Source organism: Sphingomonas sp., from assembly GCF_035714405.1.
In the GTDB taxonomy this organism is placed as follows: Bacteria; Pseudomonadota; Alphaproteobacteria; order Sphingomonadales; family Sphingomonadaceae; genus Sphingomonas.
On record NZ_DASTMA010000014.1, the window covers coordinates 1 to 54,982 of the forward strand.

At 68.8% G+C, this 54,982-nt stretch carries 58 protein-coding genes and 1 riboswitch (1 of these 59 cut by a window edge); of the genes, 36 read left to right on the top strand and 22 right to left on the bottom strand.

Annotated elements, in window-relative coordinates:
- Positions 1-1,141, bottom strand: a 1,141-nt coding sequence (locus tag VFQ64_RS04915) for a helicase HerA domain-containing protein (RefSeq protein WP_325102182.1), incomplete at its 3' end; no start/stop codon positions are given.
- Positions 1,142-1,262: 121 nt separating this feature from the next.
- Between VFQ64_RS04915 and VFQ64_RS04920 the strand changes: the two genes are divergently transcribed.
- The 14 genes from VFQ64_RS04920 to VFQ64_RS04985 all read left to right on the top strand — a co-directional run bounded on the left by VFQ64_RS04920 (position 1,263) and on the right by VFQ64_RS04985 (position 13,751).
- Positions 1,263-2,006 (top strand): YebC/PmpR family DNA-binding transcriptional regulator, encoded by a 744-nt coding sequence (locus VFQ64_RS04920; RefSeq protein ID WP_325102183.1) that lies wholly within the window; start codon positions 1,263-1,265, stop codon positions 2,004-2,006.
- A 7-nt stretch (positions 2,007-2,013) separates the two neighbouring features.
- Positions 2,014-2,520, top strand: a complete 507-nt coding sequence (ruvC, locus tag VFQ64_RS04925) for a crossover junction endodeoxyribonuclease RuvC (protein ID WP_325102184.1) — start codon at positions 2,014-2,016, stop codon at positions 2,518-2,520.
- An 89-nt stretch (positions 2,521-2,609) separates the two neighbouring features.
- The gene (locus VFQ64_RS04930; RefSeq protein WP_325102185.1) at positions 2,610-3,431 is read left to right on the top strand and encodes a 2OG-Fe(II) oxygenase; all 822 of its coding nucleotides are present in this window, start codon (positions 2,610-2,612) and stop codon (positions 3,429-3,431) included.
- Positions 3,432-3,483: 52 nt separating this feature from the next.
- Positions 3,484-4,080: a Holliday junction branch migration protein RuvA gene (ruvA, locus tag VFQ64_RS04935; protein ID WP_325102186.1), complete on the top strand. Its 597-nt coding sequence runs from the start codon at positions 3,484-3,486 to the stop codon at positions 4,078-4,080.
- Between the two features lie 27 nt (positions 4,081-4,107).
- Positions 4,108-4,296 carry a DUF5397 family protein gene (locus VFQ64_RS04940; protein ID WP_325102304.1) on the top strand — a complete coding sequence of 63 codons (189 nt, stop codon included), beginning with the start codon at positions 4,108-4,110 and terminating at the stop codon, positions 4,294-4,296.
- Positions 4,296-4,574: a virulence factor gene (locus VFQ64_RS04945; RefSeq protein ID WP_325102187.1), complete on the top strand. Its 279-nt coding sequence runs from the start codon at positions 4,296-4,298 to the stop codon at positions 4,572-4,574. The genes VFQ64_RS04940 and VFQ64_RS04945 overlap by 1 nt, the downstream gene beginning before the upstream one ends.
- On the top strand, positions 4,571-5,596 hold the full coding sequence (gene ruvB / locus VFQ64_RS04950) for a Holliday junction branch migration DNA helicase RuvB (protein WP_325102188.1): 1,026 nt from the start codon (positions 4,571-4,573) through the stop codon (positions 5,594-5,596). Before VFQ64_RS04945 ends, ruvB begins: the two co-directional genes overlap by 4 nt.
- An 11-nt stretch (positions 5,597-5,607) precedes the next feature.
- Positions 5,608-5,997, top strand: a complete 390-nt coding sequence (locus tag VFQ64_RS04955; protein ID WP_325102189.1) for a GFA family protein — start codon at positions 5,608-5,610, stop codon at positions 5,995-5,997.
- Between the two features lie 48 nt (positions 5,998-6,045).
- On the top strand, positions 6,046-8,316 hold the full coding sequence (gene ptsP / locus VFQ64_RS04960; protein WP_325102190.1) for a phosphoenolpyruvate--protein phosphotransferase: 2,271 nt from the start codon (positions 6,046-6,048) through the stop codon (positions 8,314-8,316).
- 88 nt (positions 8,317-8,404) lie between these two features.
- Positions 8,405-9,310 carry a helix-turn-helix domain-containing protein gene (locus tag VFQ64_RS04965; protein ID WP_325102191.1) on the top strand — a complete coding sequence of 302 codons (906 nt, stop codon included), beginning with the start codon at positions 8,405-8,407 and terminating at the stop codon, positions 9,308-9,310.
- A gap of 42 nt (positions 9,311-9,352) precedes the next feature.
- Positions 9,353-10,288, top strand: coding sequence for a hypothetical protein (locus tag VFQ64_RS04970; RefSeq protein ID WP_325102192.1), 936 nt, complete (start codon positions 9,353-9,355; stop codon positions 10,286-10,288).
- Positions 10,251-11,264: a tRNA lysidine(34) synthetase TilS gene (gene tilS / locus VFQ64_RS04975; RefSeq protein WP_325102193.1), complete on the top strand. Its 1,014-nt coding sequence runs from the start codon at positions 10,251-10,253 to the stop codon at positions 11,262-11,264. Before VFQ64_RS04970 ends, tilS begins: the two co-directional genes overlap by 38 nt.
- A gap of 87 nt (positions 11,265-11,351) precedes the next feature.
- On the top strand, positions 11,352-13,319 hold the full coding sequence (gene ftsH / locus VFQ64_RS04980) for an ATP-dependent zinc metalloprotease FtsH (RefSeq protein ID WP_325102194.1): 1,968 nt from the start codon (positions 11,352-11,354) through the stop codon (positions 13,317-13,319).
- Between the two features lie 63 nt (positions 13,320-13,382).
- Positions 13,383-13,751 carry a hypothetical protein gene (locus VFQ64_RS04985; protein ID WP_325102195.1) on the top strand — a complete coding sequence of 123 codons (369 nt, stop codon included), beginning with the start codon at positions 13,383-13,385 and terminating at the stop codon, positions 13,749-13,751.
- Here the strand turns inward: VFQ64_RS04985 and VFQ64_RS04990 are convergent.
- Positions 13,748-14,851, bottom strand: coding sequence for a DUF3667 domain-containing protein (locus tag VFQ64_RS04990; protein WP_325102196.1), 1,104 nt, complete (start codon positions 14,849-14,851; stop codon positions 13,748-13,750). The two genes, VFQ64_RS04985 and VFQ64_RS04990, sit on opposite strands and share 4 nt — an antisense overlap.
- 175 nt (positions 14,852-15,026) lie before the next feature.
- Between VFQ64_RS04990 and VFQ64_RS04995 the strand changes: the two genes are divergently transcribed.
- The 13 genes from VFQ64_RS04995 to VFQ64_RS05055 all read left to right on the top strand — a co-directional run bounded on the left by VFQ64_RS04995 (position 15,027) and on the right by VFQ64_RS05055 (position 24,556).
- Positions 15,027-16,265 (top strand): glutamate-5-semialdehyde dehydrogenase, encoded by a 1,239-nt coding sequence (locus tag VFQ64_RS04995; RefSeq protein WP_414712867.1) that lies wholly within the window; start codon positions 15,027-15,029, stop codon positions 16,263-16,265.
- Between the two features lie 31 nt (positions 16,266-16,296).
- Positions 16,297-16,563 (top strand): CopG family transcriptional regulator, encoded by a 267-nt coding sequence (locus VFQ64_RS05000; protein WP_325102199.1) that lies wholly within the window; start codon positions 16,297-16,299, stop codon positions 16,561-16,563.
- On the top strand, positions 16,545-16,838 hold the full coding sequence (locus tag VFQ64_RS05005; RefSeq protein WP_325102200.1) for a type II toxin-antitoxin system RelE/ParE family toxin: 294 nt from the start codon (positions 16,545-16,547) through the stop codon (positions 16,836-16,838). Before VFQ64_RS05000 ends, VFQ64_RS05005 begins: the two co-directional genes overlap by 19 nt.
- Positions 16,835-17,446, top strand: coding sequence for a nicotinate-nucleotide adenylyltransferase (locus tag VFQ64_RS05010; RefSeq protein ID WP_325102201.1), 612 nt, complete (start codon positions 16,835-16,837; stop codon positions 17,444-17,446). The genes VFQ64_RS05005 and VFQ64_RS05010 overlap by 4 nt, the downstream gene beginning before the upstream one ends.
- A 3-nt stretch (positions 17,447-17,449) precedes the next feature.
- On the top strand, positions 17,450-17,851 hold the full coding sequence (rsfS, locus tag VFQ64_RS05015) for a ribosome silencing factor (protein ID WP_325102202.1): 402 nt from the start codon (positions 17,450-17,452) through the stop codon (positions 17,849-17,851).
- Complete coding sequence (locus tag VFQ64_RS05020; protein ID WP_325102305.1) at positions 17,851-18,273, top strand: 23S rRNA (pseudouridine(1915)-N(3))-methyltransferase RlmH; 423 nt, start codon at positions 17,851-17,853, stop codon at positions 18,271-18,273. The genes rsfS and VFQ64_RS05020 overlap by 1 nt, the downstream gene beginning before the upstream one ends.
- Positions 18,273-19,415, top strand: a complete 1,143-nt coding sequence (locus VFQ64_RS05025; RefSeq protein WP_325102203.1) for a murein hydrolase activator EnvC family protein — start codon at positions 18,273-18,275, stop codon at positions 19,413-19,415. Before VFQ64_RS05020 ends, VFQ64_RS05025 begins: the two co-directional genes overlap by 1 nt.
- Before the next feature lie 90 nt (positions 19,416-19,505).
- A complete protein-coding gene (locus tag VFQ64_RS05030) occupies positions 19,506-20,843 on the top strand; it encodes a S41 family peptidase (RefSeq protein ID WP_325102204.1) in 1,338 nt (445 codons plus the stop codon).
- Entirely contained in the window at positions 20,840-21,316 is a 477-nt protein-coding gene (locus tag VFQ64_RS05035; protein ID WP_325102205.1) for a disulfide bond formation protein B, read from the top strand. The genes VFQ64_RS05030 and VFQ64_RS05035 overlap by 4 nt, the downstream gene beginning before the upstream one ends.
- The gene (locus VFQ64_RS05040) at positions 21,313-21,846 is read left to right on the top strand and encodes a demethoxyubiquinone hydroxylase family protein (protein WP_325102206.1); all 534 of its coding nucleotides are present in this window, start codon (positions 21,313-21,315) and stop codon (positions 21,844-21,846) included. The genes VFQ64_RS05035 and VFQ64_RS05040 overlap by 4 nt, the downstream gene beginning before the upstream one ends.
- Before the next feature lie 7 nt (positions 21,847-21,853).
- A complete protein-coding gene (locus VFQ64_RS05045) occupies positions 21,854-22,306 on the top strand; it encodes a hypothetical protein (protein WP_325102207.1) in 453 nt (150 codons plus the stop codon).
- 75 nt (positions 22,307-22,381) lie between these two features.
- Positions 22,382-23,776, top strand: a complete 1,395-nt coding sequence (locus VFQ64_RS05050; RefSeq protein WP_325102208.1) for a hypothetical protein — start codon at positions 22,382-22,384, stop codon at positions 23,774-23,776.
- Positions 23,771-23,861: riboswitch (ZMP/ZTP riboswitch) on the top strand. It overlaps the preceding gene by 6 nt.
- Positions 23,862-23,878: 17 nt before the next feature.
- Positions 23,879-24,556, top strand: a complete 678-nt coding sequence (locus tag VFQ64_RS05055; RefSeq protein ID WP_325102209.1) for a DJ-1/PfpI family protein — start codon at positions 23,879-23,881, stop codon at positions 24,554-24,556.
- Here the strand turns inward: VFQ64_RS05055 and VFQ64_RS05060 are convergent.
- Positions 24,553-25,227, bottom strand: a complete 675-nt coding sequence (locus tag VFQ64_RS05060) for a DedA family protein (RefSeq protein ID WP_325102210.1) — start codon at positions 25,225-25,227, stop codon at positions 24,553-24,555. The genes VFQ64_RS05055 and VFQ64_RS05060 overlap by 4 nt on opposite strands.
- 99 nt (positions 25,228-25,326) lie before the next feature.
- Here VFQ64_RS05060 and VFQ64_RS05065 point away from each other — a divergent pair, with 99 nt between their 5' ends.
- Positions 25,327-25,956, top strand: a complete 630-nt coding sequence (locus VFQ64_RS05065) for a hypothetical protein (protein WP_325102211.1) — start codon at positions 25,327-25,329, stop codon at positions 25,954-25,956.
- A 331-nt stretch (positions 25,957-26,287) separates the two neighbouring features.
- Here the strand turns inward: VFQ64_RS05065 and VFQ64_RS05070 are convergent, their stop codons facing one another.
- The 6 genes from VFQ64_RS05070 to VFQ64_RS05095 form a co-directional block, all read right to left on the bottom strand.
- Complete coding sequence (locus VFQ64_RS05070) at positions 26,288-26,731, bottom strand: DUF6973 domain-containing protein (RefSeq protein ID WP_325102212.1); 444 nt, start codon at positions 26,729-26,731, stop codon at positions 26,288-26,290.
- Positions 26,732-26,742: 11 nt separating this feature from the next.
- Positions 26,743-27,033 (bottom strand): outer membrane protein assembly factor BamE domain-containing protein, encoded by a 291-nt coding sequence (gene bamE / locus VFQ64_RS05075; protein WP_325102213.1) that lies wholly within the window; start codon positions 27,031-27,033, stop codon positions 26,743-26,745.
- Between the two features lie 180 nt (positions 27,034-27,213).
- Positions 27,214-28,605, bottom strand: coding sequence for a UdgX family uracil-DNA binding protein (locus tag VFQ64_RS05080; protein WP_325102214.1), 1,392 nt, complete (start codon positions 28,603-28,605; stop codon positions 27,214-27,216).
- A gap of 139 nt (positions 28,606-28,744) precedes the next feature.
- A complete protein-coding gene (locus VFQ64_RS05085; protein ID WP_325102215.1) occupies positions 28,745-29,755 on the bottom strand; it encodes an SO2930 family diheme c-type cytochrome in 1,011 nt (336 codons plus the stop codon).
- A 124-nt stretch (positions 29,756-29,879) separates the two neighbouring features.
- On the bottom strand, positions 29,880-31,067 hold the full coding sequence (locus tag VFQ64_RS05090) for a parallel beta-helix domain-containing protein (RefSeq protein ID WP_325102216.1): 1,188 nt from the start codon (positions 31,065-31,067) through the stop codon (positions 29,880-29,882).
- Positions 31,068-31,077: 10 nt separating this feature from the next.
- The gene (locus VFQ64_RS05095; protein ID WP_325102217.1) at positions 31,078-32,322 is read right to left on the bottom strand and encodes a putative DNA modification/repair radical SAM protein; all 1,245 of its coding nucleotides are present in this window, start codon (positions 32,320-32,322) and stop codon (positions 31,078-31,080) included.
- A gap of 134 nt (positions 32,323-32,456) precedes the next feature.
- Here VFQ64_RS05095 and VFQ64_RS05100 point away from each other — a divergent pair, with 134 nt between their 5' ends.
- Complete coding sequence (locus tag VFQ64_RS05100; protein ID WP_325102218.1) at positions 32,457-32,882, top strand: hypothetical protein; 426 nt, start codon at positions 32,457-32,459, stop codon at positions 32,880-32,882.
- 7 nt (positions 32,883-32,889) lie between these two features.
- Here the strand turns inward: VFQ64_RS05100 and VFQ64_RS05105 are convergent, their stop codons facing one another.
- From VFQ64_RS05105 to VFQ64_RS05115, 3 genes are read right to left on the bottom strand one after another with little or no spacing between them, the layout of a single operon-like run.
- On the bottom strand, positions 32,890-33,627 hold the full coding sequence (locus VFQ64_RS05105; protein ID WP_325102219.1) for a DsbA family protein: 738 nt from the start codon (positions 33,625-33,627) through the stop codon (positions 32,890-32,892).
- Between the two features lie 20 nt (positions 33,628-33,647).
- Positions 33,648-34,292, bottom strand: a complete 645-nt coding sequence (locus tag VFQ64_RS05110; RefSeq protein ID WP_325102220.1) for a thioredoxin domain-containing protein — start codon at positions 34,290-34,292, stop codon at positions 33,648-33,650.
- A complete protein-coding gene (locus VFQ64_RS05115) occupies positions 34,292-34,816 on the bottom strand; it encodes a DUF721 domain-containing protein (RefSeq protein WP_325102221.1) in 525 nt (174 codons plus the stop codon). Before VFQ64_RS05115 ends, VFQ64_RS05110 begins: the two co-directional genes overlap by 1 nt.
- Positions 34,817-34,830: 14 nt before the next feature.
- On the opposite strand from VFQ64_RS05115, the gene VFQ64_RS05120 reads away from it, so the two are divergent.
- Genes VFQ64_RS05120 through yghU form a run of 4 tightly spaced genes read left to right on the top strand, consistent with a single transcriptional unit; the run spans position 34,831 to position 38,987 of the window.
- Positions 34,831-35,916: an A/G-specific adenine glycosylase gene (locus VFQ64_RS05120; protein WP_325102222.1), complete on the top strand. Its 1,086-nt coding sequence runs from the start codon at positions 34,831-34,833 to the stop codon at positions 35,914-35,916.
- The gene (locus tag VFQ64_RS05125) at positions 35,907-37,247 is read left to right on the top strand and encodes a serine hydrolase domain-containing protein (protein ID WP_325102223.1); all 1,341 of its coding nucleotides are present in this window, start codon (positions 35,907-35,909) and stop codon (positions 37,245-37,247) included. Before VFQ64_RS05120 ends, VFQ64_RS05125 begins: the two co-directional genes overlap by 10 nt.
- The gene (gene nudC, locus VFQ64_RS05130) at positions 37,244-38,113 is read left to right on the top strand and encodes an NAD(+) diphosphatase (protein WP_325102224.1); all 870 of its coding nucleotides are present in this window, start codon (positions 37,244-37,246) and stop codon (positions 38,111-38,113) included. Before VFQ64_RS05125 ends, nudC begins: the two co-directional genes overlap by 4 nt.
- 1 nt (position 38,114) lies before the next feature.
- Positions 38,115-38,987: a glutathione-dependent disulfide-bond oxidoreductase gene (yghU, locus tag VFQ64_RS05135; RefSeq protein ID WP_325102225.1), complete on the top strand. Its 873-nt coding sequence runs from the start codon at positions 38,115-38,117 to the stop codon at positions 38,985-38,987.
- Here the strand turns inward: yghU and VFQ64_RS05140 are convergent.
- From VFQ64_RS05140 to VFQ64_RS05150, 3 genes are read right to left on the bottom strand one after another with little or no spacing between them, the layout of a single operon-like run.
- A complete protein-coding gene (locus VFQ64_RS05140; protein WP_325102226.1) occupies positions 38,984-39,379 on the bottom strand; it encodes a DUF2147 domain-containing protein in 396 nt (131 codons plus the stop codon). The genes yghU and VFQ64_RS05140 overlap by 4 nt on opposite strands.
- 55 nt (positions 39,380-39,434) lie before the next feature.
- Positions 39,435-40,448, bottom strand: a complete 1,014-nt coding sequence (locus VFQ64_RS05145) for an ATP-dependent DNA ligase (RefSeq protein WP_325102227.1) — start codon at positions 40,446-40,448, stop codon at positions 39,435-39,437.
- Positions 40,449-40,478: 30 nt separating this feature from the next.
- Positions 40,479-43,772, bottom strand: coding sequence for an error-prone DNA polymerase (locus VFQ64_RS05150; RefSeq protein WP_325102228.1), 3,294 nt, complete (start codon positions 43,770-43,772; stop codon positions 40,479-40,481).
- A 52-nt stretch (positions 43,773-43,824) separates the two neighbouring features.
- Here VFQ64_RS05150 and VFQ64_RS05155 point away from each other — a divergent pair, with 52 nt between their 5' ends.
- Both VFQ64_RS05155 and VFQ64_RS05160 read left to right on the top strand, forming a co-directional pair.
- Positions 43,825-44,118, top strand: coding sequence for a type II toxin-antitoxin system Phd/YefM family antitoxin (locus VFQ64_RS05155; protein ID WP_325102229.1), 294 nt, complete (start codon positions 43,825-43,827; stop codon positions 44,116-44,118).
- Positions 44,115-44,519 (top strand): type II toxin-antitoxin system VapC family toxin, encoded by a 405-nt coding sequence (locus VFQ64_RS05160; RefSeq protein WP_325102230.1) that lies wholly within the window; start codon positions 44,115-44,117, stop codon positions 44,517-44,519. The genes VFQ64_RS05155 and VFQ64_RS05160 overlap by 4 nt, the downstream gene beginning before the upstream one ends.
- Position 44,520: 1 nt before the next feature.
- Here VFQ64_RS05160 and VFQ64_RS05165 read toward each other — a convergent pair whose 3' ends face one another.
- The gene (locus VFQ64_RS05165; protein WP_325102231.1) at positions 44,521-47,148 is read right to left on the bottom strand and encodes a DUF6504 family protein; all 2,628 of its coding nucleotides are present in this window, start codon (positions 47,146-47,148) and stop codon (positions 44,521-44,523) included.
- Positions 47,063-47,734 (bottom strand): protein ImuA, encoded by a 672-nt coding sequence (locus tag VFQ64_RS05170; RefSeq protein ID WP_325102306.1) that lies wholly within the window; start codon positions 47,732-47,734, stop codon positions 47,063-47,065. Before VFQ64_RS05170 ends, VFQ64_RS05165 begins: the two co-directional genes overlap by 86 nt.
- 225 nt (positions 47,735-47,959) lie before the next feature.
- Here VFQ64_RS05170 and VFQ64_RS05175 point away from each other — a divergent pair, with 225 nt between their 5' ends.
- Positions 47,960-50,230, top strand: coding sequence for an MHYT domain-containing protein (locus VFQ64_RS05175; protein ID WP_325102232.1), 2,271 nt, complete (start codon positions 47,960-47,962; stop codon positions 50,228-50,230).
- 2 nt (positions 50,231-50,232) lie between these two features.
- Here VFQ64_RS05175 and VFQ64_RS05180 read toward each other — a convergent pair whose 3' ends face one another.
- The 5 genes from VFQ64_RS05180 to VFQ64_RS05200 all read right to left on the bottom strand — a co-directional run.
- Positions 50,233-50,916: a PP2C family protein-serine/threonine phosphatase gene (locus tag VFQ64_RS05180; RefSeq protein ID WP_325102307.1), complete on the bottom strand. Its 684-nt coding sequence runs from the start codon at positions 50,914-50,916 to the stop codon at positions 50,233-50,235.
- 59 nt (positions 50,917-50,975) lie between these two features.
- On the bottom strand, positions 50,976-51,986 hold the full coding sequence (locus VFQ64_RS05185) for a type VI secretion system-associated FHA domain protein (protein ID WP_325102233.1): 1,011 nt from the start codon (positions 51,984-51,986) through the stop codon (positions 50,976-50,978).
- A 9-nt stretch (positions 51,987-51,995) separates the two neighbouring features.
- Positions 51,996-53,666 carry a serine/threonine-protein kinase gene (locus tag VFQ64_RS05190; RefSeq protein ID WP_325102234.1) on the bottom strand — a complete coding sequence of 557 codons (1,671 nt, stop codon included), beginning with the start codon at positions 53,664-53,666 and terminating at the stop codon, positions 51,996-51,998.
- A gap of 65 nt (positions 53,667-53,731) precedes the next feature.
- Entirely contained in the window at positions 53,732-54,475 is a 744-nt protein-coding gene (locus VFQ64_RS05195; protein ID WP_325102235.1) for a LysM peptidoglycan-binding domain-containing protein, read from the bottom strand.
- Positions 54,472-54,982 carry the 3' portion of an EAL domain-containing protein gene (locus VFQ64_RS05200; RefSeq protein ID WP_325102236.1) on the bottom strand. It continues 911 nt past the right edge of the window, so 511 of the gene's 1,422 nt are visible here — the last part of the coding sequence; the start codon falls outside the window, past its right edge; its stop codon occupies positions 54,472-54,474. The genes VFQ64_RS05195 and VFQ64_RS05200 overlap by 4 nt, the downstream gene beginning before the upstream one ends.

Below are 54,982 nucleotides of genomic sequence, written 5' to 3' on the forward strand. Positions count from 1 at the left end.
AACTCAGCCGCTTGGCGAACCCCGGCAGGTCGAGCGCGGGACGGGCCAGCCCCGCCATCCGGCAGCGTACCTGGAAATCCTGGAACAGCACCGCGGCGGGCCGCATCGCCGCCTCCGGATCCTCGACGATCGCGCGCATCACCGCGGTGTAGATCGCCTCGACCTCGGCCGCGGGCATGTCGGGCAGTGGCTCGGCAACGGGTGCAGGACGCGCGAGCTCCGCCAGCAATTCCTCGGCGGGGATCCGTCGCTGGACCGGCTCGGCAAAGGCGAAGGTCGGCGCGAGCGGCACCGGCGCGAACACCAGTTCGTGCAGATCGGCAGGCGCGGCGCTGGGTAGCGGCACCAGCTTGGGGCTGCCGCTCCGCGCCGACGTCTCGACCGCGCCGATCTTGACGGTCAGCGGCCGCCGCGACACCGCCGGCCCCAAGGCGAGGAAGCTGCCGCGCGGCAGATCGCGGATCGCCTCGGCCTGGCGACGTTCCATCCCGAGCAGATCCGCCGCGCGCGCCATGTCGATATCGAGAAAGGTCCGCCCCATCAGGAAGTTCGACGCTTCCGCGGCGACGTTCTTGGCGAGCTTGGCCAGCCGCTGGGTGGCGATCACTCCCGCCAGCCCGCGCTTGCGCCCACGGCACATCAGGTTGGTCATCGCCGACAGCGACGCGCGGCGCACCTCCTCGGCGACCTCGCCACCGGTGGTCGGCGCGAACAGCTGGGCTTCGTCGACCACGACCAGCGCCGGATACCAATGCTCGCGCGGGGCGTCGAACATCGCCGACAGGAACGCCGCGGCGCAGCGCATCTGCCCCTCCATCTCGAGCCCCTCGAGGCTCAGCACCACCGATGCGCGGTGCTCGCGGAGCCGGCCGGCGATCCGCGCGATCTCGGGTTGCGAATAGTCGCCCGCCTCGATCACCACGTGCCCGTAATGTGGCCCCAAAGTCACGAAGTCGCCCTCGGGATCGATCACCACCTGCTGGACCTGTCCAGCGCATCGTTCGAGCAAGCGGCGCAGCAGGTGCGACTTTCCCGATCCCGAATTGCCCTGGACGAGCAACCTGGTGGCGAGCAGTTCCTCCAGATCCATGCTCACGGGCGCGCCGCGGTCGTCGGTGCCCATGTCTACGCGAACGGTCATGAGCGCGCGTTTGGCCGATCGAGCGCCGCCCCGGCAAGCCATTTGCGGCTGGGCGCGCCCGGTCTGGCGGAATTCGCGGGCGCGGCCTAAGACGCGCGCAACCCACCCGACAGAGGCACCGATGGCAGGCCATTCCAAGTTCAAGAACATCATGCACCGCAAGGGCGCGCAGGATAAGAAGCGCAGCTCGCTCTTCTCCAAGCTGAGCCGCGAGATCACCGTCGCCGCCAAGATGGGGCTGCCCGATCCCGACATGAACCCGCGGCTTCGCGCGGCGGTGGCGGCGGCGAAGGCGGCCTCGCTGCCCAAGGACAATATCCAGCGCTCGATCGACAAGGCGAGCCGCGGCGACGCCGAGATGTACGAGGAGATCCGCTACGAGGGGTTCGGCCCCGGTGGCGTCAGCCTGATCATCGAGGCGCTGACCGACAACCGCAACCGCACCGCGACCAACGTCCGCACCGCGGTCGCCAAGAACGGCGGCAATCTCGGCGCGAGCGGATCGGTGAGCCACGCGTTCGACCGGATGGGGCTGATCAGCTACCCCGCGAGCGCGGGTGGCGCCGACGCGGTGTTCGAGGCAGCGCTCGACGCCGGCGCCGAGGACGTCCAGTCGAGCGAAGAAGGTCACGAGATCTGGACCGCGCAGGGCGATCTGCACGGCGTCGCCAAGGCGCTCGAGGCGGTGCTGGGCGAGGCCGAGGGCGCCAAGCTCGCGTGGCGTCCGCAGACCATGGTCGCGGTCGACGAGAACGATGCCGCGACGCTGTTCAAGCTGATCGACACGCTCGACGACGACGACGACGTGCAGACCGTCTGGGGCAATTACGAGGTCTCCGACGAGGTCATGGAGAAGCTGGCGTAACGGCGTCATGATCATCCTCGGCCTCGATCCCGGGCTCGGCACCACCGGCTGGGGCGTGATCCGCGCCGAGGGCAACCGGTTGAGCCACGTCGCCAACGGCCAGATCCGCACCGATCCGTCGATGGCGCTGCCACGCCGGCTGACCGCGCTGTACAGCGCGCTGATCGACGTGATCCGCACCGAACGCCCCGATGGCGCGGCGGTCGAGGAGGTGCTCGGCAACAGCAACGCGCAATCGACGCTGAAGCTCGGCCAGGCCCGCGGCGTCGTCCTGCTCGCCGCCGCGGGCGCGGGGCTGCACATCGGCGAATATCACCCCTCGACGGTCAAGAAGGCGGTGGTCGGCACCGGCGGCGCCGAGAAGCGCCAGATCCAGGCGATGATGGCGGTGCTGCTCCCCGGCGCGAAGCTCGCCGGCGCCGACGCCGCCGACGCGCTGGCGGTCGCGGTCTGCCACGCGCACCACGTCGCTAGCGCCGCGGCGATGGAACGGCGGCGCGGCCTCGGCGCGTGATGTCACGTCGCGGGACACGAAATTGGTTGGCGCAACTGCGCGCACGGCATTAGTTCACTAGCGAACGATGCCGGCGAAGGACTGCGACGATGAGCTATGTTGACCTGATCGATGCGCAGACCGGGTTCATGGCGCCGATGGGTGGGCAGAAGCTGGGTACCGAATTGACCGAGCAGTACAACGCCGCGTCGCCCTTCCCGCACATCGTAATCGACGATTTCCTGCCCGCGTCGTTGCTCGACAAGGTGCTCGATCATTGCGAGCGCCTGCGCGCCAACGAAGATGCCGCGACGTTCGAGCGGCCGCAGGAGAAGTTCAAGACCAGCTACCAGCCCGACGGGATGGACGACGCGCTACGCCAGATCTTCTATTCGTTCAATTCCAAGCCGTTCATCAAGCTGATGGAGAACATCACGGGCATCAAGGGGCTCATCCCCGACCCCTATTTCCTCGGCGCGGGCATCCACGAGATCAAGCAGGGCGGCCACCTCTCGGTGCACGCCGACTTCAACCATCACAAGCCGATGAACCTGGAACGGCGGATCAACGTGCTGATCTACCTGAACAAGGACTGGAAGAAAGAATATGGCGGCTCGCTCGAGCTCTGGGACGAGCAGATGACGACCCGCGAACACGACATCGTGCCCGCCTTCAATCGCTGCGTGATCTTCAACACCACCTCGAACAGCCAGCACGGCAATCCCGAGCCGATCAACCATCCCCAGGGGATCTCGCGCAAGTCGATCGCGCTGTATTATTACACCGCGACCTGGGACGGAAAGAAGCGCTCGCACACCACGCAGTTCCAGGTCAGGCCGGGGTCGGAGGACAAGACCGACTGGCAGATCAAGCTGCGCGAACTCAAGAACGATCTGCTGCCTCCGTTCGTCGCGCGCCGGATCCGCTTCTGACGCAGCGATGCGAAGGCGTGACGGCGCCTCGGTCTTGGCGTAGGCGACCGACGTGATCGCGCATCTCAAAGGCAGGCTGGACGCTACGGGGATCGACCATGCGGTGATCGATGTCGGCGGGGTCGGCTATCTGGTCGGCGCGTCGTCGCGCACGCTCGCCGCAATCGGTCCGGTGGGCGAGGCGTGTACGCTGCATACCGAGATGCTGGTGGGCGAGGACTTCATCCGCCTGGTCGGGTTCGCGCGGGTCGACGAGCGCGACTGGTTCCGGTTGCTGACCGGCGTCCAGGGGGTCGGGGCGCGGGTGGCGCTGGCGATCCTGTCGGCGTTCGAGCCGGTCGATCTCAGCCGTGCGATCGCGTCGCAGGACAAGACGATGGTCGCGCGCGCCAACGGGGTCGGCCCCAAGCTCGCCGAACGGATCGTCCGCGAGCTGAAGGACAAGGTCGGCGGGATCGCGGCAGCGCTCGGCCCGGCGGCGGTCAACGCGCCCGCGGGGGCGGGTGCAGACGCGGTCTCGGCAATGCTCAACCTCGGCTTCCGTCCTGCTGAAGCCGCGAATGCGGTGGCGCTGGCGGAGGAGGAGCTCGGTGCCGCGGCGACGCTCGACGCGCTGGTGAGGCTGGCGCTGCGCAAGGCTTCGCGGTAGAGAACACGTGTAGAACGCGAGGGCGTGATGGTCGATATGGGAATGTTGCTGGGCACCGTACGCCGTCTGGGGATAGCCGGGCCGCCATACGAGGTCATCGGGTTCGCCGAGGCGCTTGCCGATGGCGCGCCGCAGATGCGCATTCACCTGATCGAGTCCGACGAGGACGTGGACCATGCGGTGAGCGCCATCCTGAACGATCCGACGGAAGACTAGTGTTCGCGATCGGCTTCGACCTTCTATGGCAGCAAACCAAGGCGACGCACCCGAAGGGCGTCAGCCAGGCCTATGCGGATATCGGCGCGGTGCTCAATCGCTACGGTTTCACGCGGGTCCAAGGCAGTGTCTATGTGTCGCAGGGCGACAGTCTGGTCGACGTCACGCTGGCGATGAATGCGCTGAAAGCCCTGCCTTGGTTCTCGACCTGCGTTCGTGACGTGCGCGCCTTCAAGGTCGAGCATTGGAGCGACTTCACGAACTTCATGAAGACGTGACCGATACCGATCGCCTGATCACGCCCGCGCGCAAGCCCGAGGATATCGATGCCGCGCTAAGGCCGAAGTCGCTCGACGACTTCGTCGGACAGCGTGCCGCGCGCGAGAATCTGCGGGTGTTCATCCAGGCGGCGAAGGCGCGGGGGGATGCGCTCGACCATGTGCTGTTCTTCGGTCCGCCGGGGCTCGGCAAGACGACGCTCGCGCAGATCGTCGCGCGCGAGATGGGGGTCGGGTTCCGCGCCACGTCGGGGCCGGTGATCGCCAAGTCGGGCGATCTCGCGGCGCTGCTGACCAATCTCGAGGATGGCGACGTGCTGTTCATCGACGAGATCCACCGCTTGCAGCCGGCGGTCGAGGAGGTGCTCTACCCGGCGATGGAGGATCGCGCGCTCGACCTGATGATCGGCGAGGGACCGTCGGCGCGCAGCGTGCGGATCGACCTGCCGCGCTTTACGCTGGTCGGTGCGACGACGCGGCAGGGGCTGCTGACCACGCCGCTGCGCGACCGCTTCGGGATCCCGGTGCGGCTGCAATTCTATACCGTCGACGAGCTCGAACGCGTGGTGACCCGCGCGGCCGGGCTGCTCGGTCTCGCGATCTCGCCCGACGGCGCGACCGAGATCGCGCGGCGGGCGCGGGGCACGCCGCGGATCGCCGGTCGCTTGCTGCGCCGGGTGCGCGACTTCGCCGATGTCGCGGGGCACGCGATCGTCGATCGCGCCGCGGCCGATTCGGCGCTCAACCGGCTCGAGGTTGATGCACTCGGGCTCGACGCGATGGATCGTCGCTACCTGACGATGATCGCGGACATCTATCGCGGCGGGCCGGTCGGGGTGGAAACGCTCGCCGCGGGGCTGAGCGAGCCGCGGGACACGATCGAGGAAGTGATCGAGCCCTATCTCATCCAGCTCGGGCTCGTCGCGCGGACCGCGCGGGGTCGGTGCCTGAACGCGGGGGGCTGGAAGCATCTCGGGCTCAACCCGCCTGCGGGCAGCCAGGAAGGCTTGTTCGAGAGCTGAGGGAGGACGACATGAGCGACGCGGTACACCAGGGATCCTGCCTGTGCGGTGCGATCCGCTTCACCATCAAGGGCGATCTTCACGCCCCCGATGCGTGCCACTGCGGACAGTGCAGGAAGCAATCGGGGCATTTCTGGGCCTCGACCGACGTCAAGCGCGCGGCGCTGACGATCGAGGGCGAGGACAATCTCCGCTGGTTCAACGCCTCGGCGCAGGCGCGGCGCGGGTTCTGTGCCACCTGCGGGTCGTTCCTGTTCTGGGAGCCGACCGGACAGGATCGCGTCGCCGTCGGGATGGGCGCGATCGACGCGCCGACCAACACGCGGCTGGCGATGCACATCTTCGTCGCGAACCAGGGCGATTATTACGACATCGCGGACGACCTGCCCCAGCATCGCTGAGACACAAGCCCCGTGGCCCCGGGACGATCGATCTGTTAGCCCCTCGTCATGCCCTCGGCCGCCGCCTCCGCCCGCGAGATCCTCACCCGTCTTCACGACGTCATGGCCGGGCGCAATCCGGCGCAGGCGAAGCTCAACGCAGTCGTCGGGATCATCGCCGAGGCGATGGATAGCGAGGTCTGTTCGATCTACCTGCTGCGCGAGGGGGTGCTCGAGTTGTTCGCCACCCGCGGGCTGGCGCAGGAGGCGGTGCACGTCACCAAGCTCGCGCTGGGCGAAGGGCTGGTCGGGACCATCGCGGAGGATGTCGAGGTCCTCAACCTCGACGAAGCCGCCTCGCATCCCGATTTTGCGTACAAGCCCGAAACCGGCGAGGAGCGGTTCCACAGCTTCGCGGGCGTGCCGATCATCCGTCGCGAGCGCTCGGTCGGGGTGCTCGCGGTCCAGCATAGCGAGCAGCGTCGCTACCAGGACGTCGAGATCGAGGCGTTGCAGACGGTCGCGATGGTGCTGTCCGAACTGATCGCCAACGCCGGGCTGATCGATGCCACCGCGAGCGGATCGAACCGGCCGCAATCGACCGCCGCGGTCCGGATCCCGGGGCAGAAGCTGGTCGAGGGGATGGGCTCGGGCTTCGCGGTGTTCCATCAGCCGCGGATCCATATCGAGCATACCGTCGCCGAGGATACCGACGCCGAGCGCCACCGCGTCTATGCTGCGTTCGACAAGATGCGCGAGGGCATCGACCGGATGACCCGCGACGCCGAATTCGGGGTCGGCGGCGAGCATGTCGAGGTACTCGCGACCTATAAGATGTTCGCGTATGACGAGGGCTGGTCGCGGCGGATCAACGAGGCGATCGACAGCGGGCTGACCGCAGAGGCAGCGATCGAGCGGGTGCAGCAACGCACGCGCCAGCGGATGCGGCAGATCGACGATCCGCTGCTCGCGGATCGGATGCACGATCTCGAGGATCTGTCGAACCGGCTGCTGAGGATCGTGTCGGGGCAGATGGGCACCGCGGCGCAGATGGGGCTGCGGCAGGACACGATCCTGATCGCGCGCAATCTCGGGCCCGCCGAGCTGCTCGAATATGACAAGCGCCGGCTGAAGGGCGTGGTGCTCGAGGAAGGGTCGCTGACCGCGCATGTCACCATCGTCGCCCGGGCGATGGGGGTGCCGGTGCTGGGCCGGGTCCGCGACGTGCGGCGCCTGATCGCCGAGGGCGACCAGCTGCTGCTCGACGTCGTCGAGGGCAATGTCTTCGTGCGCCCGTCGCTGGCGATGGAGGAAGCGTTCGAGGCCAAGCTGGTGATGCGCCAGAAGCGCAAGGCGGCGTTTGCGGCGTTGCGCGACGTCCCGCCGGTGACTGCGGACGGGCACCGAGTGACGGTGATGGTCAATGCCGGGCTGCGCGACGACGTCGCCGCGCTCGACATCACCGGCGCGGACGGCATCGGGCTGTTCCGCACCGAATTCCAGTTCCTGGTTTCGGCAACCCTGCCGCAGCGCGAGCGCCAGCTGCGGCTCTACCGCGAAGTGCTCGACGTCGCGGGCGAGCGGCCGGTGATCTTCCGCACCGTCGATATCGGCGGCGACAAGGCGCTCCCCTATCTCAACAAGGAGGATGCCGAGGAGGAGAACCCGGCGATGGGCTGGCGCGCGTTGCGGCTCGCGCTCGAACGCGACGGCCTGATGAAGGCACAGGCGCGCGCGCTGATCGAGGCGGCGGCGGGGCGCACGCTCAACGTGATGTTCCCGATGGTGTCCGAAGCATGGGAGTTCGACGAGGCCAAGGCCTTGTTCGAGGCGCAGCGTAGCTGGCTCCAGGGGCGCGGCCGCAAGCTGCCGCACGAGATCCGCTACGGCGCGATGCTCGAGGTGCCCGCGCTCGCCGAACAGCTCGACCTGCTCCTGCCCAAGCTGCAGTTCCTGTCGGTCGGTACCAACGACCTGACCCAGTTCCTGTTCGCCGCCGACCGCGCCAATCCGAAGCTCGCCGAGCGCTACGACTGGCTGAGCCCGTCGATCCTGCGCTTCCTCGCGCGGGTGGTCGGGCCGTGCCGCGACGCGGGCGTTCAGCTCGCGGTTTGCGGCGAGATGGGCGGACGCCCGCTCGAGGCGATGGCGCTGATCGGGCTCGGCATCGACCGCTTGTCGATCACCCCCGCCGCGGTCGGGCCGATCAAGGCGATGGTGCGATCGCTCGACCGCGCCGCGGTGACCGCGTATCTCGCCGAGCTGCTGAAGGCGCCGCCACGCGACATGCGCGGCGCGCTGGCGGGCTGGGCGGCGCAGGCCGGCGTGGAACTCGCGTGACCCGGCGGTTTTCGGTGGTCCGCCGCGTTGACAGGGCATGGGCGCTCTGAAACACGTGGACGCGAACGAGAGACCGCAGGAGACGGCAATGGACGAGGTCGCGCCCGGCCAGACGACCAGCACCGCTGCGCCTGCGAGCGCCGGCGAAACGCTGCGCGCTGCACGCGAGGCGCATGGGTTGACGATCGCCGACATCGTCGCGCGCACCCGGATACCGACCCGCCATCTCGAAGCGATCGAGGAGGGCGATTACGCGGGGCTGCCGTCGTCGACCTACGCGGTCGGTTTCGCGAAGGGCTATGCCCGCGCGGTCGGGGCGGACGAAGTCGCGATCGCGGCGCAGGTGCGCGAGGAGGTGGCCCGGCTCGGCCGCGCCGCAGCCTATGTCCCGTACGAGACCGCCGATCCGTCGCGCGTGCCCTCGCGCGGGGTGGCGATCGCCGGGCTCGGGATCGCGCTCGCGGTGCTGATCCTCGCGGTGCTGTGGTACGGCACGACGCTGTTCCGCGGCGGCGGCGCGAGCGAGGGGGCGGGCGCCGAGCAGGCGCAGGTCGCCGACGCCAGCGTGCCGGGTGCGGCGCCGGTCGTCGCGCCTGCCGCCCCCGTGGCGCCGACCGGGGGGCAGGTGATCCTCGCCGCCAACGACGAGGTGTGGCTGCGGGTCTATGATGCCGACGACAAGACGCTGTTCATCGGCACGATGAAGGCCGGCGACCGGTTCGAGGTGCCTGCCACCGCCAGGGATCCGATGATCAATGTCGGTCGCCCGGACAAGCTCCAGGTCACGCTCAACGGCTCGGCGATGCCGCCGCTCGGCACCGGGGAACGCCCGATCAAGGATGTCCGGGTCAGCGGCGCCGCGGTCGCGGCGCGGCTGGCGGACGCGGGTGCCGCGGGTGGCGCGGCGCAGACCAGCCAGGCGGTGCCGGCGCGGGTCGCGCTCGATCCGCTCGCGCCTTCGATCCAGCAGGGCAATGGCAGCGCAGCGGACTGATCCGCCGCGCGCGGCATATCGATGAGTTTCGGGGTGAGTAACATGCGTAGATTTCTGATCCTCCTTGCCGCGGGCGCGATCGCGCTGCCCGGTGCGGCGTCGGCGCAGGGCAATGTCGAGGGCCGCGTCGGCAAGCTCGAGAGCGAGATGCGCGCGGTGCAGCGCAAGGTGTTCCCGGGCGGCGCCGGCGCGCTCGTCCAGCCCGACATCCAGCCCGCGACCCCGACCACCAACGCGCCGGGCTCGCCCTCGACCGGCGCGCTCGAGGATCTCACCCAGCGGGTCAGCTCGCTCGAACAGCAGATCGCGTCGCTGACCGGGCAGATCGAACAGACCAGCTTCAAGACCCGTCAGCTCGAGGAAGCGTTCAACGCGTACAAGCGCGCGACCGATGCGCGGCTGCAGGGGCCCGCGACCGACGCGCCCGCCGCTGCCACGCCCGCGGTGGGCGGCGGCGACGCGGAGCCCACCGGCACCACCTTGGCGACGCCGTCGCGTCCGACGACGCGGCCGGAAGCCGCGTCGCGCCCGTCGACCGAGCCCGACCGGGTGCGCCTCGTTGCCGCAATCGAGCGCCCGTCGAGCGGCGATGCGCCCGAGGACGATTATCTCTACGGCTACCGGCTGTGGCTCGCCAAGCTCTACCCCGAGGCGACCGCGCAGCTGAAGAAGGTCGTCGCCACCTATCCCAAGCATCGCCGCGCCAGCTTCGCGCAGAACCTGCTCGGCCGCGCCTATCTCGACGACGGCAAGCCGAGCCTCGCGTCGATGGCGTTCTACGACAATTACAAGAAGATGCCCGATGGCGAGCGCGCTCCCGACAGCCTCTATTACCTCGCCCAGGCGCTGGTGAAGCTCAACAAGCCGGCCGACGCCTGCAAGGTCTATGGCGAGCTGACCGACGTCTACGGTACCAAGATCTCCAGCAGCATGAAGGCCGATGTCGAAAAGGGCCGCACCAGCGCCAAGTGCCAGTAACCCGCTCGACGGCGAGGCGGCGCGGTTCGCGGACGACCTGACCCGCGCGCTCGGGCGGGTTGCGGATGCGCCGGTATTGCTCGCGGTGTCGGGCGGGCCGGACAGCATGGCGATGCTCGCGCTGGCGCACGCAGCCATGCCCGACGGGATAACGGTAGCGACGGTCGATCACGGGCTGCGCGAAGATGCCGCGGCCGAGGCGAAGCTGGTCGCCGACTGGTGCGCCGCGCACCACGTCGCGCACGCCACGCTGCATCCCGCCGCCCCCGTCGCCGGCGCAAGCCTCCAGGCGCGTGCGCGGACCGCGCGCTACGCGCTGCTCGCCGAGCATGCGCGCGCGATCGGCGCGGCGTGCGTCGCGACCGCGCATCATGTCGACGACCAGGCCGAGACCTTCCTGATGCGCGCCGCGCGTGGATCGGGGCTGGCGGGCCTGGCCGGGGTCCGCGCGCGGACGATCATCGCCGGCGCGACGATCGTCCGCCCGTTGCTCGACTGGCGCCGGGCGGAGCTGCGCGCGATCGTGCGGCGGCTCGACATGCGCTTCGTCGACGATCCCGCCAATGCCGATCCGCGCCACGATCGCACCCGCTTCCGGCAGTTGCTAGGTGCTAACGAGTGGCTCGATCCGCCCAATCTCGCGCGCGCCGCGGCGGCGCTGGCGGACGTCGACGCCGATGTCCGCGCCACCGTCGACTGGCTGTGGGCGTCGCATGCCGTGGTCGACGGTGGCGCGGTGCGGATCAGCCCCGCCGATCTGCCGCGCGAACTGCGCCGGCGGCTCGTGCGACGCGCGATCGCCGCGGTGCGCGACACCGCCGGGATCGCGTCCCCGGTGTGGAGCGAATCGGCCAATGTCGAAGCCCTGCTCGATTCGCTCGCCGTAGGGCGCCGCGCGACGCAGGCGGGGGTGATCGCCGCGCCGCAAGGCGAAAGCTGGCGTTTTCGCCCCGCACCGCCGCGGCGATCACACTGATCGACGAACTTCCGTCGTCATTCCTCGCGACTTGTTCCATTGCCATTAACCTCCCTGCGCTTATCTTGGGCGTGAAAGGTCTTGTGCATGAGCGATAACGACAAGCGGCCCGGTCAGGATGAGGGCGGCAATGGTCCCAACCCCTGGATGAAGAGCCTGCTGATTTGGGTCGGCATCCTGCTCGCGCTGGCGCTGTTCGTGACGATGTTCGACGGGCGCCCCGCAGCCGGATCGGGCAACACGATCGCGTACTCGACCTTCCTCGACAAGGTCGACGAGGGCACGGTCAAGGACGTCAACATCTCGCGCGACATCATCTCGGGGACGCTGTCCTCGGGCGAGAAGTTCCGCGCCTATCCGATCCAGGATCCCACGCTCGTCACCAAGCTGCGCGAGAAGAACGTGCTGATCGCGGCGAAGCCCGAAGAGGGCACCTCGATGTGGATGGTGCTGCTGTACCAGTCTCTGCCGTTCCTGCTGTTCCTCGGCATCGCGTTCTTCGTGCTGAAGCAGATGCAGAAGAATTCGGGTGGCGGCGCGATGGGCTTCGGCAAGAGCCGCGCCAGGATGCTGACGCAGAAGGAAGGCAAGGTCACCTTTTCCGACGTCGCAGGCATCGACGAAGCGCGCGAGGAGCTGGAGGAGATCGTCGAGTTCCTGAAGGACCCGACCCGTTTCGCCCGGCTCGGTGGCAAGATCCCCAAGGGCGCGCTGCTGGTCGGCTCGCCCGGCACCGGCAAGACGCTGCTCGCGCGCGCGATCGCGGGTGAGGCGGGTGTGCCGTTCTTCACCATCTCGGGCTCCGATTTCGTCGAGATGTTCGTCGGCGTCGGCGCATCCCGCGTCCGCGACATGTTCGAACAGGCCAAGAAGTCCGCGCCGTGCATCGTCTTCATCGACGAGATCGACGCGGTCGGTCGCCACCGCGGCGCGGGCCTCGGCAACGGCAATGACGAGCGTGAGCAGACGTTGAACCAGCTGCTGGTCGAGATGGACGGCTTCGATGCGAATGAGGGCATCATCATTGTCGCCGCGACCAACCGGCCCGACGTGCTCGATCCGGCGCTGCTGCGGCCGGGCCGGTTCGACCGCCGCGTGACGGTGCCGCTGCCCGACATCGAGGGCCGCGTGAAGATTCTCGAAGTCCACATGAAAAAGGTACCACTGGCACCCGACGTCGACGCGCGCGTGATCGCGCGCGGCTGCCCGGGCATGGCCGGCGCGGACCTCGCCAATCTGGTCAATGAGGCGGCGCTGATGGCGGCGCGGCGCGGCAAGCGGCTGGTCTCGATGGAGCAGTTCGAGCTCGCCAAGGACCGCGTCATCATGGGCACCGAGTGGAAGTCGCTGGTGATGACCGACGACGAGAAGCGGATGACCGCGTATCACGAGGCCGGCCATGCGCTGGTCCGTGCGCACGAGCCCGCGTCCGATCCGATCCACAAGGCGACGATCATCCCGCGCGGCGGCGCGCTGGGCATGGTGGTGTCGATGCCGGAGCGCGACAACTACTCCTACCATCGCGACAAGATGTTCGCGGACCTGTCGACCGTGATGGGCGGGCGCGTCGCCGAAGAGGTGATCTTCGGCTACGACAAGGTTTCGTCGGGTGCGAGCGGAGACATCAAACAGGCGACCAAGCTGGCGCGTGCGATGGTGACGCAATGGGGCATGTCCGACGCGATCGGCCCGCTGGAGCTCGAGGAGAAGCAGGGCGAGACCTTCCTCGGCTACTCGCAGACGCAGCGGCACAACATGTCGAACGAGACGGCGCTGCTGATCGACAAGGAGATAAAGCGGCTGGTCGAGGACGGGCTGAAGCGGGCGCGTGTCGTCATTGGCGAACATCTCGACCAGCTCCACGCCATTGCCGGCGCGCTGCTGGAGTTCGAGACGATCACCGGCGACGAGATCAAGCGCATCGTCGCGGGCGAGAGCATCCGCCTCGACGAGCAGGGCCCCAAGGCGCCTGCGGTCGCCAAGGCGGGGACGTCGATCCCCAAGACGCGGCGTCCGGCCGGTCCGTTCGGGACGCCTTCGCCGCTGGGCGCCTGATCCCTTTCAGGATCGGTTCAGCCGCCGGCCTGTTATAAGCTCCTGTATTCCAAGGAGCTTGTGATGGGTCGGCGGTTCGCGTTTATGGGTATGGCGGTGTTGGCGATGGCAGCGCCCGCATCGGCGGAGATGACCGTCGGCACCTTCGTCGCCAGGGCCGGTGCGCTCCGCGCCAACCCGCTGGCGGCCCTCGCTTCGCCCGATCTGCCCGTGCTCAAGAACGAAGCGCAGGCGGCGACGCGTGCGCTGAAGGCGGATCGCGACGCGCGCAAGGCGGCAGGCAAGCCGCCGATCGCCTGTCCACCCGAAGGCCAGTCGATCGGCATCCTGGAGATGCTCGACGGCCTCGCCGCGCTGCCGCCCGCCGACCGCAAGCTGCCGCTCAAGCACGGCTATGCCAAGGTGATCGCGAAACGCTTCCCCTGCCGCTAATCGGCGACGCCCAGATAGAGTAGCAGCATCGCGAATAGCGGCACGATGAGGCTGATGAACCACAGCATCAGCCAGGCCCGCCAGATCGCGCCAAGCCGGGACAGCTGATAGGCGCCCCGCAATTGGCGATAGATATGGACGATCGGCACTATGAGCGCGACTAGGATGAGCGGCGCGGCCGGCACACCGATCCAATTGAGCAGGCCGAGGACGACCATCAGCAACGACATGAAGCTGAGCGAGTAGGTCGCGAAGATCGCGTGGTCGTACATGCCGACGCTGCGCCGCATGGGAAACAGCAGCCAGATGAAGGGCAGCGACAGCGGGATCAGCGCCCAGCTCCATTTATAGGCCGAGGTCTTGATCTTGTAGAGCAAGAGCTTGGGATCCTGTTTGGCGGCCTGATATCGCCGGAAAAGCCAGTTCTGTTTCGTCTTTGTCGCCGCTGCGGTCTCGGCGGTATCCTTGCCGGGCATCAATCCGAGCGCCAGTTGCACCTCGCGTTGTTCCGCGCGCGCGGTCTCCAGCCGCGCCTGCGACTGTGCGACCTGCGCGGGGCGCGGAGGCTGCGTCATTCGCTCCGCCGCGAGGCTGCGTTCCGCCGCGACAACGGCGGCGGTGGCGTTTTGCGATTGCTCCAGCAGCCTCGCGCGCGCGCCCCTGACCTTCCCGCTCCCGCTATCGGTCAGGCCGTCGATCATGCCTTGGCCGAAGCCCTTGCCCGGCAGGTTTGACATGACGGCGAACAGCAGAAAGACGGAGAACAGGAACAGCGCGACCGGCGAGACGAACTTCGCCCGCTCCCCGTGGATGTAACGCCGCGTCAGCTCGCCTGGTCGCCAGGCGAGCAGCGGCAGCGTCGCCCAGAACTTGCCGTCGAAATGGAGCACCCCGTGCAACAGGTCGTGGAACAGCGCGCCCACCGTCCGGTGGACATGGCCATGCTGGCCGCAGGTCGAACAATAGGGACCGTTCAGCGCGGTGCCGCAATTCGCGCACCGGTCCGAACGGTCGTGGCCAGGCGCATGAGTACGCTCCGCCTCGCGCGCCAGCAGCGCTCCCGTCCCGATCGTCGCAGCGGCGTCGATCGCCTCGTCCATCCCCATCGTCCCCGCCGTTCGTCGCAATGGCTTAGCCCTATTCCGACGGAGTGGTCGAGCGCCTCTGTCCTACAAGCTCGGAAGCTGCCATGAGGCTGGTCAGCGTCGCCGCAGCTTCAGGATCACGGCCGTGTCGAACGATGCGAACCTCGACAACTTCGACAACTTCGCCACCGTGGACACGGTAGTCGCCGCGCTCGGCCAACGCGCGCGCGGCGCCGCGCGCATGCTGGCGAGAGCGCCGACCGCGCAAAAGGCGGATGCCCTGACGCGGGCGGCGACGGCGATGCGGGCCGCCGCGCCGGCCATCCTCGCCGCCAACGCCCAGGACATGGCCGCGGCCGCGCATCTTTCGCCGGCGATGCGCGACCGGCTGCTGCTCGATCCGGTACGACTGGAGAGCGTCGCCGCCGCGCTGGAGGCGGTGGCGGGGCTGCCCGATCCGGTCGGCCGGACGATCGACGCGACGGAACGCCCGAACGGGCTGAAGCTTGCCCGCATCCGGGTACCGATCGGGGTGATCGGCATTATCTATGAGAGCCGCCCCAACGTCACCGCCGACGCCGCCGCGCTGTGCGTGATGGCCGGCAACGTCGCGATCCTGCGCGGCGGCAGCGAGGCGGTGCACAGCAACCACGCGCTCCACGCCGCGTTCGTCACCGGGCTGGTGGCGGCAGGTCTGCCTGCGGACGCGGTGCAACTCGTCCCGACCCAGGACCGTGCGGCGGTCGGCGCGATGCTCGCCGCGGCCGACACGCTCGACCTCATCATCCCCCGCGGTGGCAAGGGGTTGGTCGCGCGGGTGCAGGCAGAGGCGCGGGTACCGGTGTTGGCGCATCTCGACGGGGTCAACCACGTCTATGTCGATGCGTCCGCGAATCCCGCCATGGCCGCGCGGATCGTGCGCGACGCCAAGCTGCGCCGCACCGGCGTGTGCGGGGCGATGGAATGCCTGCTGATCGACCGGGCCTATCCGGATCCCGCCAGCTTGGTTCGTGGCCTCGCCGACGCGGGCTGCGAAGTCCGCGCGGGCGCAGCGTTGCGGGAACTCGCGCCGGAACTGTCCCAGGCGCGGGGGAGCGACTGGGGCCGCGAATATCTCGACGCGGTCGCCGCCGCCGATCTGGTCGACGGGGTCGAGGGCGCGATCGCCCACATCGCCCGCTACGGCTCGCACCATACCGATGCGATCGTCACGGAGGACGTCGGCGTGGCGGAGCTCTTCCTGGCCGAAGTCGATTCCGCGATCGTCCTCTGGAACGCCTCCACCCAGTTCGCCGACGGCGGCGAGTTCGGTCTTGGCGCGGAGATCGGCATCGCCACCGGCCGGCTCCACGCGCGCGGCCCCGTCGCGCTGGAGGGGCTGACGACGTACAAGTGGGTGGGGCGGGGGAGCGGGCAGGTGCGGGGTTGATGAACCCGACGAGCGAGCATAGCTTCCTGGGATGACAGACACAGCGCTCGCAACTCCGATCGACGCGTCCCTTCGTGTTGCGCTTGAAACTCTCGCCGCGGAACGGGGCTTGAGCAGCGAGGAGTATGCGGCTGAGGCGCTCCGGCGTGTGGTCGAGAGCGATCAGGATTTCCGCGCGTTTATCCAGGAAGGCATCGACGCCGCCGACCGGGGTGAGTTGATACCGCATGAAGAGGTGATGGCCGAGCTGGACGCGATGATCGCGGAGCACAGGGCGCAATGCCAAAAGGTCGCGTAAGTTGGACCAAGCCGGCTTCCGCTGATCTGCGCAAGATCAACGAGTGGCTCACGCAAGAGACCACGCCCAGATTTGCTCTTCAGACGCTCGCGCACATCCGGTTTCGGGCGAAATTCCTGGAGGATTTCCCGCGAGGAGCAAGGCCGCTGAAGGACGGCACGCGAGTCCTGCGGGTGCTGCAAACGCCGTACCTCATCCGTTACCGTCTGGTGGACGACTTGGTCGAAGTGCTTCGCGTCCATCATGAGCGCGAGGACTGGCTGATCGGGTCTTGACCCGCCGCATCGGCCTGCTCGGCGGCTCGTTCAACCCGGCGCATCGCGGGCATCGGCGGATCACGCTCGCCGCGATCCGCAAGCTCGGGCTTGACGAGGTCTGGTGGCTGGTGTCGCCGGGCAATCCGCTGAAGCCGGAGGCGGGCATGGCGCCGCTCGCGGTGCGGCTTGCGTCGGCCAGGCACATGGCACGCCGCGCGCCGATCCGGGCGACGGCAATCGAGGCGCAGCTGGGCACGCGCTACACCGTCGACACGCTGCGTGCGCTCCGGCGCCGCTACCCCGCCAAGCATTTCGTCTGGTTGATGGGCGCCGACAACCTTGCCCAGTTCCACCGTTGGCGCGGCTGGCGTCGAATCGCGCGGATTGTGCCGATTGCGGTGATCGCCCGGCCGCCCTATAATGGGGATGCCCTCGCAGGCCCGGCGATGGGTTGGCTCAGGCGCTATCAGCGGCGTCCGGACCAGGCGACGCGCTGGACGATGTGGAGTTTGCCGGCCCTGGTGCTGCTGCGCTTCCGCCCCGACCCGACCTCCGCGACCGCCTTGCGCGCGGCCGATCCCGACTGGGCTCGCCGCTTTCACCCCGCTGACCAGCCACAGGAGTAGTATTTGCCCGCTTCCCCCGCCGTCCGTCCGTCCGACCCTGCCGAAGCCGAGGCGCTGCACCGGCTGGTGCTGCAAAGCCTGGACGACGATCAGGCGGTGGAGACCGTCTCCATCCCGCTCGCCGGCAAGACATCGATCGCCGATCACATGGTGATCGCGTCGGGTCGCTCGACGCGCCAGGTGGCATCGATGGCGCAGAAGCTGTCGGAGAAGATCAAGGCGGAGTGCGGCCGTATTCCCCGCATCGAGGGGCTCCCGGCGGCGGATTGGGTGCTGATCGACGCCGGCGACGTGATCGTCCATCTGTTCCGTCCCGAGGTGCGCTCGTTCTACAATCTGGAGCGGATGTGGGCATTCGGCGACGCGCCCGACGCGACGGTGGTGCCGTCGGCGGGACAGGCCTGATCCTTCTGCACATCGTAGCTAGAGGACGGATCGGGCGATCGCCGGAGGCGGAGCTGGTGGACCGTTACCTCGGGCGTATCGCCTGGCCGACCAGGGTGACCGAACTGCCGGATCGGGGTGGACGGGTGCCGCCGCTCGGGGGCCATGCTCGGCGCGTGATGCTTGACGAGACGGGTGATGCGCTGCCGTCGCGGGCCTTCGCGGAGCGGCTGGGGCGTTGGCGTGACGACGGGGTGCGCGAGGCGCGGTTCGAATTGGGCGCGGCGGACGGCTTCTCCGAAGTCGAGCGCGCCGAGGCCGACCTGTTGCTGTCGCTGGGCCGCGCCACCTGGCCGCACCTCCTGGCGCGCGCGATGCTCGCCGAGCAGCTGTTCCGCGCCACCAGCATCCTCGCCGGCCACCCCTATCATCGCGAGGGGTGATGCGGCGCCTGCTCCTTCTCGTCGCGATAGGCGCGCTGATCGGTGCGACACCCCTGCCCGACGTTCAGCGCCGGCTCGCCGACGCCAAGCGCGACGCGGCCGTCGCCGCCACGCGCGCCGCCGAACTCGAGGCCGCCGCCGCGCGCGAGCAGGACGCAGCGCGGCAGGCGCAGGTGCGCGAAGCGGCACTGGCGACTACGGTAGCAGGCGCCGAGGCGCGGGTGCGCGGGGCGGAGGCTCGGGTCGAGCTGGTGGCCCAGGCTCAGGCGCAAGCACAGGCTCGGCTCGCCCAATCCCAGGCTCCCGCGGCCAGACTGCTGGCGGCGTTGACGGGGCTCGCGCGCCGTCCGACGATCGCCGCGGTCGCGCAGCCGGGGTCGGTCGACGATCTGGTCCATGTCCGGGCCGTGCTCGGGGCCGCCTTGCCCGTGGTGCGCGAACGGTCGGCAAGCGTCAGGATCGAGCTGAACGAGGTCCGCCGGCTCCAGGCCCAGGCGGAACTCGCCGCCCAGGCGCTGCGCGACAGTCGTGCGCAGCTCGAGCGCGATCGGGTGGCGCTCGCGCAACTCGAAGCTCGCCACCGGGCGCAGGCGACGGCCTTTACGCAGCGTGCACTGTCCGAAGCCGACCGCGCGCTGGCGCTGGGCGAGCGCGCCCGCGATCTCGTCGATCGGCTGGCTGTCGAAGGGCAGGCGAAGGTAACCGTCGCCGAACTGGAGGGCCTGCCCGGGCCATTGCCGCGCCCACTCGCGCCGGGTGTCTGGCCGACCCAGCCGCCCGAAGCCTATCGTCTGCCCGTCACGGGCAGGCTGGTGACCGGCTTCGGCGAGGTGTCGGACGCCGGCGTACGGTCACGCGGTCTGACTTTCCAGGTCGCACCGGACACTCCCGTGACGAGCCCGGCGACCGGGGTCGTGCGGTACGCCCAGCCATTTCGCGGCTATGGCACGATCATCGTCATAGACCATGCCGACGGCTGGACCACGCTGGTCACCGGACTGTCTGGTGCCGCCGTCAGGTCGGGGCAGCCCGTCGTCACCGGCGATACGCTGGGCCACGCGGCGTTGGGAGAGGAACCGCAGGTAACGGTCGAGCTTCGCCGGCGAGGACGCCCGATCGACATCGCCGGGCTGATCGGCTGAGCGTCAGCCACCGTTCAGCCGCGCACCGCTTTGATCGCGGCCGCATAGCCGCTACATATCGCCCGAGCCGCTATCCCAGGACCCCGCCCGATGTCTCGTCCTCTCCTGACCGCCACCGCCCTTGCCGGCGCCTTGTGCATCGTCCCTCTCGCTACGTCCGCGATGGCGGCCGCGGATACGAGTTCGTACCGCGAGTTCGACCAGTTCATGGAGGTCTTCAATCGGGTGAAGGCCAATTACGTCGACAAGGTCGACGACAAGACGCTGATCAAGGGCGCGATCGAGGGGATGCTGTCCAGCCTCGACCCGCATTCCGGCTATGTCGACGCGATCGATTACGACAATCTGCGCATCCTGACCGAGGGCAATTACGGCGGGCTCGGCCTGACCGTCTCGATGGAGGACAATGCGGTGAAGGTGATCGCGCCGCAGGAGGACACGCCGGCGTTCCGCGCCGGGGTCAAGGCGGGCGACTACATCACCCATATCGACGGCAAGCTGATCTTCGGCCAGACGCTGGACGAGGCGATCGGGCAGATGCGTGGCAAGCCGGGTACCCGCGTGGCACTGACGCTGGTGCGCCCTGGCCGCGACAAGCCGGTCGACGTGGCGATGAACCGCGAGGTCATCATCCAGCGCCCCGTCAAATGGGAGGTCCGCGGCCAAGTTGGCTACATCAACATCAACACCTTCTCCGAACAGACCGGCGCCGACACGCGCGCGGCGATCATGGCGATCGAGAAGTCGCTCGGCCGCCGCCCGCTCGGCTATGTCGTCGACCTGCGCGACAATGGCGGCGGGTTGCTGAGCCAGGCGATCGAGGTGTCCGACGCCTTCCTGTCATCGGGCGAGATCGTGTCGCAGCGCGGCCGTGAGAAGGGCGACATCGAACGCTACTACGCCCGCGCCGGCGACGACGCGCATGGCCTGCCGATCGTGGTGCTGACCAACGCCGGCACCGCATCCGCTAGCGAAATCGTCGCGGGCGCGCTGCAGGATCATCACCGCGGCATCGTCATGGGGACGCGCTCGTTCGGCAAGGGATCGGTGCAGACGCTGATTCCGATGGGCGAGCGCACCCAGCTGCGGCTCACCACCGCGCGCTACTACACGCCCGCTGGCCGCTCGGTGCAGGAGGGCGGGATCGAACCCGATATCGCTGTGCCGCAGATCTCCGATCCCGATTACAAGAGCCGTCCCGTGTTTCGCGAGGCCGATCTGCGCCGTCATCTTATCAACGAGATCAAGGCCGACAATGCGGTTCTGGAGGAGGACAGCAAGGAGGATCCGCGCTTCGCCGCGACGGCCGACAGCCTGAAGAAGCAGGGTATCGAGGACTTCCAGCTCCATTATGCGCTGAAGACCGTGGCGCGGCTGGGTGGCCCGGCGCAGGTTGCCGCCGCGACTCGGGTCGTGCCAAAGAAGTGAGCGCTGTCGCCCGCGCCAACTGGCTCGCGCTGCTGCTGCCGGCCGCCCTGCTTGCCGGGGCCTGGGGCTCGCAGCTGATCGCCGGATTGGTCCCGTGCGAGATGTGTCATTGGCAGCGGTGGCCGCACTATGCTGCTGTTGTGGTGGCGGCATTCGCCTTCGTCGCCCCCGAAAGAAATCGGCTGGTGCTGGTGGTGCTGGCGGCGCTGCTGATCGCGGCGTCCGGGGTGATCGGCGTGATGCATGCCGGTGTCGAATATCACTGGTGGCAAGGCTTTACCGCCTGTACCGCCCCGGTGCCGATCACCGGTGCGACGGCGGCGGAGCGGCTGGACGCGTTGCTTAAGGCGCCGGTGGTGCGCTGCGACGCGCCGCAATGGTCGCTGTTCGGCATCTCGCTGGCCGGCTTCAATGCCCTCTTTTCGATCGGCGGCGCGCTCGCCATCTTGGGGCTGGTGAGGAGAGCGCGATGAACGTCCAACCGGGTGACCGCCGCGAGAGTACCGCCGCCATGATCCGCGTCGATCAGGCGGGCGAATATGGCGCGACGCGCATCTATGCCGGCCAGCTGGCGGTGCTCGGCGACCGCCATCCTGCCGCGCGCGCGATCAGTCATATGGCGCATCAGGAGGAGCGGCACCGCGCCTTCTTCGATCGGCTGATCGCCGAGCGCGGCGTGCGGCCCACCTTGCTACAGCCGTTCTGGAACGTCGCCGGCTTCGCGCTCGGCGCGGCGACGGCGGCGATCGGGCCGGAGGCGGCGATGGCGTGCACCGCCGCAGTCGAGACCGAGATCGACAAGCACTATCAGGAGCAGCTCGACGCGCTCGGTACGTCCGATCCCGAACTGGGCGACGCGATCCGCGAGTTCCAGGCGGAAGAGCTGGAGCACAAGGAGCACGCTATCTCCGCCGGGGCGGAAAGTGCGTTCGCTTACCCCGTTCTGTCGGCATTCATCCGTTTTGGGTGCAAAGTGGCGATAGCGGCGTCGAAGAGGATCTGAAGGGACGATGACGATGCGGATGGTGTTGATGGCGGCGCTGGTACTGGCCGCGCCTGGTTACGCACAGGTCGCCGGGCCGGGAGTCTCGCGCCCCGCGGCGGTTGAGGAGGGTTCCGGCGCCGTGCCCAAGCGCGCGCCGATCAACGGCGTCCTCACCCTATACGGTAACGAGCGCTGCCCGACCGACACGGATGGCAACGAGGTGGTGGTCTGCGTCCGCCGCAGCGCCGCCGAGCAGTTCCGCGTCCCCAAGGAGCTGCGCGAGTTCGAGGTGACGCCGGAGAACGCCGCCTGGGCCGCCAAGGCGCAGGGCACGCTGGCATCCGGCGAAGGCGTCAACAGCATCGGCAGCTGCTCGGTCGTCGGCCCTGGCGGTCAGTCCGGCTGCTTCCTCCAGTCGGCGCGGGCCAACCGGGCCGAGAACAAGGCTCGCGCCAAGGAAGCGCGCAACGTGCCTTAAGCGGCTACCCGGTCGCCGGTTCTTTCGTTTAAGGACCGCCCGGGGGGTGCGGGATTGTCTGACCGGGTGACATGGATGCGCTGGGTGCTGGCGCTGCTGATATGGTTCTCCTGCGCCTGGTTCGGGTCGTGGGAGGGCAACCCCAATAACGCGACGAGGCTGTTCGCGGCGATCAGCCTGGTCGAAGATGGCGATGCCACGATCGACGAGTTCGCCCCCCTGACGATCGACAAGGCCCAGTTCGGCGGCCATTTCTATCTCGACAAGGCGCCGGGCATGACGCTGATGGCGCTGCCGGCGGTAGCGATCGCCAATAAGTGGACGGGCGAGCGGTCGGCTTCCGTCTCGAAGCTGCCGGGCTCGCCTGATATGGCGCGGTTCCTGCGGCTGCGGCTGCGGCTGGCGGCGGCGACCGGGCCGGCGCTGCTGACGGCATTGGCGGCGGTGCTGTTGTTCGACCTTGCGCTCGGGCTGACGGGGAGCGCCGCCGCGGCATTGGCGGCCAGTCTGGCCTTCTCGATCGGATCGCCGGTGTGGGGATGGTCGACGACGATCTTCGGCCATGCGCCCGTCGCGGCCTTGTACATGGTGGCACTCTGGGCGCTGTGGCGGGCGAGCGGGCCAGGGGTGATGGCGCTGGCGGGCGCGGCGCTCGGCTGGGCGGTCGTGATCGAGTATCAGGCGGTGCTTGCGGGCGCTGTGCTGGCGCTGTTCGGGGCTTGGCAGGTGTGGAGTCGGCCCGAACGTTGGCGGCTGCTCGGCGCCGCTGTGGCCGGTGGCGTCGTGGCGATGCTGCCGATGATCGGCTATAACCTCGTCGCGTTCGGGACGATGTTCAAGCTCGGCTATCAGGGCGTGGTCGGGTTTGAGGGCATGAACCGCGGGCTGTTCGGCCTTGGTTGGCCGTCACCGGCGGTGCTGTGGGCGATCACCTTCGGCACGATGCGCGGGCTGCTCTGGGTGGCGCCGGTGCTGGCGCTCGGAGCCTTCGGGCTGACGCAGATGGGCGAGCGGCACCGGATGCTGGCGTGGACGATCGGAACTGCGGCGGCGATCGTCCTGCTGGTCAATGCCGCCTATTTCTACTGGGACGGCGGCAACTCCACAGGGCCGCGCCACGCGACGCCGGCGATCGGGCTGCTCGCCCTAGGGCTGGCGCCTTTATGGGCCGGCCTGACGACCAAGGCGAGCCGGATCGCGGCGGCGGTGGCGCTGGCGCTGTCGATCGGGATCAACCTCGTCATCGCCGCCTGCGACATCTTCGCCCCGCCGATCGACCCCTGGCCTTTGCACTGGGTGATGACGCAGCACCTGCTGCTGGGTGACGTCACCTCGATCGCAGGCGACTGGTGGGGCTGGCCGGAATCGACCGGGCTCGTCGTCTGGGCGGCGGTGGCGCTGCCGGCGCTCGCCTGGCTGGCGCGCGTGGCGCGCTTGCACCGGCACGGCCCGGCGGTTAGCCTGCTCTAGTCGCGTGACTGGCGCCAGGTGGGCCACCACGAGGGAGCGCGACCCCGAGCCCGCTCGGGCCGAGCCGCGCGCCTGGGCATTCTCTGACGACGGAGCATGCCCATGAACATCGCCTTTCTGCTCTTCCCCAACCTGACGCAGCTCGACCTCGCCGGGCCCGCGCAGGTGCTGTCGCGCCTCGGCGGCGCGCGGCTCGACCTGGTGTGGAAGACGCTCGACCCGGTACCGACGGACGCCGGCTTCTCGATCCTGCCGACCGCGACGTTCGCCGATGTGCCCGCCGCGGACATCCTGTGCGTGCCGGGCGGGCTCGGCATCAACAGCGTCATCGCCGATGCGGACGCGCTCGGCTGGGTGCGGCGCGTCGGCGAGGGGGCGCAGTGGGTGACGAGCGTCTGCACCGGCTCGCTGATCCTGGGCGCGGCCGGACTGTTGAAGGGGTATCGCGCGGGTTGCCATTGGGGGCAGATCGAGCAGCTGCGGCTGTTCGGTGCCGAGCCGGTATCGGAGCGCACGGTGGTGGACCGCAACCGGGTGACCGGCGGGGGCGTCACCGCGGGAATCGACTTCGCGCTGCACCTGACCGCGATGCTGCGCGGCGAGGATCATGCACGGTTGGTGCAGCTCAGCCTCGAATACGATCCGCAGCCGCCCTTTGCCTCCGGATCGCCGGCGCAGGCCGATCCGGCGACGGTCGATGCCTATCGCCGCCGCGTCGCCAAGCTGGTCCCGAACCGCGACGCCGAGCTCAAGGCGCTGGCGGAGAGGCTCGGCTTTTAGGGCTGGCGCGGGTCGACGGGGTCGGGCTGCGCCAGGATCGCCCGGTTCTTCCTGATGCCGTTGACGCGGTGCCAGATGTAAAAGGCGATCACCGCGACGCCGATCACGCCGATGACGATATGCGCCTGGTGGAACGCGGCCTTGAGGCGGGGGTCGTCGTTCCACTTCTCGCCCAGCTCGCGGCCGACCCAGGCGAGCGCGAAGCAGAACGGCCACGAGCCGATAAAGGTGTAGAGATGGAACGGCACCAGCGGCATCCGCGCGACACCGGCCGGAAAGGCGATAAAGGTGCGGATCACCGGCAGCAGCCGCCCGATCAGGATCGAGATGCTGCCCCAGCGCGCGAAGAAGCGTTCGGCCGCATCGACCTCGTCCAGCCCGACGAGGAAGTACTTGCCGTAAGCCGCCACGAACGGCCGGCCGCCGCGCTTACCCGCCTCGTACGCGAACACCGAGCCGACATTGCACCCGAACGCGCCGGCGGTCGCCGCCAAGTAGATGTTGAACTCGCCGGTCGAGACCAGATAGCCGGCGAGCGGCATGATGATCTCCGACGGTAGCGGGATGCACGCGCTCTCGATCGCCATCAGGATGACGACGCCCCAATAGCCGCCCCAGCGGATCACCTCGACGCAGAAGGTGACAAGGGCGGAGATGATGGCTTCGATCATGGGGTCGCCGATTGGGGCAGCGCCGCGCGGGCGTCAACCGAAGCCGTCAAGGGTGCCGCGGGTAAGGATGTATTGACCCCTGCGTCCCAGAATAGTGGCATGTTGAGCCCAGGCTTCGCCGATGCGCTGCATCGCTCCGATCTCGCTCGCCGCGCCTCGGTGCGGCCGGACGGTCAGGTTTCCTATCGGTGCGCGGACGGGTCCGGCCATGTCCTCGCCTCGCAGCGTGAGTGGCACGCGCAGCTCGCGTCGTATGACGCCCGGCTCAAGCCCATCAAGCGACGGACGCGATGGCTGAGCATCGCGCTGTTCCCCGGCATCCTCGTCTTCGGGATGACGATCGGGCAGGTGGTGCCGTTCGCGGGCGTGATGATCCTGGCGGCGATGTTCGGCGGGCCGCTGCTGATCTACCTCGCCCATTCGCGCGCGGTGCAGCGCATTGCGGCCGAGGTCGACGGGCAGCTTGCCGCCGGCGAACCTTGTGAGGCACCGGCGCGGTCGCCGCTGGTCCTGCCGCGCTGGTTCGAGATCGCCTTCCTGCTGCTCGTCGGGCCGGACCTGCTGCTGTCCGTCGCCGGCGAGATCGGCGGACCCGACTTGTTCCGCGGCACGCCCCTGTGGGGAACCGAGCTGGGGACGACCGACTACGTCGCCGCGGCGCTGATCGGGGTCAGGCTGCTCTGGCCACGGCTCGGCGGATCGCTCCCGCGGAAGTTGAGGGAAAGTTGAGGGATAAACACGCCCGGGTCGTAGGGGGGCGAAGTTGTCGAACTTGTCGCGGTCAGCACGAGTTCGCGATGCCGCGGCGACGCCGCAAAGGGCTGAGCTGAGAAAGAGCAGTGCCGGCGGCGCGGCCGACGCAGCCATACGCTGCACAAGGAGCGGGTCTGTAGGACAGCAATAAGTGCAAGCTCTTCCCCGTCGGGGGCGGGGTCCGGCTGCGATCTCAGGGCGAGCGGCTCGGGCTTCACGGGTAACTGGCGTAGGCGATCAGCCCCTTCACCCGAACGCCAGCTTCAACTTGCGCAGATCAAATGCGAGCGCGGCGGTGGCGCGGGCCCTAGCGCGGATAGGGCCTGCCGGACTGAGGTGTCGATGTCGCCAACCGTCCGATCGCAAGCCGTTGCGCGCAGGTTTCCGCCAGTTGTTCATCCGTCATGGTGGGATGCAAGGATCCGATCGCGATACCCTGCGCATTGTTGTGCAGGTCCATGGCCCGCTCCCCGGCCGGATTGTCGGAGTAGCCTTCGTGCGCGGTCGTGAAGGAACGCGCATTGTCCGGACCGATGTCCCGCGCCAATAGGGCGGACCAATAGCAGTGGCGGAACGCGTCGCCCGCCCCGTTGTGGAGACCCGGGCCAGCGAAGCGCCTCATCGCCTCGGCCAACGCCTTGTCTGCCGCCTGCCGGATGATCGAGATATGCTGAGGATGCAGCAGCAGGTAGACCTTTTCCGCCGGCGTCAGGTTGGTCAGCAGCCCCTTTATGACAATGCCGTCCGGCATTCAGCCTCTCCTCAGTCGGTCGCGACCGCAACGGTGTTCACGCGCGCGGCCGCGTCCAAGTCGATCAGCAGCCATTGCGAGTCGACGCTGATCGCGCCCTCCTCCGGCCCCAGCCAATAGACCAGGTCGTGATCGGCGAACTTGTCGGTCTCGGTCGGTGCACCCAGGAGAGCGATCACCTCGGCACGCGTAGCCCCTGCCTTCAGGTGTGTGCGCCGGATGTCTGCCACCATCTGACGGCGCGGGTAAGGAGGGGCATATACGGCGGCCTGATCGGCCCAAATTTGAGGATCGAACGTCATCCCCGATTTCCTTTCCGACGCTCCATATGGGTTGGCCTTTCCGGAGCTCGTCGGCGAACAGCCGGCAGCCAGCGCCATGAACAGGCCGTAACCAACGACACGCCAAGCCTGCTCGCGCACCGCGCTCCCCTGTCAACAACGCTCCACTCTATCCGCAATACCCGCTGCGGCAAAGGCAGATTAACCCAGGGCCGCCTTCACCTTGCGCAGGTCATCGACGAATTGCCCGAACTCGTCCTCGGCGCGCGCCTTGTCATCCATGCGCAGGAGGTAGGAAGGATGGACGGTGATCCAGGCCTGGCCGCCATCCGGGAGCGTCAAGGCGCGGCCGCGTTCCTTGCCGATGGTCACGACCTTGCCCAGCAGCGAGCGAGCGGCGGTGGCCCCTAGCGCGACCGTCACGTCGGGGCGGATCAGCATCTGTTCCTGTTCGATCCACCAGCGGCAGGCGTCGATCTCGCCGGCGCCGGGCTTGGCATGGATGCGCCGCTTACCGCGTTGTTCGAACTTGAAATGCTTGACTGCGTTGGTGACGTAGACCGTGTCGCGGTCGATCTCGGCGGTCGCCAGCGCGCGGTTGAAGACCTGACCGGCGGGGCCGATGAAGGGCTTGCCCGCCAGATCCTCCTGGTCGCCGGGCTGCTCGCCGACGAACATCAGGCGCGCGTCGACCGGACCTTCGCCGAACACGGTCTGCGTCGCGTGCTTGTAGAGGTGGCAGCGGGTACAGTGCGCGGCCTCCTCGCGCAGCGCCTCCCAAGCCACCTGGCTGTTACCGCCGATGTCTTGGCGGGTCTGCGCGGTCTGGATCATGCTTGCCTCCCGCGCCTGGGCGCCCGCGATCAACTGCGGCACCAACGCGGTTTCGGGCATGTTTTTCCAGTATTTGCGCGGCATCTCCTTGAGCATCGCGCCGATCTTGACCCGCGCCGGATTGAAGATGGAGGCATAATAGGTCTTCCATACCGCTTCGATCGGATCGCCCTCCGGCGCGTCCGCCTTGCTCGCGCCCGGTCCTTCGCTTAAGCCCTTGCCGTCCCAATGCAGCGAAACCTCCGGCGTCAGGATCGACCAGCGCATCGACGCGAAGCGGTTGACGAAGAAGGCGGCGTTGGCGCGGACGATGTGGTGTTCAGGCTCGAACCAGGCGACGAAGCGGGGCGTGCCGCCTTCGTCCACCTCGCGGAAGCGGAGAAACGCACGCATCTTGTGGATGTCGCGGCGGACCTGCCTCGCCAAGCCGTCCAAGCGGCGTACCAGCGGATCGGCGCGATCCTCCACCAGCTTGGGCTCGCGGCGGAGACGGAACAACAGCGTGTAGAGCAGTGCGAACCGTTCGGGGTCGTTCGCCAGCACGACGTTGCGGGCGAGGTCGATGAAGGGGCGCGGGACGGTGAAGCCGGCGCCCGCCGGCGCCTCGTGGGCGACGCTCTCGCCCGCGAACAGGTCGGTGGGTGCCTCGCCGACCTGCCAGACAACATCGTCGGGCGGCACCTCGGCGGCGGCGAGCGGCCGCGCGGCGTCACGCCAGGAGTCGAAGTCGTCGGGGGCGGGGAGGGTGACGGTTCTCACGGGACGGGGAGCCCATTGAGCCTACCCACCCCCGCGCAGGCGGGGGTCCAGGTGCCACGGTCTGACTTGGTGAGGTCAGGATCCGGTCGCGGAGGGCACTGGAACTGGACCCCCGCCTGCGCGAGGGTAGATAGGATGGTCATTGCGCGCTCGCCGGCAGCGCAGCGATGTAATCGCGGACCACCCGTACCCCCTCGGCATGCACCGTCGCACGCCCAAGCTCCGGCATGGCGATGCCCGGCTCGGTCGACTCCATGCGATGGACCAGGATCGACGCGTCCGGCTGGCCCGGCGCGATCGCCACCAGCCGCCCGCCCGAGCCGCGTCCGGCGGCGACCGGGTGCTTGTTGAGGCCCCGCGCGGTGGCATCGGGCTGACGCCAGTCGAGGAAGAGGCCGGAGTTGGAGGCGCCGCCCTTGGGGTTGTGACAATGGGCGCAATTGACCTCCAGATAGGCGGCGGCGCGTTCCGGCAAGGGCAGCTTGCCGTCGTCCCAACGGGCGAGGCGCGGCGCGTCGGCGGGCAGCCGGTCGAGCAATCCTGCCGCCAGCAGCGCTTGCAGCTGGTGACCGTCGTTGAGGTTGCGCGCGGTCGGGCCGATCGGCGTGATCGCGCCGGAAAGGGCGTGGCAGTCCTTGCACTGGTTCTGATTGGGCACGGCGTAGCTGATCGTGCGGACCTGTCCGGCCGGGTCGATGAAGGTCACGGGCAGGCGCGTGCCCGCGCGCTTGAGCACCGCGTCGGTGCCGTCGGCGTTCCAGACATAAGGCAGCGCCACCCAGCCGCCCGCGCGGCGAAGGAGCAGGCGCGTTTCGAGCGGCTTGAAGGCGGCACCGGACCCATAGCCGAAGGTCTTGATCAGCGCCGCGCCGACGGGGAGGTTCAGGGTGGCGGTGGCGTCGTACTTCGCCCGGGTACCGGCGGGCAGGTACAGGTAGCGCTGCTTGTCGGCGTAGTCGGAGAACAGGGGTGTGTTGAGCGTGTAGGGGGTGACGCGCTGCGCCGGGGTGCGGGTGCGTAGGTCGGTGAAGAAGCCGTAGGCGCTGAGGGCCGCGGGATAGCTGTCCGCGGCGATAACGGCGTCGTTCACGGGTGCGGGCCGTTGCAGCGCGCCGGTGAGGAAGGCGAGGACCGAAAGCGCGCCCAGCACTGCTCCTCCCCGGCGAAGGCCGGGGTCCAGTCGCGCGGAAGTGGATTGGCGGGCGCGGCGCTTCAAAACCAAGCCCGAGGCAACTGGGCTCCGGCCTTCGCCGGGGGAGATAGAAGAAGGCAACTCACCGCGCCGCACGCTCCATGCTCGCCGGCAGCACCACCGCCGTGCGCTCGGGCAGGGCAGGCGCGTTCAGTTCGACCGGAGCCGGCCTCGCGGTCGCCAATGCCGCACCCTGCGCAAGGCCCAGGCTCAGCACCTTGGCGCCGGCGACGCGCAGGCCGAGATCGGTACCGGCACCGTCCCACAGCACCGCAGGGATGGTGCCACCGAACGCCGCCGCGAGCTGCGCTCCCCCCGGCAGCTGCGGCGCGAAGCCGGAGCGGCCATGCGTGTTTCCCGACACCTGCACGCGGCGCGGCAGCGGGTTGTACTTCGCGTCGGTGTGCTTCTCGCGATAGCTGACGATCATCACGTCGGCGGTGGCGTTGCCCGCCAGCGTGTTGCCGCGCACCCAGACGCCGTCGTTCGCCATCACCAGCACACCCGTGCCCTTGCGGACGCTCGCGACGATGTTGCCCGGCGGGGCGAAATTCGGCGTGTCGTTGTCGATGACGCGATTGCCGAACACCCGTACGTCGCCGCCTGACCCACGCGGCAGGTTGGGCAGATCGAAGATCAGGATGCCGCCGGTATTGTGGTGGGCGAGATTGCCGTGGACGTCGGCGCGGCGCGAGTTCTCGATCTCGATGCCGGCGACGTTGCGCACCGCGGTGGAATTGCGGACGACGATGTTCTCCGACTGGCCGACATAGATGCCCGCGTCCGATGCGCCCTCGACGAACACGCCGTCGATCAGCACGTCGCGGCTCTCGACCGGGTAAACACCATACGCGCCGTTGGTCGCCTTCGGCCCGCCGGTCCAGCGCACCGACACCGCCTTGTAGACGATGCGGTCGGCGCCCTTGGACTTGATGCCGTCGCCCTTGGCGTCCTCGACGCCGAAGTCGCGCAGCACCACGTCGTCGCCGGTGACCAGCAGCCCTTCGCCCGAGCCCTGCTGACCCTTGAACGAGAGGATCGTCGCCTTCATCCCGGCGCCGCGCACGGTGACGCGGTCGACCGCGAGCGACAGACCGTCGGTGAGCTCGAACCGGCCCGCGCCGATGCGGACCGTGTCGCCGGGCTTGGCGTCCAGCAGCGCCTCCTGCAGCCGCTCCTGCGCGTTCGGGCCGGCGGCGACGATGAGGGTCTTCGCGGTGGCGGGCGTGGCGAGATACAACAGCGCGAGCGCGAATACGGCCTTCATCATTCTCTCCCGTTTACGCCGCGAACAGCTCCAGCTGTTGTTTCTTCGGCGCGACCAGTGGCCGCAGTTCGGCCTTGTCGCTCAATGCCACGGGCCGCCAGTCTTCGGCAACGATGAACGGTCGCAGCTTGGCGATCGAAACGGTGAGGCGGGCGATGTCGTCGAGCCGCAGCCGGCGCCAGCGGCGGCTGGTAAGGATCGAATTGACCGCCTTCACGCCGAGCCCGGGTACGCGCAGCAGCTCCTCACGCGGCGCGCGATTGACGTCGACGGGGAAGCGGGCGCGGTGCTTGAGCGCCCAGGCAAGCTTGGGGTCGATGTCGAGCGGCAGCATCCCCGTCGCGGGATCGGCGGCGGCGGCGACCTCGTCGGGGCGATAGTCGTAGAAGCGCATCAGCCAGTCGGACTGATACAGCCGGTGCTCGCGCATCAGCGGCGGACGGCTGAGCGGCAGAACGGCGCTGGCGTCGGGAATCGGGCTGAACGCGGAGTAATAGACGCGGCGCAGGTTGAAGCGCTCATAAAGACCGGAGGCGCGGGCGATGATGTCGCCATCGGTCGCTGCGTCCGCGCCGACGATCATCTGCGTCGACTGACCCGCCGCGAACCGGGGTGCGGACTTGTAGCGTTTGGTGGCGTCGCGCGCGTCGAGAATCGCGGATTTTACATCAGCCATCGCGCCTTCGATCCGGTCTGCGTCCTTTTCGGGGGCGAGGCGGGTCAGACCGGCAACCGTGGGCAGTTCGACATTGATCGATACGCGATCGGCATGAAGCCCGGCCTGATGGACCAGCTCCGGATCAGCGTCCGGTATCGTCTTGAGGTGGATGTAGCCGCGGAAATGATGGTCCTCGCGCAGCGACCTGGCGACCTCGACCAACTGCTCCATCGTGTAGTTGGAGCTTTTGATGATCCCGGAGGAGAGGAACAGCCCCTCGATGTAGTTGCGCCTGTAGAAGGACAGCGTGAGCTGGACGACCTCGTCTGCGGTAAAGCGCGCCCGGCGGACATTCGAGCTTTTGCGGTTGATGCAATAGTGACAGTCGAAGATGCAGCTGTTGGTCAGCAGGATCTTGAGCAGCGAGATGCAGCGGCCATCGGGCGCATAGGCGTGGCAGATGCCCATCCCCTCGGTCGAACCCAGACCCTTGCCGTCGCGGCTGTTGCGCTTGACCGTGCCCGAGGACGCACAGGACGCATCGTATTTCGCAGCGTCAGCGAGGATCGCCAGCTTTTCGCGGGTATCGAGCTGCGCCATCGATGTTCGATATACGTTCACGCAGCTCGGACACAAGCGCCAACGCGTAATCTTCGTCCCGTCCTGGAGGAAAAGTCATTGTACCCCAGTATCTTATCGCGCTACTGCTAACGTATGTTGCATTTGACCACGTTGTGAATTCATCTGCCCTGCTGGGGCGTCTCCATCAGCATCAAGACGGCATTCTGGCGATCATGCGCGGTGCGGAGCCGCTTCTTGCCGACCCAGCCCTGCGTGACGTTGCGGCACTGGCGCGGTCACGCTGGGCGTTGATGCGTGCGCTGACCGCCTATCAGCTTTTCAAACATGGCGAGATCTTTGATCCCGCGATTGCACGACAGGTGCTGGGCGACAACGCGCGCGCCGAGCGGCTCAAGCACGCGTGCTTGGCGATCGGCGAGGATTTTCGCGGACACGTCGCCAAGTGGAGCGGCAGCGACGTCACCGGCGAATGGTCGAGTTACCAGCCCGCCGCGCTGGCGATGATCGCCCGGTTACGCGCGCACGTCGCGCGGGAGCGAGGCGAGATCGAGATGCTGCTGCAGCGGATGGCCGCCTGACTTCGGGTCAGGCGCCGGCTGCCTTTAGCGCCTGTTCCACCTGGCTCCAGCCGATCGCGCCTTCGGCGACTTTGCCGTTGATGAGGAAGGTCGGCGTCCCTGCGACCGTCTTGTCGCCGCCGGGGCCCCGATCCTGCGTGATCTTGGTCAGGCGATCGATCTGCGTCATGTCCGACAGGCAGGCGCGCGCTTTGTCCTCTGGCAGGCCGCGCTGCTTGACGAAGTCGATCAGTCCCATGGCTTGTGCGAGCAACACGAACTTCTGCGCGGGTGGCGCCGCGTCGATGCGCTGCAACGCGGCCGGATCGCTCTTCTGCAGCGTCTCGATGAACTGCGGCTGGTTGCGGAACATCTCCTCCATCAATGGGAAGAAGGCCGCCTCGCCGACGCAAGCACCCAATGCCGCCGGCGGCACATCCTGCATGCCGTGGACGAGGAACTCGCGGAATTCGAACGACGCCTTGCCCGACTTGACGTAATTCTCGGTGAGCGGCTGATAGCCTTCGTCGGCGAACGCCTTGCAGGTCGGGCACAGGCGCGAGCCGTATTCGACCAGCTTGATGGGTGCGTTGGGGTTGCCCATCACGAAACCCTCGGCGGTCTTGGAAACGACCTGCGTCCAGTCCTGCCCGGCCGGTGCGGCGGCGCCTGCCACCGGTGCGGCGGGCGCGGTGCTGTTCGCGTCGGTGCCGCCCCCGCAGGCGGCGAGCGACAGAACCAAAGCGATCGGGGCGACGTACTTCATAAACGATACTCCGGTGGGGTTCAGCGCGCGCCGAGGCTACGCAGTTGCGGCTCCAGCGTCGCCCAGGTCTGGGGGGGCAGGCGCTTGCCGTTGAGGAAGAAGGTGGGGGTCGAGCCGACATCGCCCTGCATGGCGGTGATGCGGTCGATCTCCGCCTTGTCGGCGAAGCAGGCGTCGATCGCGGCGGGGGTCAGGCGGACGAGGGGCGTCAGCCCGGCGCCGTCGACCAGCGCGCGCAGCAGCTTCGCCGGCGGCAGCGCCGACAGACGAGGCCCGTTGGCCTGGCCGAACGCCGACGCGCGGGCGAGCCACTGATCCTGGGTCTGGTAGAAGCGCGCGGTCGTGGCGGCGAAGTTGCGCGGCCCCGCGCACCGCGCCAGCACCGCCGCGCCGAGATCGACCGCGTTGAAGACGACGTGGCGGAACTCCAGGCTGACCTGCCCGGAGCGGATCATCCGATCCTTGAGCACCGGCCCGGACTGATTGGCGAAGTCGGCGCAGTGCGAGCAGGTGTAGCTGGCATATTCGATCAGCTTCACACGCGCCTGCGGGTTGCCGATCACATAGGCGCCAGTCGCCGTCTTGCTGGCGACCGCCGCCCAGTCGCGGGCGGGTGCCGCGGCAGTAAGCGCTAGCACAGGCAGGAGAACGGCTACGATACGCATCAGCTGATCCTGGGAACACCGGTAGAGGCGGCAACGCCGGCGGCGAGAGATTCGAGCACCGCGCGCAGCTCGGGATCGACGATGCCTTTCAGCCCCTGACCCATCTCGACCGGCATGGTCTTCAAAGACGGGGGTGCGCGGCGCGGCTCGCGCGCGGCGATTTCACCCTGACGGATCTGGACGCGCGCCACCGCCGCATAGCCGAAAAAGCGGTTCACCCGCTCCATGATCTCGGGCGTGATGTGCTGCATCATCGGCGCGTGGGCACCCTTGACCAGCAGGTTGAGCGTACCGTCGCGCTTCTCGCCCGGCGGAAAGCGCAGCGATTCGGGCGCGCTGACATTGGCCCAGCGTTCGCCGACGATATCGGGCCAGCGGCTGACGATCGACGACTGCACGAAACCGAACCTGCGAAACGCCGCGCCGCCGATCGCCGGCAGCAGCTCGGCGACCGCGCGCGAGCGATTCGCGCGGGGCTGCTCGGGCTGTGGGGGGCGGGGGCGCTTGCTCACGGGCGCTTCCATGCCATAGCCGGCCGGTGCGCGCCAAGCCGCTATCCGTGACCGACCGGCTACTCGGCTGGTACGACCGCCACGCCCGTGACCTGCCGTGGCGGGCGAAGCCGGGCGAGGCGGCGGACCCGTACCGCGTCTGGCTGTCGGAGGTGATGCTGCAGCAGACCACCGTCGCGGCGGTGCGGCCGCGCTTTGCAGCGTGGGTCGCGCGGTGGCCCGATATCGCGAGCCTGGCGGCGGCGGACGAGGCCGACGTGATGGCTGCCTGGGCGGGGCTGGGCTATTATGCCCGCGCCCGCAACCTGATGCGCGCGGCAAGAGCCGTGATGCTGGAGCATGACGGCGTGTTCCCGCGCACGGAGGTGGAGCTGCGGCGATTGCCGGGGCTCGGCGCGTACACCGCCGCATCGGTGGCAGCGATCGCGTTCGGCGCGCGCGCGGTGGTGGTGGACGCCAATGTCGAGCGCGTCGTCGCCCGGCTGCGCGCGATCGACACGCCGTTGCCCGCCGCACGGCCGGCGATCCGCGTCGCTGCGGATGCGATCACGCCGGCGCTGCGGGCGGGGGACTTCGCGCAAGGGATGATGGACCTGGGCGCGACGATCTGTACGCCGCGCGGACCCCGATGCCTGCTGTGCCCGTTGCGGCAGGATTGCGCTGGATATGCGAGCGGGGTGCCCGAGCGATTCCCGATCAAGGCCGCGAAGCCTGTCAAGCCGCAGCGTTTCGGCACCATCTTCTGGCTGGAGCGTACGCCACCACCTCTTCCCCTGAAGATGGAAGAGCCGATCGCGTTGCGTGAGGTCTTGCTGGTGACCCGCCCCGCCGCCGGCCTGCTCGGCGGGATGCGGGCGCTGCCGACCGGGCCCTGGGCGGACGCGCCGCATGGCTTTGAGAACGCGCCGGCCGAAGCCGACTGGCGGCTGCTCGACGCACAGGTCTCCCACGCCTTTACCCATTTCGATCTGCAACTGGCGCTTGCCGTCGGTACGGTCGAAGGGCATGGGCCGCCAGGAGAATGGTGGCCGGTGGCGGAGCTCGGCGCGGCGGGATTGCCGACCGTATTCGCCAAAGCGGCCCGGGTGCTGGAGAGACTTGCATGTTCGTGAGATTCGCCCTGTCCGCAGGCCTGCTGGCGACGGTCGCCGGCGCCGCGTTGGCGCAGATGCAACCGGCGCCGCAGCCCGCCCCGCGCGCGCCGCAAGCTGCGCCGGCGCCCGGCGGCATGCTGCTCCCCAACACGCAGGCGTTGTTCGACGGCTATGTCCGCGACGGCAAGATGCCGGGCGTCGTGGGAGCGTTCGGGATCGGCGACATGCCGCCGCTGTTCGTGACGTCGGGCCGCATCGCGCAAGAGGCGACGGCCCCGGCGGCGGGGCCGGACACGCTGTGGCGGGTCTATTCGATGACCAAGCCGGTAACCGGCTTCGCCGCCATGCTGCTGGTCGAGGACGGCAAGCTGCGGCTCGACCAGCCGATCAGCGATTTCATCCCCGGCTTCAAGAACATAAGGGTGCTGACCGACCCGGCGAACAGCCTCGCTTCGCGCCCCGCCGCGCGTCCGATCACCGTGCGTCATCTCGTCACCCACACCGCGGGTCTCGGCTACAATATCATCACCAAGGGGCCGCTGCTCAAGGAATATGAGCGGCTCGGCATCGTGCCCGGTCAGGTCAGCGCCCAGGTCGAGGCGCAGGCGAAGCTGGTCCGACCGAAATCGCTGCAGGAATTCGCCAGCCGCGTCGCGACGCTGCCGCTGATCGCCGATCCGGGCACGAAGTGGAGCTATTCGATCGGCCTCGACGTGATGGGGGCGGTAATCGAGAAGGCGTCGGGCATGTCGTTCGAGCAGTTCGTGCAGCGGCGGGTGTTCACGCCGCTGGGGATGCAGTCGAGCTATTGGACGGTGCCGCGGGGCGAGACCGGGCGGTTCGCGACCAACTATCTGTACGCGGGCGCCAATCGCATCCCGGTCGATCCCGGCGCGACCTCGGTGTGGCTGCAGCCGCCGAGTTTTCCCTATGGCGGCGCCGGGCTGGTGATGTCGGCGCGGGATTATGACCGTTTCCTCCACATGCTCGCCAATCGCGGCACGCTGGGCGGGGTGCGTGTGGCAAAGGCGGAGACGGTCGCCACCATGATGTCGAACCTGCTGCCCGCCGGCGTGACGTTCGGCGGCATCGGCGGAATGACCGGTGGCACGCAAGGGTCGGCGCTGGGCTATGGCGCCGGCGGTTCGGTCTATCTGGCCGATGCGCCGGGCGGGTTCTCCAAGGGCACCTATGGCTGGGGCGGAGCGGCGGGGACGGTCGCGTTCGTCGATCCCGTGCGGCGGCTGCGCGGAACGCTGATGGTCAACTACATGCCCGCCGATCGCTTCCCGGTACGCACCGAGCTGACCGCGGCACTGGCCAAGGACGCGGCGCGGCTGCACCCGTGATCCCGCCGGGCTTCACCGGCGGCTATCTGGATCGCGCCGACCGGCTGCGCCACGACGTCGATGGGCTGGCGGCGGCGCTCGACTGGCGGACCCGGCTGCTGGTGCTCGGGCCGGGCTACGAGCCGCAGGTGGACGGGGCGGGGCGGCTGGGCTGGACGACGCTGGCCCAGGCCCCCGACGATGCCGAGCTGGTGTTGCTGGGGCTGGCGGAGGGCCGCGCGCATGTCGCCGCGATCACGCATGAACCGGGCACCGCCGCCTTCCGCTCGCCACGCGTCATGACCGCGCTGGCCGAGATGGCGCCGGGCGAGGCGGCGACCTGGGGCGCGGCGCGCTCGGTGCTCGACTGGCATGCGCGGCATCGCTTCTGCGCGAATTGCGGCGCGGCGACGGCGCCGTTCCGCGCCGGTTGGGGCCGCAAGTGCGGGGCATGTTCGACCGAGCATTTCCCGCGCACCGACCCGGTCGTCATCATGATCGCCGAGCATGACGGCCGCGCGCTGCTCGGGCGGCAGGCGGCGTGGCCGCACGGGCGCTACTCGGCGCTTGCCGGGTTCCTGGAGCCGGGCGAGTCGATCGAGGAAGCGGTCGCGCGCGAGCTGCACGAGGAGGCGGGCATCCGTGTGCGTGACACCCGCTATGTCGCCAGCCAGCCCTGGCCGTTCCCGTCGCAGCTGATGATCGCCTGCGTCGCGAAGGCCGAGGACGACTCGCTGACGCTCGACCGCAACGAGCTGGAGGATGCGATCTGGGTGCCACGCGAGGAGGTTCGCGCGGTGCTGGCGGGCGGAACGGGCGCCTTTCTGGCGCCGCCGCCGTTCGCGATCGCCCATACCCTGCTCACCCGATGGGCCGAGGAGCCATGACATGACCGACTATGAGCCGCCCAAGGTCTGGAGCTGGAACAAGGAGTCCGGCGGGCGCTTCGCCGCGATCAACCGGCCGATTGCGGGGCCCACGCACGACAAGGAATTGCCGGTCGGCGAGCACCCGCTGCAGCTATATTCGCTGGGTACGCCCAACGGCGTCAAGGTGACGGTGATGCTGGAGGAGCTGCTCGCCGCCGGCCGCGCCGGCGCCGAGTATGACGCGTGGCTGATCCGCATCAACGAGGGCGACCAGTTCGGCAGCGGCTTCGTGAGCATCAACCCGAACAGCAAGATCCCGGCGTTGCTCGACCGCAGCGGGCCGGAGCCGGTGCGGGTGTTCGAGTCCGGCGCGATCCTGATGTACCTGGCGGAGAAGTTCGGCGCGTTCTTGCCAGCCGACTATCCGGCGCGCGCGGAGGTATTGAGCTGGCTGTTCTGGCAGATGGGCAGTGCGCCGATGCTCGGCGGCGGCTTTGGTCATTTCTACGCCTATGCGCCGAGCAAGATCGAATATGCGATTGACCGCTATGCGATGGAGGTGAAGCGACAGCTCGACGTGCTCGACCGCCGCCTCGCCGAGCACCGCTTCCTCACCGGCGACGACTACACGATCGCCGATATTGCGGTATGGCCGTGGTACGGCGCGCTGGTGAAAGGGCTGGTCTACGACGCCGGCGCGTTCCTGTCGGTGCACGAATACACCCACGTCATCCGCTGGACCGACGAGATCGGGTCGCGGCCGGCGGTCAGGCGCGGGCGGATGGTCAACCGGGTGATGGGCGATCCCGTCTCGCAGTTGCGCGAACGGCACGATGCGAGTGACTTCGAACTGCGGACGCAGGACAAGCTGGAAGGCGAGGGGCAGCCCTAGCCCGCCGGCTTCCAGCGCTGCGTCTGACAGAATATGGCAATGCAGCCGCGCACCTTCAGCCCGTTCGTGTCGCGCGCGACGATGGACTTGTACGACTTGCCCGACTCAGGGTCATAGATGCGCCCGCGCCAATCCTTGCCGGCGTCGGTGAAGCCGGTGAGGATCGGCAGGCCCAGCATCGGCCGGGCGCGCAGCTTGGGGTCGGGGTTGCGCGTGTCCGGCGGCGCCTGGCCGGGCACCAGGATGCGGCTGATGCGGCCGCACAGCGCCGGTCCGCACGGCGCCACCGTCACGACCGCGCGGCCATTCTCCGTCACCCAGCGGCCGGTGATCGGTTCCGCGGCCGAGGCGCCACCGGCGGCGAGGATGAGGATGGGCAGGAGAAGACGCATGCGTGTCACCGATTGTTCGCGCGAGCCTTAGGAAGCGAAAGGTGGCTTTTCTACGTCAGACCAGCGCCGCCAGTTCGCTGGGGCGGAGCTCGTGGATCAGCTGATCGGTCGTGCATTGCGCCGCCGCCTTGTCCGGGCGCCAGCGCAGGATGGCGGTGCCGTGGCGGAAGCGGTTGGCGGTGACCTGGTCATAGAGGACTTCGACCACCAGTTCGGGCGCGAGCGGCTCCCACGGGCTTTCCTCGCCACGGTTCCAGCGGCTGGGCCCGCCGGGCGCCTTGCCGGTGAAGCCTGAGCCGCCGAGCAGGGGCTCGACCTTGGCGGTGACCGCGGCGCGATCGGCGGCGGTGATCGCGGAGGTGAAGCCGACATGGTGAAGCAGGCCGTCCTCGTCATGGAGGCCGAGCAGCAGCGAGGCCACGTCGTGACCGCCCTTCACCCGCCGGATGCCGCCGACGACGCAATCGGCGGAGCGGTGCTGCTTGACCTTGAGCATTGCGCGCTCGCCGGCGCGATAGGGTTCGTCCAGCCGCTTGGCAACGACGCCGTCAAGCGCTCCGCCGCTGCGGTTCAGCCACCCGGTCGCCTCGGCCAGGTTTTCGCTGCATGGCGACAACAGCAGGTCGGGCCTGCGCGCGGTCTTGTAGAACGTCTCCAGCGCCTTGCGGCGGCTGTGCAGTGGTTCGGCTAGGAGGTCGCGGTCATCGAGATGCAGGCAGTCGAACAGCATCAGCTGTGCCGGCGTCTCGCGCGACAGCTTCGCGATGCGGCTGGCGGCGGGGTGCAGTCGCTGCTGGAGCGCGTCGAACGACAGCACCTCGCCGACCGGCAGGATCAGCTCGCCGTCTAGAACGAAGCGCTGTTCGGCCAGGCTTTCGACCAGCGCGACCACCTCCGGAAAGTATCGCCCGAGCGGCTTGCCCGATTTGGACATGATCTCGACGTGATCGCCGTCGCGCACCACCAGCGCGCGGAAGCCGTCCCATTTGGGCTCGAACTGCCAGCCGGGCTCGGTCGGCAGCGCGTCGACCAGCTTCGCCTCCATCGGCGCGGGTGCGGACAAGGGCATGGTTGCCGAACCGCGCAGGACCGCGGAAGTTCAGTGGAAGTCGTGGCTCTTGATCGGGATCACGTCCTCGGCGTCGCAGCCGGTGCGGAAGGGTGGGTGATACAAGCTGCGCGGGCTGGGCTTCCAGCCCGGCTCGCCGCGGTCGGGCGAGCCACCGCTGCCGGGGCGTGACAGCCTCGGCATGTCGATGTCGCCGACCTGGCGCAACAGGCCGGTATAGTCGTGGATGCGGTCGGCGATGACGTGGATGACCTCGCCCTCGCGCTGCACCACGCCGGTCACGCCGATCATCGCCGACGACATGACGACGGTGCGGTGCGCCTCGAACCGGTCGGGCCAGAGGATGATGTTGGCGACGCCGGTCTCGTCCTCGATGGTGATGAACAACACGCCCTTGGCGCTGCCCGGCTTCTGGCGGACCAGGATGATACCGGCGATCTCGACGCGTCGACCGTCCTTGGTGGTCCTCAGCTGCGCGCACGGGATGATGCGGCGCCGCGCAAGCTCGTCGCGCAGGAAGAACAGCGGATGCTGGCGGAGCGAGAGCTGGGTCGAGCGGTAATCCTCCACCACCTCGCGGCCGGCGGTGAGCGGCACGAGGCTGACCGGCTCCTCATGGCGTTCCAGTCCGTCGAGCAGCGGCAGGCGCGACTCGCCCAGGCCGCGGATGGCCCACAGCGCCTGCCGGCGGTCGAGCCCGAGGCCGTGGAACGCGTCCGCCTTGGCGAGCTTCTCCAGCGTCGCCAGCGGGACGCCGGAGCGGCGCCAGAGATCCTCGACCGAGGTGAAAGGCTTTTCCGCGCGCGCCGCGAGGATGCGGACGGCGTGGAGCTCGGCAATGCCGTGGACGATCTTCAGGCCCAGGCGGAGGGGGAGGAGCTGGTTTCCCTCTCCCCAAACGGGAGAGGGAGAAATAAGCCGCGTGTCCCAGTTGCTGTCGTTGACGCACACCGGCCGCACCTCCACCCCATGGTCGCGCGCGTCGCGGACGATCTGCGCGGGCGCGTAGAAGCCCATCGGCTGTGCGTTCAACAGCGCGGCGCAGAACACGTCCGGATGGTGACACTTCATCCAGGACGAGGCGTAGGCGATCTTGGCGAAGCTCGCCGCGTGGCTCTCCGGAAAACCATAGGAGCCGAAGCCCTCGATCTGCTTGACCAGCCGCTCGGCGAATTCGGGGTTGATGCCGTTCCTGGCCATGCCGGCCATCAGCTCCTCTTTGAACTGACCGACGCCTTGAGTGTACTTAAACGTAGCCATCGCCTTGCGCAGCTCATCGGCCCGCGCCGGCGTGAAGCCGGCACCCTCGATCGCGACGCGCATCGCCTGTTCCTGGAACAGCGGCACACCCAGCGTCTTCTCCAGCACCGCCTTCAGCTTGGGGCTGGGGTAATCGAACTGGACGTTAGGATCGGCGCGCAGCTGCTCGCGGCGTTTGAGGTAGGGGTGGACCATGTCGCCTTGGATGGGCCCTGGGCGGACGATCGCGACCTGGATCGCGATGTCGTAAAAGCAGGTCGGCAGCATGCGCGGCAGCATCGCCATCTGCGCGCGGCTCTCGATCTGAAAGGTGCCGAGCGTGTCCGCCTGCTGGATCATCGCGAACGTCGCGGTGTCGTCGGTCTGCAGCTCGGGCGAGGCGAGCGTCAGGCGGATGCCCTTATGCGTGTCCAGCAGCGCGAACGCGCGCCGCATGCAGCCGAGCATGCCGAGCCCGAGGATGTCGACCTTCATCATCCCCACTTCCTCGACATCCTCCTTTTCCCATTCGACGACGCGTCGGTCAGGCATCGAGGCGGGCTCGATGGGGACGAGGTGATGCAACGGGTCGCGGGTCAGGACGAAGCCGCCGGGATGCTGCGACAAGTGGCGCGGCGTGCCGATCAGTTCGCGCGCCAGTTCCAGCGTCAGCGCGAGCCGCGGGTCGCCGCGGTCGAGATTGAGGGCATTGACGTGGCGGTCGGCGACGCCTTCTTCCGACCAGCCCCATACTTGTCCCGCCAGTGCCGCCGTCATATCCTCGGGAAGGCCCAGCACCTTGCCCACCTCACGCACCGCGCCGCGTGCGCGGAAGCGGCTAACCACGGCGGTCAGGGCGGCATGCTGGTGGCCATAAGTTTCGTAGATCCATTGGATCACCTCCTCACGCCGCTCGTGCTCGAAATCGATGTCGATGTCGGGCGGCTCGGCGCGGTTCTCGGACAGGAAGCGCTCGAACAGGAGCTGATGAATGACGGGATCGATCGAAGTGATGCCGAGCACGAAGCAGATCACCGAATTGGCCGCGCTGCCGCGCCCCTGACATAGGATGCGCTGGCTTTGTGCGTACCGCACGATCGAATGCACGGTCAGGAAATAGGCCGCATAATTGAACTTGCGGACCAGCCGCAACTCCTTGGTCAGTAGACGGCGGTACGCCCCGGCGGGTCGTCCACCATGCTGCTGATTGAGCGCGCGCCAGGCGAGCTTCTCCAGCGCCTTGTGCGGCGTCTGGCCGCGCATCACGACCTCTTCAGGGTAGACATACTGATCCTTGAGATCGCGCAGCGAGAAAGTGCAGCGCTCGACGATGGCCTGGCCGGCCGCCACGGCATCGGGAAAGGCGGCGAAGCGGCGCATCATCTCTTGGGGCGGATGCAGACAGCGGTCGGCGGAGCGCTCGCGCTTCAGTCCCAAGGCATCGATCGTGCGCTTTTCCCGGATCGCGGTGACGACGTCCTGTAGCCGGCGGCGTTCGGGGTGGTGATACAGCACGTCACCCGTGGCGAGCGGCTTGAGCCCATGGCGGCGGGCCTGTTCGACAAGGCCGTGGAGGCGCTTGGCATCGTTGGGACGGCGCTGCTGGGTCAGGCAGACATGACCACGGTCGCCGAAGATGTCCGACATCCAATCGAGGTCCGTCGCGGCGGGTCGATCGACATCGCTGACCAGTGACCCGACAAGACCGGGCGCATAGGTGGCAACATCCTCCCAGTGCAGGAAGCATCGGCCCTTTTCGCCACGTTGGGCGTCTGCGCGGCCTTTGCCCAAGGTGAGCAGCTGAGTAAGCCCGCTCCAGGCGGCGAGATCCTCCGGCCAGACGAGAAGAGATGAGCCGCTGACGAGGTCGAGCCGGCATCCCCCCACCAGACGGATCGGCGCGTGCTGCGCCGATACCTGTTCGGCCGCGACCATGGACCGGACCAGTCCGGCCACCGAATTGCGATCCGTTACGCCAAGCGCACCCATGCCCATCAGCGCTGCCGTCGTGAACAGCTCTTCGCAGGACGACGCGCCGCGCAGGAAGCAGAAATGCGTGGCGACCTGAAGCTCGGAGTAGGTCATCGACAGGAGTGGCCGAGATGACTAGATGATCTGGTCAGATCGGAGACGCGCGATGGGCAAGATGGTGGGCATGGCCGAGTTCAAGGCGAACTGCACCCGCCTGCTGCGCGAGGTGCAGGAGGGCGGCGAACCGATCACCGTGACCAGTCGTGGGAAACCGATCGCAACCGTGTCGACGGCCTCCGACAAGCCGAAAAGACAATCCCTGCTTGGCGTCCTGGCCGGCACTGTAACGATCCAAGGCGACTTGGACGAACCGCTTGATCCCAAATGGGAAAAGGAATGGGAAGCGAAGTGGAATGCACGTGGTTTTCCGGTCCGAGATGACGGCACGGCTAATCGGTGATCCTGCTCGACACGCAGTCGTTCGTCTGGCTGGCCGAGAATAATGATCGTCTCGGCACGGCGGCACGGCGGATCGAAGCGGAAAGCGATCAGGTGTTCGTGTCGGCCATCAGCCTTTGGGAGATCGGACTGCTGGTCAGCCGTGGGAGGATGAAGCTGAGCAGGCCGTACCGACGCTGGTTGGAGGTGGCGACGCAGAACGGGCGGGCCACCATCCACCCTGTCTCGCCAGACATAGCGTTCGAGGCCGGCCTGCTGCCGCACTACCCACATGGCGATCCGAGTGACAGGATTGTACTGGCAACGGCGATCGAGCTGAATTGTCCGGTGATCACGTCGGACAAGCGTATGCTGGACTACGCCAATGCCGGTCACGTCCAGGCGATCGACGCGCGGCGCTGATCTACCGGGCATGAAGGAACCAGCTGAGGTCGCCGGTCTCTGGACGCACGCCGTCGCCGCGGCGGTATAGCCAGAAGCGTTCGCCCGCCTCGTCCTCGACGCGGAAATAGTCGCGTACCGCTTGGCGCTCGCCGGCGCGGCGCCACCATTCGCCGGCGATGCGCTCGGGCCCTTCGGCGCGGACGACGCGATGCGAGATGCCGCGCCAGGTGAAGCGGCGGGGCGGCTGGTCGGGGAGCTCGGCAAGGACATGATCCACCTGTTCGGGACGACGCAGCAGCCGTACCGGACGGGGCCAGCGCGGGTGCCAGGGATGGTCGGATGGACGGCCGTCGAGCCGGCGAACATCGTCGGCTTTGAGCTTGCCCGATCGTTGCGACGGAGGATCGAGCGGCGATGCGAAGGCAACGGCACGTTCGGGCACGTCGCTTTCGACCGGCACCACGCGCCACAGCCGGGAAAGACCGATGCGGTTGGCAAGCGTGTCGATCAGCAGCGCCAGGTCCGGCGGCGCGTCTTCCGCCAGCGCCGGCGCGAGCGACTCCGGTCCCAGCGGATCGGCGCGGCGGATGTGGAGCGCCAGCGCGTCGAGGCCATAGCCGGGCTCGATCTCCTCGATCCGGCGGAGCGTCAGGCGCAGCATGTGGGCTGGATCGCGGGTGGCGCGCGCAAAGCCGAGCCGCAGCCGCTGCGGTACGCCATCGACGCGCGCAGCGACCAGTTCGAGCGCACGGGCGCCCTGTCCCGCCTGCGCCAGGGCGACGCAGAGCCGGGCCATGAGTGCGCACAGCCAGTGTTCGATCGCCTCGGGCGTCGCGATCGGCTCGGCGAAGCGCTGTTCGACGGCGATGCGGGTGGGCGGCGCGACGGGGACGAGCGGCTCGGGTGCGTGGCCTGCCGCCTGGTCGAGTCGGTCGACGATAGCGCGACCGAAACGGCGGACCAGCGGCGCACGGGGCATCGCCAGCAGCTGGCCGATGCGGTCGATGCCGAGGCGGGCGAGCAGTTCGAGCGAGGGCGCGTTCAGCCGCAACGCGGCGACGGGCAGCGGCGCAAGCGCCTTCGCGCCGGCTTCCGACAGCTGCACCGGTGTCGCGGCCCCGAACCGCGCCAAGGCCCAGGCGGCGCCCGGCGTGTCCGCCACCGCCACCCGCGCGGTGATGCCGTGACGCGTGAGCAGGCGCACCAGGCGCCGGGCGAAGCCGGCCTCGCCGCCATGCAGGTGCGCGACGCCGGTCAGGTCGATCAACAGCCCGTCCGCGCCGTCGACCGCGACGATCGGCGCCCAGCGCCGCGCCAGCAGTTCGGCCAGCGCGACAAGATCGGCGGCGTCACGTTCGGGCTCGGCCTTGCGCACCTCCAATCCAGGCGCCTGCGCACGCGCCATGGTCAGCGCAGTGCCAGGTGTGAGGCCGAGCGCGCGCGCGGCGGCGTTGACGGCGGCGAGTTCGACGCGCGAGCCGACCTTGTGGACCGTCACCAGCGGCGGCTCGGCGGACCCGCGGACGGGCATATCGGACAGATCGTCGCGGCACACCCGTGCGACAACACTGCCGAGGGTGCGTCCGGTCTGAAAGAAGCGGCCCTGGCCATAGGTCGGTGCGCCAGCGGTCATTGGGGCAGCGCTCTTGCCGTGATTGTCGGGGTGCGGCCCTTCGCCCGGATACTGGACGGCGGGCATGCCTGTCCTGAGCAACGCCGAAGGCGGCGTCGAAGGGGCGGCGAGCTGCTTGAGGTTTGGGGGAGCGATGTACCCGGCCTCGCCGCCATGGCCGTCGCGCGCGCTGCGCCGGGGCTTACGCATCTCGCGACGCGTCACCACGTCCTCGCCGGGGCCTTGCACCGGTGGCAGCGACGCGGCGCGGGCAAGCGAGAGCGATGCCGACGGCGCCTCGTTGCGGTAACGATCGCGGTTTTCATCACGCAGCGCCGCCCCGCGTCCGGCTTTGGCGGGAGCGTCCTCGCCGGGAAATTGGAGCGAGGGCATCGGCACGCGGCCTGCCAGCGTCGAACCGAACTCGTCCGGCGGCATCGGCCGGAAGGGGTGGTCGATCACCTCGGTCCTGCGCGACAGCTCGCCCGAGCGCGGCCGCTGGTGGATCGGCAGCGCGTCGATGGCGGTTTGCGGATCCTCGCCGTGCCAGCCGCGCGTACCCGGCCGAAACAGCGGCTCGGCCGCCTCGGTGCGACGGGACAGCGCGCGCAAGGGGGCGGGGGCGGCGACCCGCTCCTCGGGTGGCCGTGACAGGTTCCCTTCGACGCCGCCTGCGGCGCCGCTCAGGACAGGCTTGCGGAAGGGATTGTCCGCCGCCTGGCTGGTACGGCCGAGCTCGCGCTGGGACGGGCGGCGGTGCGCGGGCAGCGCTTCGATCGCCACCTCGACCGCCGCACGCGAGTCCGCCAGACCGCTGCCGTCCGACTTCGCCCAGCGCGCGCCGGGACGCCAGCCGCCCTCCTTGGGGACGGAGCAATGCGTCGTCCGCTCGGCCGCAGCGTCCGCGCCGATGGCATCGTACGCGGCGCGGCCGTCCGCCTCAGGCGGCTCAGCCGGCGGCGTGTTGCGGTGCTCGATCCGCCGCAGCCGGTCGATCGACCAGTCGGGCAGGTAGAGCGATGCGACCCGTTTCATCGGGAGCCTCCACGGTGAGTTCGAAAGGATCGCCGCCGCGCTGACGGACGCACTCGACCCGCCAGCAGGCGCGGCCGAGCCCGTCCCAGGGCACCGGCGCGGATGGGGTGCCCGCCACCCGCCAGCGGGTGACGGCGGTGGAGGGCACCGCGAACGGATCGCCGCCGCCACGTGGGGGCCGTTTGAGCAGCAGCGCGATCGTGCGCCCGCCCTCCGCCGCCAGTTGCAGCCGGCGGGCCTGCGCGGTGGCGACACGGGCGGCCTCGCCGATCACCGCGCCCAGTGCGCGATGCCGCAAGCCCTCCTCCATCAGCGCCAGCATTTCCGCATCGTCCCGCGCCTGGGCATAGAGGACGCGGGAAGGGTCGAGCCCAGCTTGATAGAGGCCCGGCGCGAACAGGTCGCGGGTGCGCACCACCCACAACACCGGCCCCCAGGCGCGCGCCGCGACGCCGGCGATGAACAGGGTCGCCGCCGCATCGTCGCCCCAGCCCGATCCCTGACCCGCCACCTCGTGCAGCGCATCGAGCCGCAACCCGCCATCGCCCAGCCGCGCGTCGATCGCGCCGACGCCGAAGGGCAGCATCGGCCGCCGGCGATGGCCGTCGCCCTCGATCGCCCGCAAGGTCTCGCGCAGTTCGGCCAGGGTTGGGATAGGCAATGACACAGCGCGACTCGCAACAGTATTGTTCGTGATTTGTTCCGGTCGGCGCTCAGAGTCAACGCAGCACGGCGATTGCTAGGCGCCCGGGTTTGATTCAGAACATGGTAATCACCTGACCCCAGGGTGCCGGCTGATTTGAGGTACTTGATGACGGCTTCCGGAACGCACGACACAACGCTGGTGGTCATGTCGATCGCCATCGCGATCCTCGCCTCCTACACCGCTCTCGACCTCGCCGCGCGGGTCCGCGCGTCGGCCGGCTGGATGCGACGGGTGTGGCTGGGTACCGCCGCCGTCGCCATGGGCGGGGGCATCTGGGCGATGCATTTCGTTGCCATGCTGGCCTTTTCCATGCCCAGCATGGCGTTCGCCTACGACCCCATCCTGACGCTGCTATCCTTGCTTATTGCGATAGTGGTCACCGGCATCGCCTTTGCCGTGATGGCGCCCGCGTCCGCGTCATGGGGACGGCTGGCCGCGGCGGGGCTGTTCATGGGACTCGGCGTCGTCACCATGCACTATATGGGCATGGCCGCGATGCGCATGCCGGGTGCGATCAGCTATGACCGGCCCTGGTTCGCGGCTTCGGTGCTGATCGCGATCGTGGCCGCCACCGCGGCGCTGTGGCTCGCATCGCGCAACGCCAGATCCCTGGAGAAAGCGGCGGCGGCGCTGGTGATGGGCGGCGCGATCGCGGGCATGCACTTTGCCGGCATGAAGGCCGCGACCTTTATCGCCCATCACGACATCGGCGGCGGCGCGGTCGGCAACGGCCAGACCGCGCTTGCGGTCGGGGTGTTCGCCGCGACCTTCCTGATCCTTTTCCTGGCCTTGACCGCTGCCATGTTCGACCGCCGCTTCGCGCTGCTCGCGCAACGCGAGGCCGACGCCCTGCGCGCCAGCGAGGAGCGGTTCCGCTCGCTGTATCGCGGTACGCCGCTGCCGCTCCACTCGCTCGACCAGGAAGGGCGCATCGAGCAGGTCAGCGACACCTGGCTGGCATTGCTGGGTTATCCACGCGACGAGGTGATCGGCCGGCCGCTGATCAACTTCCTGACCGAGGAGTCCGCGCGCCAGTTCCGAACGCAGGACTGGCCGGCCCTGATCGCGCAGGACGAGCTAGAGCCGCGCGAATACCGGGTGGTGACCAAGGCTGGCGACATGCTCGACGTCGTCTCGGCAGCGCGGATCGAGCGCGACGCGGAGGGCACATTCGTCCATCTCGTCGGCGGCCTGACCGACGTCACCGAGCGCAAGCGCGCCGAGGATGCGCTGCGTCGGGCGCAGAAGATCGAGGCGATCGGCCACCTGACGGGGGGTGTGGCGCACGATTTCAACAATCTGCTGGCGGTGATCGTCGGCAATCTGGACCTGTTGCGCCGCAAGATGCCCGACGATCCCAAGTTGATCCGTCTGGCGGACAGCGCGATGGAAGGCGCGCAGCGCGGCGCTTCGCTGACCCAGCGGCTGCTGGCGTTCGCGCGCAAACAGGATTTGCGACCCGAACCCCTCGACCTGCCGCAGCTGGTTCATGGCATGACCGACATGCTGCAGCGCTCGCTGGGACCGCTGGTGCGGGTCGAGACGCGCTTTCCGCTCGACCTGCCGCCGGTGCATGCGGATGCGCATCAGCTCGAGCTGGCGCTGCTCAATCTTGCCGTCAACGCCCGCGATGCGATGCCCGACGGCGGCAAGCTGGAAGTGAGCGCGGTGGCGGAGCATCTGGGCGAGCGCAACGCGGCCGGTCTGCCGCCGGGTCCCTATGTGCGGCTCAGCATGGTCGATCATGGCGAGGGTATGGACGCGGCCACGCTGGCGCGCGCGACCGAGCCGTTCTTCACGACCAAGGGCGTCGGCAAGGGGACGGGCCTCGGCCTCTCGATGGTGCACGGTCTCGCCGCGCAATCCGGTGGCAAGCTGATGGTCCGCAGCCAGCTCGGTCAGGGCACCACGGTCGACCTTTATCTGCCCGGAACGGTCAGGGTGCGTCCGGCTCGGCTAGAGGCCGAGCGTCCGGAGCATGCCCGCAGGACCGCGCCGATGGAGGTGCTGGTGGTGGACGACGACCCGCTGGTGCTCGCGAACACCGCCGCGATGCTTGAGGATCTGGGTCATGCCGTGCGGCTGGCGGCGTCGGGTGAAGAAGCGCTGGAGCAGCTGGGACGCGAGCCGCAGATCGAGCTTGTCGTGACCGACCAGTTGATGCCCCGCATGACCGGCTCGCAACTCGCCCGCCGCATCCGGCGTGGCGCGCCGGACATGCCGATCCTGATCGTCAGCGGCTTTGCGGAGCTCGGCGAAAGCGAAGCCGGTCAATTTCCCATGCTGTCCAAGCCCTTCGATCAGGCGGCGCTGGCGCGCAAGCTGACCGAAGTGCAACGTCCCGCCACCGTGGTGCCGCTCCGCCGCGTGAGCTGAGCCTAACCGGCCGCCGCGATCTCGATCAGCACCAGCGAGACATTGTCGCTGCCGTCGCGCTCCAGCGCGTTGGCGATCATCCGATCGCCGAGCGCGGCCAGCGGCAGCTCCGCCGGAAAATCATCGATGCGCAGCGATCGGCTGAGACCGTCGGAGCAAAGCAGGAAACGGTCGGCGCCGACCTCCACCCGCACCGTGTCCAGCGCGGGGTTGGCGTCCACGCCCAGAGCGCGAGTGACGATGTTGGCGTGAGGGTGGGTTTCAGCCTGAGCGGGCGTCAGCAGCCCGGCGTCGACGAATTGTTGCACCAGGCTGTGGTCGTGCGTGAGCAGCTCGGCCCGGCCATCGCGCAGGCGATAGGCGCGGCTGTCGCCTGCCCAGCTGATCTCCAGCCAACCGTCCGCCAGCACCGCGGTCACGACCGTCGTTCCCGCGTCGAGCCCCAGACGCTTGTTCCTTGCGTGGATGTCGCCGTTCGCGGCCAGCAACGCATTCCGGATCGCGTGTTGCGTGAGCGGCGTGATTTCGGTCGCACGGCGCAGGCAGGTCACGACCTGTTGCGCAGCGAGGTCGCCGCCGCTGTGCCCGCCCATGCCGTCCGCCACCGCCCATACCCCGGCCTCGGCATCGTCGAAGACGCGGTCCTCGTTGATCGCGCGCACCCGGCCGACGTGGCTGCGGGACACAGAGCACAAGGCGCGGCCTTCCAGTCCCGGGGTGATGTCGAGTGTTCGAGGCGAGGCGCTCACGACGCGTTGCCGCTCAGCACCTGGGCTTCCGCTGCGTCATAAGCGGTGACGAACGCACGCTCCAGCGAGCCGCTGGCGCCGTCTTCCAGTTGCGCGATCAGGTCTGCATGCCGCGCCGCGACCTCCTCCACCTGCGCGGCGGCGCGGCTTTTCAGCAGCGCGCCGCGTTTGGCCGCGCCCTCGTCCACCGACGATGGCTCAAAGGCGCCGACCGCGGCGCGCAGGCTGCCGTGCAGCCCGGCGAAAGTGGCGATCAGGTGGCGCTTCACATCGCTGAAGGACGCTTGCAGGGCGGCCGGCCCGGACAGGAAGCCGCCGGAGCCGGCTAAGAGCAGATCGATCGCCAGCCGCTGAGTCGGCGCCCATTTGAATGGATTGTTGCGCGATCCGCCGATCGTCGTGCGCGACAGCTTGTGCCGCTCACGGGCACGATCGCGTTCGGTCATCAGGTCGCCGACGCCGAGCACCATCTGACGATAGACCGCACCGGCACGGCGCATGATCTCTTCGGGTTCCTCGCTCGACAGCAGCGACGCATCGAGGCCCGCGCCCTCGCAGAACGCCTCCAGCAGCGAGCCGCCACCGCTGGGTGTGGACACGGCCCCCGCGTCGCTCCAATTTTCCGGCACCGACGCCGACGCGCCGAGCGGCGGGGTCAGCACCATGGTCCGATCGGCATCCACCGGTTCGTCGCCATGCGGAGCACGGCTGGCGCGCAGACGGAAGCGGCCGAAGCGGAGTGTCGAAGGGAGCGGTACGGGAATCTGCGTAGCGTCCGGATAACGCTCGCCGGTCTGGTCGTCGAACACGCCGTTGGCGCCGAGCGCGCGCAGGGCCAGGCCGTCGGGGGTGGCCGTGATCTCGCAATGCGCGCGCGACAGCTCGCAATCGGGGTCGGCAATCGGCCAGTCGGCTCCCGCGTCACGCCCGATCCTCATCGCGCCTTCGCGCAGCAGACGCGCGTCGAGCGGCTGGAGCTCGTCGGCGGCGTCAAAGAGCTGGAGCATGTACATGCGTCAGGCGGCGATGCGCGGTATGGCGATGCGGGTGGCGAGCACGGCCGCCTTGGCTTCCGCCGGCTTCTGCCCGGTCGCGAGCTGCGGCTCGACCGCGGCGGCGGCGGCGTTGAAGGCGTCGAACACCGCGCCGAATTCGTCCCGCCTGCGATGCGAGAGCCTGATCGCGAACCCGTTGTCGGGCGCCTGATCGAGTGCTTCGCGCAGCCGGCGCAGCGGCCTGGCCACCATCGCACCGCTGAGATATCCCACCCCGAGCACCGCCAGCATGACGATTGCGGAGAGCAGCAGCAGGGATGCGCGCGCGCGGTCGAGCGCCGCGTCGAGGGCGGTGCGCTTGACCACCAGATCGACGGTGCCGAAGCTGGCGCCGGCATAGCGGATCGGATGGACGAAGCGAATGCCAGCGCCCCGCCCGGCATCGCCGGCGGCACTGACGATAGCCTCCCCCGCATAATCCATCTTCGTTTCGCCCCCGGCCCGTCGCCAGGGACGGCCGACCAGCCGGGCATCGCCGGCAGCGCGGACGATGCCGGTCGAGTCCGCGACCACCAGGTCGCGGACCGAGGGGTCCCGGCTGGCGGTGACGGCGAACGCCTGCAGTGCCGACCAGTCCTGCTGCTCGGGCGGCAGGCCGGCATTGTCCGCCGCGAGCACGGCGGCGTTGTTGGTGACAAAGGAAGCGGTAGTGGCGCCGGAGCTGATCGCCATGTGCTCCAGGGTGCGCCGTTCGCCCGCCAGGCTCCAGGTGAAGCAGGCGGCGAGCGCGCTGGCGGTGACCAGCGCCAAGGTGAGCGGCAGCTTGAAGCGCAGCGACAGACCGCGCCGGCCGGAGGGTTTTTCGCCCGCCGCCGCGATTTCGCGGCCCAGCGCGGCGGCCAAGGCGTCGCCGTCGGCGAAACGCTGCTCGGGCTTCTTGGCGAGCAGCTTGTCGATGATGAAGCGTAGGCCTGGCGGGCAGTCCTGCGTGGAGCGGTCGATCGGCTCGACTTTTTCCTGCGCGATCTGGATCGCCAGCGTCGCCAGCGCGGTGCCGGGAAACGCGACCTTGCCGGTGACCATCTCGTACAGCACGACGCCCAGCGAGAAGAGATCGGCGCGGGCGTCGACCGGCAGCCCCAGCGCCTGTTCGGGGCTCATGTAGCGCGGTGTGCCGACCAGTGTCCCGACCTGCGTACGGGCCAGCTGGCCAGGGTCGCCCTCGCCGATCCGCGCGACGCCGAAGTCGAGCAGCTTGGCGGTCCGGCCGTCGGCGGAGAGGAGGATGTTCGACGGCTTGACGTCGCGATGCACGACGCCGGCGCGATGAGCATAGCCGAGCGCCGCGGCGAGTTGCTGGCCGAGCGACAGCACGCGCTCATAGGGCATGCGTCCAACCGCCTGCAGCGCCACGTCGAGCGGCTGGCCGTCGACCAGTTCCATCGCGATATAGGCGACTCCGTCGACTTCGCCGACGTCATAGATCGTCGCGATGTTGGGGTGGTTGAGCGCGCCGGCGGCACGCGCCTCGCGGACGAAGCGCGCGCCGAGATCAGGGTCGCGGCCGAAATCGGGCTTGAGAACCTTGATCGCGACGGTGCGTCCGATGTCGGGGTCGTGGGCGCGATAGACATCGGCCATGGCACCTTCGCCGAGGCGCCCCTCGATCCGGTAACGGCCTAAGGTCTTCATTGCGGGGGGCGGAGCGGACATATCATGACGTCAATAGCGCAGAGGCGTTAAGCATTGCTTGCCCGTCACTTGCGCGCACGCACGGTGGCTGCGATCCGCTCCGCGCGCGCGAGGTCACGCGCGATCAGCGGGTTGCCGCGGTCAAGCGCGGCGGCGCGGCGGAGCAGCCCGACAGCGCGATTGACGTCACCGCCATTCAGTGCCGCGAGCCCCGCGGCGCGGGCGCTGCGCGCGCCGGCCGGGTTCGCCGCGGGGGCAGCCGGGGCGACGGCCTTGGGCGCAGCGGGCTTCGGCTTGGTCGCGGGGGCCGGTGTGCTCGCCGACGGGCGTGGCGTGGTGGGCTCGGGTCGCCGGATCGGCTCGACCCTGGGCAGCTCGCCGGGGATGCGCAGCACCTGACCAGGTGTCAGGATCACCGGAGGCCTGAGCTCATTGTAGCGGATCAGCTGATACGCCTTCAACCGGTTGCCGAGCAGCCGCTGCGCCACACCCTCGGCCGTGTCGCCGGCGCGTACGGTGTACGGGAAGCTCTGTGGTCCCAGCAAATCCTTGGGGTCGCGCTCGACCGAGTCCCTGAGCAGTCCGGCGGTGGCGGACTGTGGGTCGCGTTTCAGCAGCTTCTTGAGCTGTTCGCGCGCCTCTTTGTCCCGGCCGGTCATCAGCAGGGAAAAGACAGCGTCGGTCTCGGCCGCGGTGACCGCGACGATGGCGGGGGGTGGGGGCGCGTTCCTGACGCGCTTCGGCCCGCTCGAACAGGCGGCGAGTGCCGCTAGAGCAACGGTGGCGGCGAGGGTGCGGGTGCGGATCATGCTCTCAATCTTTCGGAGATTTGGTCGGGACCGACATCCACCTTCAATTGCGCTTTGAACGCGGCGGTGTCGCGGACATAGGCGGTGAAAGCGTCGGGGCTGAGCGGCGGTGCGAAGTAGTAACCCTGGAAATGCTGGCAGCCGTGGCGGCGAAGCCACTGGTACTCGCCCTGCCGTTCGACCCCTTCCGCCAGGACGCGAATGCCGAGACCCCGGCCGAGCGCGATGATGCTCTGGCAGATCGCCTGACTGTCGCGGCGGGTGTCGACATCGGTGACGAACTCGCGGTCGATCTTGATCTTGTCGAACGCCAGCGTCCGCAGCGTGCTGAAGCCGGAATAGCCGGTGCCGAAATCGTCAACCGCGAGCTTGACGCCCATGGCGCGCAGCTCCTGGAAGATGCGGCGGCAATGTTCGGCGTCGCTGGTCGCGACACTTTCGGTGAGTTCGATCTCGAGCGCGCTGGCGGGCAGTTCGTGGCGTTGCAGCGTTCGTTGCACGAGCACG

Excerpts from the sequence above, each read along its gene's own strand:
- VFQ64_RS04920 (WP_325102183.1), top strand. The coding sequence starts at position 1,263 with ATGGCAGGCCATTCCAAGTTCAAGAACATCATGCACCGCAAGGGCGCG.
- ruvC (WP_325102184.1), top strand. The coding sequence starts at position 2,014 with ATGATCATCCTCGGCCTCGATCCCGGGCTCGGCACCACCGGCTGGGGC.
- VFQ64_RS04930 (WP_325102185.1), top strand. The coding sequence starts at position 2,610 with ATGAGCTATGTTGACCTGATCGATGCGCAGACCGGGTTCATGGCGCCG.
- VFQ64_RS04940 (WP_325102304.1), top strand. The coding sequence starts at position 4,108 with ATGGTCGATATGGGAATGTTGCTGGGCACCGTACGCCGTCTGGGGATA.
- VFQ64_RS04955 (WP_325102189.1), top strand. The coding sequence starts at position 5,608 with ATGAGCGACGCGGTACACCAGGGATCCTGCCTGTGCGGTGCGATCCGC.
- ptsP (WP_325102190.1), top strand. The coding sequence starts at position 6,046 with ATGCCCTCGGCCGCCGCCTCCGCCCGCGAGATCCTCACCCGTCTTCAC.
- VFQ64_RS04965 (WP_325102191.1), top strand. The coding sequence starts at position 8,405 with ATGGACGAGGTCGCGCCCGGCCAGACGACCAGCACCGCTGCGCCTGCG.
- VFQ64_RS04970 (WP_325102192.1), top strand. The coding sequence starts at position 9,353 with ATGCGTAGATTTCTGATCCTCCTTGCCGCGGGCGCGATCGCGCTGCCC.
- tilS (WP_325102193.1), top strand. The coding sequence starts at position 10,251 with ATGTCGAAAAGGGCCGCACCAGCGCCAAGTGCCAGTAACCCGCTCGAC.
- ftsH (WP_325102194.1), top strand. The coding sequence starts at position 11,352 with ATGAGCGATAACGACAAGCGGCCCGGTCAGGATGAGGGCGGCAATGGT.
- VFQ64_RS04985 (WP_325102195.1), top strand. The coding sequence starts at position 13,383 with ATGGGTCGGCGGTTCGCGTTTATGGGTATGGCGGTGTTGGCGATGGCA.
- VFQ64_RS04990 (WP_325102196.1), bottom strand. The coding sequence starts at position 14,851 with ATGGACGAGGCGATCGACGCCGCTGCGACGATCGGGACGGGAGCGCTG.
- VFQ64_RS05000 (WP_325102199.1), top strand. The coding sequence starts at position 16,297 with ATGACAGACACAGCGCTCGCAACTCCGATCGACGCGTCCCTTCGTGTT.
- VFQ64_RS05005 (WP_325102200.1), top strand. The coding sequence starts at position 16,545 with ATGCCAAAAGGTCGCGTAAGTTGGACCAAGCCGGCTTCCGCTGATCTG.
- VFQ64_RS05025 (WP_325102203.1), top strand. The coding sequence starts at position 18,273 with ATGCGGCGCCTGCTCCTTCTCGTCGCGATAGGCGCGCTGATCGGTGCG.
- VFQ64_RS05030 (WP_325102204.1), top strand. The coding sequence starts at position 19,506 with ATGTCTCGTCCTCTCCTGACCGCCACCGCCCTTGCCGGCGCCTTGTGC.
- VFQ64_RS05040 (WP_325102206.1), top strand. The coding sequence starts at position 21,313 with ATGAACGTCCAACCGGGTGACCGCCGCGAGAGTACCGCCGCCATGATC.
- VFQ64_RS05045 (WP_325102207.1), top strand. The coding sequence starts at position 21,854 with ATGACGATGCGGATGGTGTTGATGGCGGCGCTGGTACTGGCCGCGCCT.
- VFQ64_RS05050 (WP_325102208.1), top strand. The coding sequence starts at position 22,382 with ATGCGCTGGGTGCTGGCGCTGCTGATATGGTTCTCCTGCGCCTGGTTC.
- VFQ64_RS05055 (WP_325102209.1), top strand. The coding sequence starts at position 23,879 with ATGAACATCGCCTTTCTGCTCTTCCCCAACCTGACGCAGCTCGACCTC.
- VFQ64_RS05060 (WP_325102210.1), bottom strand. The coding sequence starts at position 25,227 with ATGATCGAAGCCATCATCTCCGCCCTTGTCACCTTCTGCGTCGAGGTG.
- VFQ64_RS05065 (WP_325102211.1), top strand. The coding sequence starts at position 25,327 with ATGTTGAGCCCAGGCTTCGCCGATGCGCTGCATCGCTCCGATCTCGCT.
- VFQ64_RS05070 (WP_325102212.1), bottom strand. The coding sequence starts at position 26,731 with ATGCCGGACGGCATTGTCATAAAGGGGCTGCTGACCAACCTGACGCCG.
- bamE (WP_325102213.1), bottom strand. The coding sequence starts at position 27,033 with ATGACGTTCGATCCTCAAATTTGGGCCGATCAGGCCGCCGTATATGCC.
- VFQ64_RS05090 (WP_325102216.1), bottom strand. The coding sequence starts at position 31,067 with ATGATGAAGGCCGTATTCGCGCTCGCGCTGTTGTATCTCGCCACGCCC.
- VFQ64_RS05095 (WP_325102217.1), bottom strand. The coding sequence starts at position 32,322 with ATGGCGCAGCTCGATACCCGCGAAAAGCTGGCGATCCTCGCTGACGCT.
- VFQ64_RS05105 (WP_325102219.1), bottom strand. The coding sequence starts at position 33,627 with ATGAAGTACGTCGCCCCGATCGCTTTGGTTCTGTCGCTCGCCGCCTGC.
- VFQ64_RS05110 (WP_325102220.1), bottom strand. The coding sequence starts at position 34,292 with ATGCGTATCGTAGCCGTTCTCCTGCCTGTGCTAGCGCTTACTGCCGCG.
- VFQ64_RS05115 (WP_325102221.1), bottom strand. The coding sequence starts at position 34,816 with ATGGAAGCGCCCGTGAGCAAGCGCCCCCGCCCCCCACAGCCCGAGCAG.
- VFQ64_RS05125 (WP_325102223.1), top strand. The coding sequence starts at position 35,907 with ATGTTCGTGAGATTCGCCCTGTCCGCAGGCCTGCTGGCGACGGTCGCC.
- yghU (WP_325102225.1), top strand. The coding sequence starts at position 38,115 with ATGACCGACTATGAGCCGCCCAAGGTCTGGAGCTGGAACAAGGAGTCC.
- VFQ64_RS05140 (WP_325102226.1), bottom strand. The coding sequence starts at position 39,379 with ATGCGTCTTCTCCTGCCCATCCTCATCCTCGCCGCCGGTGGCGCCTCG.
- VFQ64_RS05145 (WP_325102227.1), bottom strand. The coding sequence starts at position 40,448 with ATGCCCTTGTCCGCACCCGCGCCGATGGAGGCGAAGCTGGTCGACGCG.
- VFQ64_RS05150 (WP_325102228.1), bottom strand. The coding sequence starts at position 43,772 with ATGACCTACTCCGAGCTTCAGGTCGCCACGCATTTCTGCTTCCTGCGC.
- VFQ64_RS05155 (WP_325102229.1), top strand. The coding sequence starts at position 43,825 with ATGGGCAAGATGGTGGGCATGGCCGAGTTCAAGGCGAACTGCACCCGC.
- VFQ64_RS05165 (WP_325102231.1), bottom strand. The coding sequence starts at position 47,148 with ATGAAACGGGTCGCATCGCTCTACCTGCCCGACTGGTCGATCGACCGG.
- VFQ64_RS05170 (WP_325102306.1), bottom strand. The coding sequence starts at position 47,734 with ATGCTGCCCTTCGGCGTCGGCGCGATCGACGCGCGGCTGGGCGATGGC.
- VFQ64_RS05175 (WP_325102232.1), top strand. The coding sequence starts at position 47,960 with ATGACGGCTTCCGGAACGCACGACACAACGCTGGTGGTCATGTCGATC.
- VFQ64_RS05185 (WP_325102233.1), bottom strand. The coding sequence starts at position 51,986 with ATGCTCCAGCTCTTTGACGCCGCCGACGAGCTCCAGCCGCTCGACGCG.
- VFQ64_RS05190 (WP_325102234.1), bottom strand. The coding sequence starts at position 53,666 with ATGAAGACCTTAGGCCGTTACCGGATCGAGGGGCGCCTCGGCGAAGGT.
- VFQ64_RS05195 (WP_325102235.1), bottom strand. The coding sequence starts at position 54,475 with ATGATCCGCACCCGCACCCTCGCCGCCACCGTTGCTCTAGCGGCACTC.